The 57,671-nt window shown below is 71.5% G+C and carries 47 protein-coding genes and 1 riboswitch (1 of these 48 cut by a window edge); of the genes, 17 read left to right on the top strand and 30 right to left on the bottom strand.

Translation table 11 applies throughout. The annotated features are described in order from the left end of the window. Positions 1 to 95 carry the 5' end (the start) of a sensor histidine kinase gene (locus tag AC07DI_RS10420; protein WP_478903617.1) on the bottom strand. The gene continues 1,153 nt to the left of window position 1, outside the view, so only the first 95 of its 1,248 coding nucleotides appear in the window; the start codon lies at positions 93 to 95; its stop codon lies beyond the left edge, outside the window. 6 nt (positions 96 to 101) lie between these two features. Beyond that, complete coding sequence (locus tag AC07DI_RS10415) at positions 102 to 755, bottom strand: response regulator transcription factor (RefSeq protein WP_055544891.1); 654 nt, start codon at positions 753 to 755, stop codon at positions 102 to 104. Positions 756 to 1,067: 312 nt separating this feature from the next. Here AC07DI_RS10415 and AC07DI_RS10410 point away from each other — a divergent pair, with 312 nt between their 5' ends. Next, complete coding sequence (locus tag AC07DI_RS10410; protein ID WP_384260106.1) at positions 1,068 to 1,241, top strand: hypothetical protein; 174 nt, start codon at positions 1,068 to 1,070, stop codon at positions 1,239 to 1,241. A gap of 109 nt (positions 1,242 to 1,350) precedes the next feature. Here AC07DI_RS10410 and AC07DI_RS10405 read toward each other — a convergent pair whose 3' ends face one another. Further along, complete coding sequence (locus AC07DI_RS10405; protein WP_478903972.1) at positions 1,351 to 2,157, bottom strand: inositol monophosphatase family protein; 807 nt, start codon at positions 2,155 to 2,157, stop codon at positions 1,351 to 1,353. A 19-nt stretch (positions 2,158 to 2,176) separates the two neighbouring features. After that, on the bottom strand, positions 2,177 to 3,304 hold the full coding sequence (locus tag AC07DI_RS10400; protein ID WP_478903615.1) for a ferrochelatase: 1,128 nt from the start codon (positions 3,302 to 3,304) through the stop codon (positions 2,177 to 2,179). A 166-nt stretch (positions 3,305 to 3,470) separates the two neighbouring features. On the opposite strand from AC07DI_RS10400, the gene AC07DI_RS10395 reads away from it, so the two are divergent. Beyond that, entirely contained in the window at positions 3,471 to 4,715 is a 1,245-nt protein-coding gene (locus AC07DI_RS10395; RefSeq protein WP_478903613.1) for an MFS transporter, read from the top strand. Then, the gene (locus tag AC07DI_RS10390; RefSeq protein WP_478903611.1) at positions 4,669 to 5,994 is read left to right on the top strand and encodes a D-arabinono-1,4-lactone oxidase; all 1,326 of its coding nucleotides are present in this window, start codon (positions 4,669 to 4,671) and stop codon (positions 5,992 to 5,994) included. The genes AC07DI_RS10395 and AC07DI_RS10390 overlap by 47 nt, the downstream gene beginning before the upstream one ends. A gap of 8 nt (positions 5,995 to 6,002) precedes the next feature. Here AC07DI_RS10390 and AC07DI_RS10385 read toward each other — a convergent pair whose 3' ends face one another. After that, the gene (locus AC07DI_RS10385; RefSeq protein ID WP_478903609.1) at positions 6,003 to 7,289 is read right to left on the bottom strand and encodes a hypothetical protein; all 1,287 of its coding nucleotides are present in this window, start codon (positions 7,287 to 7,289) and stop codon (positions 6,003 to 6,005) included. Between the two features lie 473 nt (positions 7,290 to 7,762). Here AC07DI_RS10385 and sepH point away from each other — a divergent pair, with 473 nt between their 5' ends. Then, the gene (sepH, locus tag AC07DI_RS10380; RefSeq protein ID WP_384260118.1) at positions 7,763 to 8,863 is read left to right on the top strand and encodes a septation protein SepH; all 1,101 of its coding nucleotides are present in this window, start codon (positions 7,763 to 7,765) and stop codon (positions 8,861 to 8,863) included. 116 nt (positions 8,864 to 8,979) lie between these two features. Here the strand turns inward: sepH and AC07DI_RS10375 are convergent, their stop codons facing one another. Beyond that, on the bottom strand, positions 8,980 to 9,807 hold the full coding sequence (locus tag AC07DI_RS10375) for a sulfurtransferase (RefSeq protein ID WP_478903607.1): 828 nt from the start codon (positions 9,805 to 9,807) through the stop codon (positions 8,980 to 8,982). A 444-nt stretch (positions 9,808 to 10,251) separates the two neighbouring features. On the opposite strand from AC07DI_RS10375, the gene AC07DI_RS10370 reads away from it, so the two are divergent. After that, positions 10,252 to 10,977, top strand: a complete 726-nt coding sequence (locus AC07DI_RS10370) for a VOC family protein (RefSeq protein ID WP_478903605.1) — start codon at positions 10,252 to 10,254, stop codon at positions 10,975 to 10,977. An 80-nt stretch (positions 10,978 to 11,057) separates the two neighbouring features. Here AC07DI_RS10370 and AC07DI_RS10365 read toward each other — a convergent pair whose 3' ends face one another. From AC07DI_RS10365 to AC07DI_RS10350, 4 genes are all read right to left on the bottom strand, one after another. Then, entirely contained in the window at positions 11,058 to 11,708 is a 651-nt protein-coding gene (locus tag AC07DI_RS10365) for a thymidine kinase (protein ID WP_384260124.1), read from the bottom strand. 46 nt (positions 11,709 to 11,754) lie between these two features. Next, complete coding sequence (locus AC07DI_RS10360; RefSeq protein WP_384260126.1) at positions 11,755 to 12,942, bottom strand: alkaline phosphatase family protein; 1,188 nt, start codon at positions 12,940 to 12,942, stop codon at positions 11,755 to 11,757. After that, on the bottom strand, positions 12,942 to 13,529 hold the full coding sequence (locus AC07DI_RS10355; RefSeq protein ID WP_268773899.1) for a DUF5998 family protein: 588 nt from the start codon (positions 13,527 to 13,529) through the stop codon (positions 12,942 to 12,944). Before AC07DI_RS10355 ends, AC07DI_RS10360 begins: the two co-directional genes overlap by 1 nt. 266 nt (positions 13,530 to 13,795) lie before the next feature. Then, complete coding sequence (locus AC07DI_RS10350; protein ID WP_478903601.1) at positions 13,796 to 16,726, bottom strand: bifunctional acetate--CoA ligase family protein/GNAT family N-acetyltransferase; 2,931 nt, start codon at positions 16,724 to 16,726, stop codon at positions 13,796 to 13,798. 155 nt (positions 16,727 to 16,881) lie between these two features. Here AC07DI_RS10350 and AC07DI_RS10345 point away from each other — a divergent pair, with 155 nt between their 5' ends. Then, a complete protein-coding gene (locus tag AC07DI_RS10345; RefSeq protein ID WP_138962230.1) occupies positions 16,882 to 17,163 on the top strand; it encodes an HPr family phosphocarrier protein in 282 nt (93 codons plus the stop codon). Between the two features lie 106 nt (positions 17,164 to 17,269). Here the strand turns inward: AC07DI_RS10345 and AC07DI_RS10340 are convergent, their stop codons facing one another. The 4 genes from AC07DI_RS10340 to AC07DI_RS10325 all read right to left on the bottom strand — a co-directional run bounded on the left by AC07DI_RS10340 (position 17,270) and on the right by AC07DI_RS10325 (position 22,195). Next, positions 17,270 to 17,962, bottom strand: coding sequence for a GntR family transcriptional regulator (locus AC07DI_RS10340; protein ID WP_478903599.1), 693 nt, complete (start codon positions 17,960 to 17,962; stop codon positions 17,270 to 17,272). A 239-nt stretch (positions 17,963 to 18,201) separates the two neighbouring features. Next, positions 18,202 to 19,005, bottom strand: coding sequence for a M23 family metallopeptidase (locus tag AC07DI_RS10335; RefSeq protein WP_478903598.1), 804 nt, complete (start codon positions 19,003 to 19,005; stop codon positions 18,202 to 18,204). A gap of 12 nt (positions 19,006 to 19,017) precedes the next feature. Beyond that, positions 19,018 to 19,180, bottom strand: a riboswitch (cyclic di-AMP (ydaO/yuaA leader). A gap of 250 nt (positions 19,181 to 19,430) precedes the next feature. Next, positions 19,431 to 20,819 carry a M16 family metallopeptidase gene (locus AC07DI_RS10330; RefSeq protein ID WP_478903596.1) on the bottom strand — a complete coding sequence of 463 codons (1,389 nt, stop codon included), beginning with the start codon at positions 20,817 to 20,819 and terminating at the stop codon, positions 19,431 to 19,433. After that, positions 20,816 to 22,195 carry a M16 family metallopeptidase gene (locus tag AC07DI_RS10325; RefSeq protein WP_478903595.1) on the bottom strand — a complete coding sequence of 460 codons (1,380 nt, stop codon included), beginning with the start codon at positions 22,193 to 22,195 and terminating at the stop codon, positions 20,816 to 20,818. Before AC07DI_RS10325 ends, AC07DI_RS10330 begins: the two co-directional genes overlap by 4 nt. A gap of 223 nt (positions 22,196 to 22,418) precedes the next feature. Between AC07DI_RS10325 and AC07DI_RS10320 the strand changes: the two genes are divergently transcribed. Next, entirely contained in the window at positions 22,419 to 24,872 is a 2,454-nt protein-coding gene (locus AC07DI_RS10320) for a DNA gyrase/topoisomerase IV subunit A (protein ID WP_478903593.1), read from the top strand. A gap of 16 nt (positions 24,873 to 24,888) precedes the next feature. Here AC07DI_RS10320 and AC07DI_RS10315 read toward each other — a convergent pair whose 3' ends face one another. After that, a complete protein-coding gene (locus tag AC07DI_RS10315) occupies positions 24,889 to 25,953 on the bottom strand; it encodes a CobW family GTP-binding protein (RefSeq protein WP_478903592.1) in 1,065 nt (354 codons plus the stop codon). Between the two features lie 392 nt (positions 25,954 to 26,345). Between AC07DI_RS10315 and AC07DI_RS10310 the strand changes: the two genes are divergently transcribed. Further along, entirely contained in the window at positions 26,346 to 26,843 is a 498-nt protein-coding gene (locus tag AC07DI_RS10310) for a DUF6082 family protein (RefSeq protein ID WP_478903590.1), read from the top strand. Between the two features lie 92 nt (positions 26,844 to 26,935). Further along, positions 26,936 to 27,172 (top strand): hypothetical protein, encoded by a 237-nt coding sequence (locus AC07DI_RS10305; RefSeq protein WP_384257250.1) that lies wholly within the window; start codon positions 26,936 to 26,938, stop codon positions 27,170 to 27,172. Positions 27,173 to 27,254: 82 nt separating this feature from the next. Here AC07DI_RS10305 and AC07DI_RS10300 read toward each other — a convergent pair whose 3' ends face one another. Continuing rightward, positions 27,255 to 28,439 (bottom strand): citrate synthase/methylcitrate synthase, encoded by a 1,185-nt coding sequence (locus AC07DI_RS10300; RefSeq protein ID WP_478903588.1) that lies wholly within the window; start codon positions 28,437 to 28,439, stop codon positions 27,255 to 27,257. Positions 28,440 to 28,559: 120 nt separating this feature from the next. On the opposite strand from AC07DI_RS10300, the gene AC07DI_RS10295 reads away from it, so the two are divergent. From AC07DI_RS10295 to AC07DI_RS10280, 4 genes are all read left to right on the top strand, one after another. Continuing rightward, the gene (locus tag AC07DI_RS10295; protein ID WP_384257255.1) at positions 28,560 to 29,816 is read left to right on the top strand and encodes a citrate synthase family protein; all 1,257 of its coding nucleotides are present in this window, start codon (positions 28,560 to 28,562) and stop codon (positions 29,814 to 29,816) included. Positions 29,817 to 29,887: 71 nt separating this feature from the next. Continuing rightward, a complete protein-coding gene (locus AC07DI_RS10290) occupies positions 29,888 to 30,829 on the top strand; it encodes a sucrase ferredoxin (protein ID WP_478903587.1) in 942 nt (313 codons plus the stop codon). A 210-nt stretch (positions 30,830 to 31,039) separates the two neighbouring features. Beyond that, positions 31,040 to 32,755 (top strand): sensor histidine kinase, encoded by a 1,716-nt coding sequence (locus AC07DI_RS10285; protein ID WP_478903585.1) that lies wholly within the window; start codon positions 31,040 to 31,042, stop codon positions 32,753 to 32,755. Then, positions 32,752 to 33,429 carry a response regulator gene (locus AC07DI_RS10280; protein WP_478903584.1) on the top strand — a complete coding sequence of 226 codons (678 nt, stop codon included), beginning with the start codon at positions 32,752 to 32,754 and terminating at the stop codon, positions 33,427 to 33,429. Before AC07DI_RS10285 ends, AC07DI_RS10280 begins: the two co-directional genes overlap by 4 nt. Before the next feature lie 93 nt (positions 33,430 to 33,522). Here AC07DI_RS10280 and AC07DI_RS10275 read toward each other — a convergent pair whose 3' ends face one another. From AC07DI_RS10275 to AC07DI_RS10250, 6 genes are all read right to left on the bottom strand, one after another. Continuing rightward, complete coding sequence (locus AC07DI_RS10275) at positions 33,523 to 35,115, bottom strand: solute symporter family protein (RefSeq protein ID WP_384257380.1); 1,593 nt, start codon at positions 35,113 to 35,115, stop codon at positions 33,523 to 33,525. Next, positions 35,112 to 35,681, bottom strand: coding sequence for a DUF485 domain-containing protein (locus AC07DI_RS10270; RefSeq protein ID WP_478903582.1), 570 nt, complete (start codon positions 35,679 to 35,681; stop codon positions 35,112 to 35,114). Before AC07DI_RS10270 ends, AC07DI_RS10275 begins: the two co-directional genes overlap by 4 nt. A 111-nt stretch (positions 35,682 to 35,792) precedes the next feature. Next, positions 35,793 to 36,530 carry a response regulator gene (locus tag AC07DI_RS10265; protein ID WP_478903580.1) on the bottom strand — a complete coding sequence of 246 codons (738 nt, stop codon included), beginning with the start codon at positions 36,528 to 36,530 and terminating at the stop codon, positions 35,793 to 35,795. Beyond that, positions 36,527 to 37,672 carry a sensor histidine kinase gene (locus tag AC07DI_RS10260; protein ID WP_478903579.1) on the bottom strand — a complete coding sequence of 382 codons (1,146 nt, stop codon included), beginning with the start codon at positions 37,670 to 37,672 and terminating at the stop codon, positions 36,527 to 36,529. The genes AC07DI_RS10265 and AC07DI_RS10260 overlap by 4 nt, the downstream gene beginning before the upstream one ends. Next, positions 37,669 to 38,178 carry a DUF1453 domain-containing protein gene (locus AC07DI_RS10255; RefSeq protein ID WP_478903578.1) on the bottom strand — a complete coding sequence of 170 codons (510 nt, stop codon included), beginning with the start codon at positions 38,176 to 38,178 and terminating at the stop codon, positions 37,669 to 37,671. Before AC07DI_RS10255 ends, AC07DI_RS10260 begins: the two co-directional genes overlap by 4 nt. A gap of 236 nt (positions 38,179 to 38,414) precedes the next feature. Next, on the bottom strand, positions 38,415 to 40,538 hold the full coding sequence (locus AC07DI_RS10250) for a DNA gyrase/topoisomerase IV subunit B (RefSeq protein ID WP_478903577.1): 2,124 nt from the start codon (positions 40,536 to 40,538) through the stop codon (positions 38,415 to 38,417). A 440-nt stretch (positions 40,539 to 40,978) separates the two neighbouring features. Between AC07DI_RS10250 and AC07DI_RS10245 the strand changes: the two genes are divergently transcribed. Continuing rightward, positions 40,979 to 41,209 carry a DUF7455 domain-containing protein gene (locus tag AC07DI_RS10245; protein WP_127911237.1) on the top strand — a complete coding sequence of 77 codons (231 nt, stop codon included), beginning with the start codon at positions 40,979 to 40,981 and terminating at the stop codon, positions 41,207 to 41,209. A gap of 174 nt (positions 41,210 to 41,383) precedes the next feature. Here AC07DI_RS10245 and AC07DI_RS10240 read toward each other — a convergent pair whose 3' ends face one another. From AC07DI_RS10240 to AC07DI_RS10210, 7 genes are all read right to left on the bottom strand, one after another. Continuing rightward, positions 41,384 to 42,208 carry a S1 family peptidase gene (locus AC07DI_RS10240; protein WP_384257279.1) on the bottom strand — a complete coding sequence of 275 codons (825 nt, stop codon included), beginning with the start codon at positions 42,206 to 42,208 and terminating at the stop codon, positions 41,384 to 41,386. 142 nt (positions 42,209 to 42,350) lie between these two features. Then, entirely contained in the window at positions 42,351 to 43,892 is a 1,542-nt protein-coding gene (locus tag AC07DI_RS10235; protein ID WP_478903576.1) for an RNA polymerase sigma factor, read from the bottom strand. A gap of 467 nt (positions 43,893 to 44,359) precedes the next feature. Beyond that, positions 44,360 to 45,247 (bottom strand): FadR/GntR family transcriptional regulator, encoded by an 888-nt coding sequence (locus AC07DI_RS10230; RefSeq protein ID WP_478903574.1) that lies wholly within the window; start codon positions 45,245 to 45,247, stop codon positions 44,360 to 44,362. Between the two features lie 162 nt (positions 45,248 to 45,409). Then, entirely contained in the window at positions 45,410 to 47,467 is a 2,058-nt protein-coding gene (locus AC07DI_RS10225) for an ATP-binding cassette domain-containing protein (RefSeq protein WP_478903572.1), read from the bottom strand. 232 nt (positions 47,468 to 47,699) lie between these two features. Further along, positions 47,700 to 48,461, bottom strand: coding sequence for an NUDIX hydrolase (locus tag AC07DI_RS10220; RefSeq protein WP_478903571.1), 762 nt, complete (start codon positions 48,459 to 48,461; stop codon positions 47,700 to 47,702). 221 nt (positions 48,462 to 48,682) lie between these two features. Then, positions 48,683 to 50,827, bottom strand: a complete 2,145-nt coding sequence (locus AC07DI_RS10215) for a glycogen debranching N-terminal domain-containing protein (protein WP_478903569.1) — start codon at positions 50,825 to 50,827, stop codon at positions 48,683 to 48,685. 459 nt (positions 50,828 to 51,286) lie between these two features. After that, entirely contained in the window at positions 51,287 to 52,738 is a 1,452-nt protein-coding gene (locus AC07DI_RS10210; RefSeq protein WP_478903567.1) for a DUF4192 domain-containing protein, read from the bottom strand. 326 nt (positions 52,739 to 53,064) lie between these two features. Between AC07DI_RS10210 and argC the strand changes: the two genes are divergently transcribed. From argC to argB, 3 genes are all read left to right on the top strand, one after another. Then, a complete protein-coding gene (argC, locus tag AC07DI_RS10205; RefSeq protein ID WP_478903566.1) occupies positions 53,065 to 54,126 on the top strand; it encodes an N-acetyl-gamma-glutamyl-phosphate reductase in 1,062 nt (353 codons plus the stop codon). Then, positions 54,123 to 55,274, top strand: coding sequence for a bifunctional glutamate N-acetyltransferase/amino-acid acetyltransferase ArgJ (gene argJ, locus AC07DI_RS10200; protein ID WP_478903564.1), 1,152 nt, complete (start codon positions 54,123 to 54,125; stop codon positions 55,272 to 55,274). Before argC ends, argJ begins: the two co-directional genes overlap by 4 nt. Before the next feature lie 167 nt (positions 55,275 to 55,441). After that, positions 55,442 to 56,443, top strand: a complete 1,002-nt coding sequence (argB, locus tag AC07DI_RS10195) for an acetylglutamate kinase (RefSeq protein ID WP_478903971.1) — start codon at positions 55,442 to 55,444, stop codon at positions 56,441 to 56,443. Positions 56,444 to 56,920: 477 nt separating this feature from the next. Here the strand turns inward: argB and AC07DI_RS10190 are convergent, their stop codons facing one another. Continuing rightward, positions 56,921 to 57,442, bottom strand: a complete 522-nt coding sequence (locus AC07DI_RS10190; protein ID WP_478903562.1) for a GNAT family N-acetyltransferase — start codon at positions 57,440 to 57,442, stop codon at positions 56,921 to 56,923. Positions 57,443 to 57,671 lie beyond the last annotated feature (229 nt).

The following is a 57,671-nucleotide window of genomic DNA, read 5'->3' as shown; positions in this document are numbered from 1 at the left end:
ATCGTGGGGCGCAGCCACGGGAAGACCGGTTCGACCTTCCGCGGGTCCCACGTGGGCTTCGGAGGCGCGGCTGGTGGCGCCGGGCTCGCGGCCACCGGGGGTCAGATCCGGTAGCCGGAGCCCGGCACCGTCACGATGACGGCGGGCTCGCCGAGCTTGCGGCGCAGGGTCATGACGGTCACCCGGACGACGTTCGTGAACGGGTCCGTGTTCTCGTCCCAGGCCTTCTCCAGGAGCTGTTCCGCGGAGACCACGGCGCCCTCGCTGCGCAGCAGCACTTCGAGGACGGCGAACTCCTTGGGGGCCAGCTGGATCTCCTTGCCGTCGCGGAAGACCTCGCGGCGGTTGGGGTCGAGCTTGATGCCGGCCCGCTCGAGGACGGGCGGCAGCGGCACACTGGTGCGCCGCCCGAGGGCACGCACGCGTGCCGTGAGCTCGCTGAACGCGAAGGGCTTGGGGAGATAGTCGTCGGCGCCGATCTCCAGGCCCTCGACGCGGTCGCTGACGTCGCCCGACGCGGTGAGCATCAGGACGCGGGTCGGCATGCCGAGCTCGACGATCTTGCGGCAGACGTCGTCGCCGTGCACGAGCGGGAGGTCCCGGTCGAGCACCACGACGTCGTAGTCGTTGACACCGATGCGCTCCAGGGCCGCCGCTCCGTCGTACACGACGTCGACGGCCATGGCCTCCCGGCGCAGTCCGGTGGCCACCGCATCGGCGAGCAGCTGCTCGTCCTCGACGACGAGTACGCGCACGTCGCTGTCCTTCCTCTGTGCCCCTGCGGGCAGGTCTGTCTGGGGTAGGCCTCCATCCTGCCCCTTTCGGCCATAAACCGGCTGTAAGACGGCCTGTCATCGGGGTCGGGGACGGGGAATGCGGGATTTTCTCCGCCGGTTGAGGTTTCTGCGGAAGGGAGCGAGGGGAGGACGGCCTTACACCCGCGATCACGCTTTGTATGTGGCACGCCACAAACTGCTTTCCGCAGAGCGGCTTGAGACGTGATCGCCCCTTCCTTGCCGGCACACCCCCGTGCCATCGACCCACGACCCAGCCGAGGGGGCGCAACCATGGACGCATTCACCGCAGGTCTCCTGCAGCGCATAAAGGCCACGGAGTCCGACCTCACGAAGGCCCGTGAGACGGGCGACGACTTCCTTGCCGAGGTCGAGCTGGCGGAGCTGGAAGACCTCCACCGCCTGGCCGCCGAACACGGTGTTCAGGTGGGCGCTCTCCAGGCCTGACAGACACCGAGCACGTAGGCGAAGGGCCCCGGCACCTGTGGGACGAGGTGCCGGGGCCCTTTCGCGCGCTCGGGTGTCCGCCGGGGAGCGCTCCGGCGTCTGCCCCGTCTCAGTCGTGCCAGGCGCCGTGGTCCTCCAGGAGGCCCTGGAGCGTCTCGAAGAGGGCGGGCGGGGCCGCGACGGCCAGCTCGCCCGAGAGGGGCTCTCCGGGGCGGCCACCGGTCAGCGCGCCCGCCTCCCGCGCGATGAGGTCACCGGCCGCGTAGTCCCAGGGGTTGAGCCCGCGCTCGTAGTACGCGTCGAGGCGGCCGGCCGCGACGTCGCACAGGTCGATCGCGGCCGAGCCGCCGCGCCGGATGTCCCGCACCCTCGGGATCAGGTGCCGGGCGACCTCGGCCTGCCGGACGCGCCGCTCGGCGATGTACCCGAAGCCGGTGCCGACCAGGGCCTGGTCGAGGGAGGGGGCGGGGCGCACCCGCGCGGGCACGTCACCGATGTGGGCGCCCTCCCCGAGGACCGCGCGGTACGTCTCCGCGCGCATCGGGGCGTGCACGACGCCGACGAGGGTCTCGCCGTCCTTGCGGGCGGCGACGGAGACGCACCAGTCGGGGCGTCCGTAGAGGTAGTTGACGGTGCCGTCGATGGGGTCGATCACCCACTGGACGCCGCTGCTGCCCTCGGAGCTCGCGCCCTCCTCGCCGAGCACGCCGTCGGCCGGCCTGCGCTCGGCGAGGAAATCGGTGATCAGCTTCTCGGAGGCGATGTCCATCTCGGTGACGACGTCGACGGCGCTGGACTTGGTGGCGGCCACGCCGAGGTCGTCGGGGCGGCCGTCGCGCAGGAAGGCCCCGGCGCGGTGCGCGGCCTCCAGGGCGACTTCGAGGAGTTCTGCCTTGAGGTCGGGCACGTCGGTCACAGCGCTCACTTCGGGGTCCTTACGCGTACGGGCTGTCGGCGCCCGCGGCGGCGGGCTTGGGGGCGCGGGCCGGGCAGCAGCCCACCGGGCACAGGTGGTGGCTCGCGCCGAGGGAGCCCAGCGCGCAGGGGGAGACGGCCACGCCGCTCTCCACCGCGGCCCGCTCGACGATCAGTTCCCTGATCGCCGCCGCGAACCGCGGGTCGGCGCCGACGGTCGCCGAGCGGCGCACCGGAAGACCGAGCTCCGCCGCCTTGGCCTCCGCCTCGGTGTCGAGGTCGTACAGGACCTCCATGTGGTCCGAGACGAAGCCGATGGGGACCATGACGACGGCGGGGGCACCGGCCGCGTGCCGCTCCTCCAGGTGGTCGCAGATGTCCGGCTCCAGCCACGGGATGTGCGGGGCGCCGCTGCGCGACTGGTAGACGAGCTCCCAGGGGTGCTCGACACCGGTCTCCTCGCGCACCGCGTCGGCGATGACCCGGGCCACGTCCAGGTGCTCCCTGACGTACGCACCGCCGTCGCCGTGCTCCTCGACGGGTCCTGAGGTGTCCGCGGCGGCGGTCGGGATGGAGTGCGTGGTGAAGGCGAGGTGCGCGCCGTCGCGGACGTCCGCGGGGAGTTCGGAGAGGGACTTCAGGACGCCGTCGATCATGGGCCGGACGAAGCCGGGGTGGTTGAAGTAGTGCCGGAGCTTGTCGATCCTCGGCGGTTCGAGTCCCTCGGCCGCCAGGACGGCGAGGGATTCCGCGAGGTTCTCGCGGTACTGGCGGCAGCCCGAGTACGAGGCGTACGCGCTGGTCGCGAGGGTCAGGATGCGGCGGCGGCCGTCCTTGACCATCTCGCGCAGGGTGTCGGTCAGATAGGGCGACCAGTTGCGGTTGCCCCAGTAGACCGGCAGGTCGAGGCCGTGCTCGGCGAAGTCCTTGCGCAGGGCGTCGAGCAGGGCGCGGTTCTGGTCGTTGATCGGGCTGACCCCGCCGAAGAGGAAGTAGTGCTGGCCCACCTCCTTGAGCCGCTCCGTCGGGATGCCGCGCCCGCGCGTCACGTTCTCCAGGAACGGGACGACGTCGTCCGGGCCTTCTGGGCCGCCGAACGAGAGCAACAGCAGGGCGTCATAGGGAGTCGAATCCAGCGCGTCGGACATGTATCCGATCCTGCCACCCGCCACTGACAGCCGGAAAACGGCCTCCGCCGATCGGAAAATCACGGTGCGCCGGGCCACCCAGGAGCCGTAAGCTGTATCGGCCACCTACACGCCTTACCCGGAGCCTCCGTCCCGCGGAAGCCGCCGGAGCCCCAGCGGAGTCCACGTGCCAAGCCCCTACCGCGCCATCTTCGCCGCCCCCGGCACCAAGGCCTTCTCCAGCGCCGGGTTCCTCGGCCGCATGCCGCTGTCGATGATGGGCATCGGCATCGTGACCATGATCTCGCAGCTCACCGGGCGCTACGGTCTCGCGGGCGCCCTCTCGGCGACGGTCGCCCTGTCCGCCGCCGCGATCGGCCCGCAGATCTCCCGGCTCGTGGACCGGCACGGCCAGCGCCGCGTTCTGCGGCCCGCGACGCTGGTCTCCCTGGCCGCGGTCACCGGACTGCTGCTCTGCGCGAAGTTCGAGGCGCCCGACTGGACGCTGTTCCTCTTCGCCGCCCTGGTCGGCTGCGTGCCGAGCGTGGGCTCGATGATCCGGTCGCGCTGGGCGGTCCTGTACCGCGACACCCCGCAGCTGCACACCGCGTACTCCTTCGAGTCGGTGGTGGACGAGGTCTGCTTCATCTTCGGGCCGATCATCTCGATCGGCCTCTCCACGGCGTGGTTCCCGGAGGCCGGGCCGCTGCTCGCCGGGGTCTTCCTCGCCGTGGGCGTCTTCTGGCTGACGGCGCAGCGGGCCACCGAGCCGGTGCCGCACGCACGCGAGCACCACACCGGGGGCTCGGCGCTGCGCTCCGTCGGACTCCAGGTCCTCGTCGGCACCTTCGTCGCGACCGGCGCGATCTTCGGCGCCATCGACGTGGTCACCGTGGCGTACGCGGAGGACCAGGGCCACAAGTCCGCGGCCAGCCTGGTGCTCGCCGTCTACGCGCTCGGCTCCTGCCTGGCCGGCGCGGCCTTCGGGCTGCTGCACTTCAAGGGCGCACCGGCCCTCCGGTGGCTGCTGGGTGTCTGTGCGATGGCCGTGAGTATGATCCCGCTTCAACTGGTCGGGAACCTTCCGTTGCTGGCCGTGGCGTTGTTCGTAGCGGGCCTCTCCATCGCACCGACAATGATCACGACGATGGCCCTCGTCGAGCAGCACGTACCACGCGCGAAACTGACCGAGGGCATGACGTGGGTGAGCACCGGACTCGCGGTCGGGGTCGCGCTCGGCTCCTCCGCGGCCGGCTGGGTCATCGACGCCGCGGGACCGGACGCCGGGTACGCGGTGCCGGGGATCTCCGGGGCCGTCGCGGTCGCCGTCGGGTTCCTTGGGTATCGCCGGCTGAAGAGGCCGGTTCCGCAACGGGGAGGGACCCATGAGCACGGGCACGGGCAGCGGACGGAACACAGCGACGTGGCGTAACTGGGCGGGCAACGTGACCGCGCGGCCGGTCCGGGAGGCCACTCCCGCCTCGGTCGGCGAACTGGCCGCGGCGGTGCGCCGGGCCAGGGAGGACGGCCTGCGGGTGAAGGCCGTCGGCACGGGCCACTCCTTCACGGCGGCCGCCGCGACCGACGGCCTCCTCATACGTCCTGGCCTGCTCACCGGCATCCGCTCCATCGACCGCGCGGCCGGAACCGTCACCGTGGAGGCCGGCACTCCGCTCAGGCGCCTGAACACGGCGCTCGCCCGTGAGGGCCTCTCGCTCACGAACATGGGCGACATCATGGAGCAGACCGTCTCCGGGGCCGTCAGCACCGGCACGCACGGCACCGGCCGCGACTCCGCCTCGATCGCCGCCCAGATCACCGGCCTCGAACTGGTCACCGCGGACGGCGCGGTCATGACCTGCTCCGCCGACGAGAACCCCGAGGTCTTCGCCGCGGCCAGGACCGGACTCGGCGCGCTCGGCGTCATCACCGCGATCACCTTCGCCGTGGAGCCGGTCTTCTTCCTCACCGCCCGCGAGGAGCCGATGAGCTTCGAGCAGGTCACCGACGAATTCGACGCCCTCTTCACCGAGAACGAGCACTTCGAGTTCTACTGGTTCCCGCACACCGGCAACTGCAACACCAAGCGCAACAACCGCAGCCCCGGCCCGGCCGCCCCGCCCGGCAGGATCAGTGCCTTCGTGGACGACGAGTTGCTCTCCAACGGCCTCTTCCAGGTGGCCAATCTGATCGGCCGAGCCGTCCCCGCGGCCATCCCCGGCATCGCCAGGATCTCCAGCAGGGCGCTCTCCGCGCGGACGTACACGGACATCCCCTACAAGGTCTTCACCAGCCCGCGCCGCGTGCGCTTCATGGAGATGGAGTACGCGGTTTCGCGCGAGGCCCTCGTGGAGACCCTGCGCGAACTGAAGGCGATGGTGGACCGCTCGCCGCTGCGGATCAGCTTCCCCGTGGAGGTCCGTACGGCGCCCGCCGACGACATCACGCTCTCCACGGCGTCGGGCCGGGAGAGCGCGTACATCGCCGTCCACATGTACCGGGGCACGCCGTACCAGGCGTACTTCACGGCCGCCGAGCGCATCCTCACCGCGCACGAGGGGCGCCCGCACTGGGGCAAGATGCACACGCGCGACGCGGAGTACTTCGCCAAGGTGTACCCCCGCTTCGGCGAGTTCACGGCCCTGCGCGACCGCCTCGATCCGGACCGCCTGTTCGGCAACGACTACCTGCGGCGGGTCCTCGGCGCCTGACCCGCCCGCTACGGGGTGGGCGTTCCGCCCGGCTTGGCGCCGTCCCCGGGGCCGCTTCCGGTGTCGCCGGACGGAGTGGGCGTCGGGGTCGGCGGGGGCGTGGGGGTCGGGTCCGTCTTGGAACCGTCGTCCCCGGAGGAGCCGTTGTCCTGGTCCTTGTCGGGGTCGCTGCCCGTGCCCTTGCCCGGGTCGTCCTGCGATCCCGAGCCGTCGCCGGTGCCGTTGCCCGTGCCGCTGCCAGGCGTACGGCCGGTGCCGTCCGGGTCCTGCGTGGCGTCGCCGTCGCCCTTCCCCGAACCGTCACCCGTCCCGGGCGTGCCGTGCTCCGACGGCTGTACGGACGGCTCGTCGGCGGGCTCCGACGGCTTGTTCCGGGACGAGTTGTGTCCCGAGACGCCATTGCTGATCGTGGTGCCGTCGCCGCCGCTCAGGTCCTTTCCGGAGACCAGCTCGTACGTGGTGATCCCCGCCATGGAGACTCCGAAGACGACGGCCGCGGCGATCAACGGCCGCTTCCAGCTCCGGATCTGTGCGCGGTGGGTGGCGCCTTCGGTGAACTCGTCCGACGGGTGCGGGGGCGGGTGCGGGGGTTCGAAGGCCGTCGTCGGGGCCGGGTCCGGGGCCGGGGCCGGGTTCGCCGCGCGGAGCACGCGCGTGGCGTCGTCGCGCGCCTGCGCCCGCGTGGCGTCGACGGCCCCCAGCAGCTGGGTCCGCTCGGCGTCGGCGCCGGGTGCCGCGGAAGGCAGCACGGTCGTGGCGCCCTCGTCCCCCGCCGGGGGCGGCACCGTGGTGGGGTCCGTTCCGGCGGCGGGGAGCACCGTGGTGGGGTCGGCGTCCTCGATGGTCGGCAGCGGCGGGGCCGGCAGCAGCCTGGTCTCCGCCGCGTCGGCGCCCGGGTCCGCAGGCTGCGGTCTGCCCCACGTCGTGGTCACGGGCCCGGTGGCACCTGTGGCCCCCGTGTAGGCATGCGCCCTGAACGTCTCGGGCACCTGCGTCGCGGCCCGCACGGGGACCTGCCGCGCCTTCGGCTTGGCCTGCACCGTGACGTCGCGGATCTGCTCGCCCGTACGCTTGAAGAAATGCTGGAAGACGGTGCCGCCGCAGGTCGCGATCGCGCTCACGACGCCGGCGCCGAGGATCGTCCCGTAGACGCCGAGGTTCGAGGCGAGCTTCGCCGCCACGACCGCGGCCATGGCGCTTCCGGCCACCTGCGGCAGGCTCAGATCGAGGCGTCGCTTCTCGCTCGACTCCTCCTGGTCCTTGGACTCCTTGCCGTAATCCGGCTTTTCACGCATCTCCGACCCTTGCCTACCTTTCTCGACCGACTACACGAGACAGGGACGTATGGGGGAAGTGTTTAGTTCCGCTTCGGGACATTCCGTGAAGTGCGCCACCCGCGCGCGGGTGGGGTGGGACGGGGGCGAGGAGGGGCGGGCACCAACTCCCGTCCTCCATGAGAACTTCGGCGGCGCGGCGGTCCACCCGCGTGGCCCGAATGGAGTACTGTTGCGAGCCCTGGGTCCGGTCTCCCGCCAGGGTGCCCGGGGCCTTCCAGAACCGCCGGGTGGGGGGCTCGCTGCACAGGGTGACGAACGTCGTCACTTAGCGTTGCGAAACGGTAACCGTGCCATAACGGCGATCCGGGGCCCATGCCCGACACGCCGGGCAACTCGGCAAGGTTGTGGCAGGCTGCACCCGGGCAGGCCACACTCGACTAGCGGAAGCAGCGACGCACGTGACGTCGGCAGGCACCACCCGGGAGGTCCCCATGCCCGAACTGCGTGTCGTGGCCGTCAGCAACGACGGCACACGGCTGGTGCTGAAAGCTGCGGACAGCACGGAGTACACGCTTCCGATCGATGAACGGCTGCGTGCGGCCGTCCGCGGTGACAGGCCCCGACTCGGACAGATCGAGATCGAGGTGGAGAGCCACCTCCGACCGCGCGACATCCAGGCGCGGATACGCGCAGGCGCCAGCGCGGAAGAAGTGGCGCAGTTCGCCGGGATCCCCGTCGACCGCGTCCGCCGCTTCGAGGGCCCCGTGCTCGCGGAGCGCGCCTTCATGGCCGAGCGCGCCAGGAAGACCCCCGTGCGCCGCCCCGGTGAGAACACCGGACCCCAGCTCGGCGAGGCCGTGCAGGAGCGGCTGATGATGCGGGGCGTCGACAAGGACACCGTCCAGTGGGACTCCTGGCGCCGTGACGACGGCACGTGGGAGGTCCTGCTCGTCTACCGCGTCGCGACCGAACCGCACTCCGCGAGCTGGACGTACGACCCGCCCCGGCGGCTCGTCCAGGCCGTGGACGACGAGGCGCGTTCGCTGATCGGCGAGACGGACGACATCTCCGCGCCCGAGCCCAGCTTCCCGTTCGTGCCGCGCATCGCCCGGCTGCCCCGGGACCGTCCCGCGGACCGGCCGCTCGACCGTGCCCTGGAGCGTCAGCTGGACCGCCCGGGCATCCCCGCTCCCCCGGCCGATCCGCCGGAGGAGGGCGTCGGCGCGGGCGCCGCGGTCGCCGAACAGGAGCGTGACTCGCTGACCAGCCTCCTGGAGGCGGTGCCCAGCTTCCGCGGTGACATGGTCGTACCCGAGCGCCCCTCGGCCGCGACCACCACGGAACTGCCGCCGCCCGCCCAGGAGGAGCCCGAGCAGGAGCCGGACGCCGAAGAGCCCCCCGCGGCGTCGGCGGGCGCCGGCGCGGCCTACGCAGACGTGCTCATGCCCCGCTCGGTGGCAAGCCACCGCGACCGCCTCGTCGGCACCACGGACCGTCAGGCCGAGGCCGACGGCGTGCGTCCGGGCCGCCGCGCGGCGGTGCCCAGTTGGGACGAGATCGTCTTCGGCACACGGCGCAAGAAGCAGGAATAGCCCTAGGGAATCGTCCTTCTACGGAGAGGGGGCCCACACCTTGGTCGGTGTGGGCCCCCTCTCCGTAGCAGGCGGATAACGCCTCCCGCACTCCGGCGGCGGAGAACTCGGTGCCGCTACTGCGGGTCAGGTCCCGTCGCCACGGGCCGCGACGGGTCGGCCGACCACTGCGACCACGAACCGACGTACAGCGCGGCCGGAATCCCCGCCACCGCCAGCGCGAGCACCTCGTGGGCGCCGGAGACCCCCGAGCCGCAGTAGACGCCGATCTCCGAAGTCCCGGACGCCCCCAGCGCCTTGAAGCGGTCGGCGAGCTCGGCGGCGGGCTTGAAGCGGCCGTCCTCCGCGACGTTCTCCGTGGTCGGCGCCGACACCGCGCCCGGGATGTGACCGGCCACGCTGTCGATCGGCTCCACCTCGCCGCGGTAGCGCTCGGCCGCGCGGGCGTCCAGGAGCAGGCCGGAGCGGGCGAGGGCCGCGGCGGAGTCCGCGTCCAGCAGATCCGTGCTGTTCGGGGCCGGTACGAAGGAGCCCTCGGCCGGTGTCAGGCCCGGGCCCTCCTCCAACGGCCCGGTCCACAGGCCGATGCCGCCGTCCAGGACGCGGACGGACGCGTGTCCCGTCCAGCGCAGCATCCACCACAGGCGCGCCGCCGCCCAGTTCTGGCCACCGTCGTACACGACGACTTCCCGGTCCTCCGAGACCCCCGCCGCCCGCATCACGGCGCCGAAACGATCGACATCGGGCAGAGGATGCCGACCCCCGGCGCCCGCGGGGCCCGCCAGGTCGGCGTCCAGATCGACGAAGACAGCCGACGGAATGTGCGCTTCCTCGTACGCGGAACGCATCGAGCCCTGGTGCTGCCAGCGGACGTCGAGCAGGACCGGCGGGTTCTGGCCCGCCAGCTCGCCCGCGAGTTGGGATGCGGAGATGATGGGATTCATGGGTCCATCCTTGCGTACGGGGTGGCCGCGGGGCCAAGGTGCGGTTACCCTGCCGCCGGATCTCGCCCGAACACGGGCTGTACGGAACCAAGCACGCCCTGTACGAAGGACGGGCACCGCACGGCGACCGCGCGCCCACGGATGAGCACCCGGAAATCGGGCATCTTCCGCGGGAAGCCGGACAGCGCGGCGCGGTCGAACCGCGCGGCGGGGCGGGCGGTGCGAGCATCTGCACGGGCGCGAGTTGCGCGGCGCACGTGCGCGCATTCGAGAGTGTTAGCTGACCGGCCGTCATGGACGGCCGAGGAGAGGGTGACGATGACCGAGGCGCGGGCGAATGGGGTCCTACCTGGCGAGGACTCGGCGCAGTCCTTGGGGAAGGCGCGGCGCAACAGCGCGGGGACCGGCCGACGAGGGCCCGGCACGCCCTGCTGGGTGAGTCTGATGACGCATGACCTGACCGCGACCCAGGAGTTCTACGGAGCGCTCTTCGGCTGGGAGTTCCGGCCGGGCCCCCAGCAGCTGGGGCCGTACGTGCGGGCGATGCTGGACGGCCGCGAGGTGGCGGGCATCGGGCGGCTGCCGACCGACCGTCACCTGCCCATCGCCTGGACGACCTACCTGGCGACGGACGACGCGGACGCGACGGCGGACGCGGTACGGCAATGCGGCGGCACGCTCGGGGTCGGCCCGATCGACGCGGGCGAGGCCGGGCGGCTGGCCATCGCGTCCGACCCGGCGGGCGCGGTGTTCGGTATCTGGCAGGCCGCGGCCCACCTGGGTACGGCGGTGCTCGGCAGGCCCGGCACACCGGTCTGGAACGAGTTGGTGACCCGGGAGACCGTCGGCGTCCTCAAGTTCTACCAGTCCGTCTTCGGCTGCACCGAAGAGGCCGTCGTCTCGGCCGACTCCGATCATGTGACACTGCGCGTCGACGGCCGCCCGGTGGCCTCCGTACACGGTCTCGGCCAGGCCCTGCCGCGCGATCGCGGCCCGCACTGGATGACGTACTTCGAGGTCGCCGACGTCGACGAGGCGGTCGACCGGGTGGGCGAGCTCGGCGGCCATGTCATCGAGCCGGCCAAGACCGGTGATCATGGCCGGACGGCAACGGTCGCGGACCCCGAGGGCGCGGTCTTCGCGCTGGTGCACTCGCCCGACGCGGACTGATCCCGAGGGCATCGGGTAGTTCCCGCCGGGGACTTCGGCGGGAACTACCGCAGGAAATCCGGGAACATGTCAGGGCCGCCTTACGCGGAAGCGACTGGCAGCACGTCGGGAGACAGCGCCGCCGCACGCGCCGTCGCGCTCGTCAGCTGGTTGCGGTGGTGGCGGCGGCACAGGACCTCGTAGCCGACTTCCTCGGGTGACCGGTCGACGTCGCCCACCACGACCTGCTCGCCCTCGACCACCATCTGCCCGTCCACCGTCCTGGCGTTGTGCGTGGCCCGTGCTCCGCACCAACACATCGCCTCGACCTGCAACGTCTCCAGACGGTCCGCCAGTTCGATCAACCGCTGCGAACCGGGGAACAGCTTGGTGCGGAAGTCCGTGGTGATGCCGAACGCGAAGACGTCGAGGTCCAGATCGTCCACGACCCGCGCCAGCTGGTCGATCTGGTCCGGGGCCAGAAACTGTGCCTCGTCCGCGATCACGTAGTCGACCCGGCCGCCCCGCGACAGCTCCCCCACCACACGGCCGTACAGATCGAGACCGGGACGTGCCTCCACCGCGTCCGTCACCAGGCCAAGCCGCGAGGAGAGCTTGCCCTCCCCCGCACGGTCGTCACGGGCGAAGATCAGCCCCTGCAGCCCACGAGCGGAACGGTTGTGGACGATCTGCAAGGCCAAGGTCGACTTCCCGCAGTCCATCGTCCCGGAAAAGAACACCAGCTCGGACATGGGGAGTTGCGGACCTTTCAGGGGCGTACGGAGTGAGGAGAGTGGGTCAGGAGCGTACTTCGAGGAGCGGGACGAGCTGCTCGACGGGGGTCATGGAGCCGTGCATGCCCACAAGGGCGGACTCGTTTGGCTCGCGCTCCGAAGCGATGATCGCCGCGTCGTCGTGGGCGGCGGCGATCACGTCACCGAGGCGGTCGTACACACGTTGATCAATATGTGGACCGAACCAGCCCGCGGCGATCGCCTCGTCGCGGGAGGCCACCCAGAACTGCTCGCCGAGCACCTCGCGCCACACCGTCAGGACGTCGTTCTCGGCCCCCGGCACCGCGTAGACGTGCCGGGCACGGCCCTCTCCACCGAGGAGGGCGACTCCGGCGCGCAGCTCCCAGTCCTCGTCGAAGTCGATGCGGGACGCCTCGTCGAACGGGATGTCGATCATGCCGTGGTCCGCGGTGACGTACAGGGCGCTGCGCGGCGGCAGCTGTTCGGCGAGACGCTGGGCCAGCCGGTCGACGTACATCAGCTGACCGCGCCAGGCGTCGGAGTCGACCCCGAAGCGGTGGCCCTTGCCGTCGACTTCCGCGTAGTACGTGTACACCAGGGAGCGGTCCCCGGCGGCCAGTTGCTGCGCGGCGAGGTCCATGCGGTCCTCTCCGGAGAGCCTGCCGCGGAAGGAGCCGCCGCTGAGGGCGACCTTGGTCAGCGGCGTGTGCTCGAACGTCGGGGACGAGACCTGCGCGGTGTGCACACCGGCGGCGTGCGCCTGCTGGAAGACGGTGGGGTACGGCTGCCAGGCGTGCGGATCGGTCCACGGGTTCCAGCGGAGCTGGTTCATCAGCGCGCCGGTGGCCGGGTCCCGGACGGTGTAGCCGGGCAGGCCGTGGGCGCCGGGGGGCAGTCCCGTGCCGACCGAGGCGAGCGAGCTCGCCGTGGTGGCGGGGAAGCCCGCGGTGAGAGGCCGGCCCGTGCCGCCCCGCGAGCTCTGCAGCAACGACGCCAGGAAGGGCGCCTCGTCCGGGTGGGCCCTCAGCTGCTCCCAGCCGAGGCCGTCGATCAGGAAGACGCAGTTCCGGTCGGCCGGCGCGAGCTCGGCGATGGTTGGCGTGAAGCCGTCGACGCCCTGGTGGGCGACGAGCGTGGGCAGCAGGTCGGCCAGCGATCCGGAGCCGTAGGCGGGCACAGGTGCGGTGTCGAGGGAGAGCGGTTGTACGTCGTCCCAGGAGGGCAGGGACATCAGCGAGCGGTGTCCGCGGTCGCCTCGGACAGCGCCTGGGCGAAGGCGAGGGTCTGCCGTACGGTGTCGGGGCCGTCGCCCGCCTCGCTGACGCGGAGGCTGAGGTCGTCGGCGGTGGAGCTGCCCGTGTAGCCGTGATCGGCCTCGCAGTTGGGGTCGCCGCAGGCGGCGGGCTCCAGGTCGATGCGGGACACGGCGCCCCAGCCGATGGTCAGGACGACCTCGCGCGGCGGCGTCCCTGGCACGTACTTCTCGGGGTTGGCGACGACGCGGCTCACCACGACCGAGGAGATGCGGCCGATCTTGACCGACTCGGTGGAGGTCGTCGCGTACGGCGTCGGGGAGGTGCTGTCCGCCGCCTGCTCGTCGGTGTGGCTGACGATGAAGCGCGTGCCGGTCAGGACGAGGACGGTGACGTGCCTGCGCACTTCGTTGGCGTCGAACGTCGTCTCCTGGTGGACCAGGTACGACCCGATGGCCTCGCCGCCGATCGCGGCCTCCACCGCCTCGGCCACGAGGGCCGGGTAGTAGCCGCTGCGCTCGATCGCCGCGCGCAGCCCCTGGGTCGTCGTACCGGTCTTTGCCATGCCGTCCATCCTACGGCCCGGTGCGGGGCGCACGGTGCCCCGCGGGCGCCTCAGAGCCTGTCTTTGAACCCCCGTCTGCGCAGCGACGCCCGGCACGCGCCCTCGGCGCACGGAGTCCCAGGACAGGTGGCTCCGCCACATGACCTGGAACTCCGCACTCCGATCGCACGCTTCCCCAAGCTCTCGGCTCCGCTTGAGCAGGGGAGGCCCCAATCCGCCGCTGCGCCCGCGCTTCGCGCGGGCGACGGGGGTTCAAAGACAGCCTCTCAGTAGCCGGGAAGGGTGCGTGGGCCCAGGTCGTCGCGGGCCGGCGGGGGCGCGAGCCGGACGGAGGCGCCGAGCACGGAGAGGCCGCGCTGGGCGACGACGACGGGCTCCAGGGAGACGGCGACCACTTCGGGGTGGTCGTCGACGAGCCGGGAGACCCGCTGGAGCAGCTCTTCGAGGGCCGGGGTGTCGACGGGGGCCGAGCCGCGCCAGCCGAAGAGGAGCGGCGCGGTCCGGATGGATCTGACCAGGGAGACCGCCTCCCGGTCGGTGACCGGGATGAGCCGGTGCGCGGTGTCGCCGAGCAGCTCGGACGCGGCGCCCGCGAGGCCGAAGGAGAGCACCGCTCCGGCCGCCGGGTCGATGACCGCGCGTACGACCGTGTCGACACCGCGCGGCACCATGCCCTGCACCACGAGCCGCAGCTCGGCGGGCTTGCCGAAGAGGTCGGTCAGTTCCTGGTAGGCCCGGCGCAGTTGCTCCTCGTCGGCGAGGTCGAGGCGGACCCCGCCGAGGTCGGCGCGGTGGCGCAGGTGCGGGGCCGTGGTCTTCAGGGCCACCGGGTAGCCGATGGCCCGCGCGGCTTCGGCCGCCGCGTCGGGGCCGGGCGCGGGCAGCGCCTGCCGTACGCGGATGCCGTACCGCCCGAGCAGCTCGTGGGCGTCGTCGGGGGCGAGCGTGACACCGCGCGGGTCGCCGTCCTTGGCGAGCAGCTCCTCGATGCGCCCGGCGGCCCCGCTCTCGTCGATGTCGTCGTACTCGTGCACCCGGCCCGGCTCGGCCGCCTCGCGCCGCCACTGGGCGTACTTGACGGCTTCGGAGAGGGCGCGCACGGCGCGCTCGGCGGCGGGGTAGGCGGGGATGCGGTACTGGTCCGTGGGGTCGGCCGTGGCACCGGCGGGCGGAGCGGTGTGCGGCTCGGCCGTCCTGCCGCTTCCCGCCGAGCCCGACGCGCCCGCTGTGCCGCCCGCGGCGCCCCCTGTCCCGGCCGCGCCCGGCACGGGGACGGTCGCGTCGGGCCGGGTGCTGGTGGCGGCCGCCAGCGCCTCGGCGAGCCCGCCGAGCTCCACGTGGACCACGGCCACGGGTTTCGCGGGGCATCCCGCAGCCGCCGCCCGCAGCTCCGTGGCCAGCGTCCCGGGGTCGGTGGCCGCCCCGTCCTCGCCCACCCAGGGGATCGCGTTGACGATCACCGCGTCGCAGCCGTCGTCCGACAGCGCCTCGGCGAGCGCGGCCCGGAAGTCGGCGGGGACGGCGCCGGTCGTGAGGTCGCGGGGCGGCAGTGGCCGCAGGCCGTCGGCGACGCACGCGTCGTACGTGAGGAGGCCGAGCGACTCGGAGTTCCCGAGGATGCCCACGCGGGGCCCGGACGGCAGTGGCTGGCCCGCGAGGAGCAGCCCCGAGTCGACCATCTCGGTGACGGTGTCGACGCGGATGACGCCCGCCTGGCGCAGCAGCGCCGAGACCGTGGCGTGCGGCAGGCGGGTGGCCTGCACGGCGTGGCCGGTCGGCGCGATGCCGCTGTGCCGGGCGCCCTGGACGACGACGAGCGGCTTGGCGGTCGCCGAACGCCGTGCGAGGCGGGTGAACTTGCGCGGGTTGCCGATGGTCTCCAGGTACATCAGCGTGACGTCGGTGTCGGGGTCCTCGTACCAGTACTGGAGGAGGTCGTTGCCGGACACGTCCGCGCGGTTGCCGGAGCCGACGAACGTGGAGAGACCGGCGCCCCGCCGGTGCAGTCCGGAGAGCAGGGCGATGCCGATCGCGCCGGACTGGGTGAACAGACCGATGCGCCCGCGCGCGGGGGACTGCGGAGCGAGCGAGGCGTTGAGCCGTGTCTGCGGGGAGGTGTTGATCACGCCGAAGGCGTTCGGGCCGATGATCCGCATGCCGTACGACCGGGCCTGGCGGACCAGCTCGCGCTGGCGCTCGCGCCCCTCGGGGCCGCTCTCCCCGTACCCCGCCGAGAGCACCACGAGGCCCTGCACCCCGCGCTCACCGCACTCGGCGACGACCTGGGGGACCCGGTCGGCGGGCACGGCGATCACCGCCAGGTCCACCTGCTCCCCGATGTCGGCGACGGAGCGGTGCGCGGGCACTGCGTCGATAGCGGCGCCGGAGGTGCCATCAGCACCGGTCCCCTCCCCGACAGCACCGGTCCCCTCTCCGAACGCGCTGTTCACCGCGTACAGGCGGCCGGTGAAGCCGGATTCCTTGAGGTTGTGCAGGACGCTGCGGCCCACGCCGCCGGGGGCCCGGCCCACGCCGATCACCGCGACCGAGCCAGGCGTCAGGAGGCGCTGCACGGAGCGTCCCTCGGCGCGCTGTTCGCGGGCGCGCTGCACGGCGAGCGAGCGGTCCGTCGGCTCCAGGCCGAATTCCAGGCGGACGACGCCGTCCTCGAAGCTGCGCTTCTGCTGGTAGCCCGCGTCCGTGAACACCTTGATCATCTTGGTGTTGGCGGGCAGCACCTCGGCCGCGAACCGGCGGATGCCGCGCTCCCTGGCGACAGCCGCGATGTGTTCGAGGAGCGTGGAGGCGACGCCCCGGCCCTGGTGGGCGTCCTGTACGAGGAAGGCGACCTCGGCCTCGTCGGCGGGCGCGCTGGCGGCCATGCCGCGCTCGTCGATGCGGTCGTAGCGCACGGTGGCGATGAACTCGCCGCCCACCGTGGCCGCGAGCCCGACCCGGTCCACCTGGTCGTGGTGGGTGAAGCGGTGCACGTCCTTGGCGGAGAGGCGGGGGTAGGGCGCGAAGAAGCGGTAGTACTTCGACTCGTCGGACACCTGCTCGTAGAAGCTGATCAGACGGTCCGCGTCCTCGGCCGTGATGGGCCTGATCCGGGCGGTCCCCCCGTCGCGCAGCACCACATCGGCTTCCCAGTGGGAGGGGTAGTCGTGCCGATCCTGCTGATCCGACGCGGTCTGCATGGGGCCCAGGGTACGGGTCGCGCCGCCGTCGGGGCCGGGGCAGGCTAGGACGGGTCAAAGGCGGCCGGGAGCAGGACTTACGTCCGACAGAGCACCCGCGACGGCATGAGACACTGGTCTAGACAAGTGTGAGACACCTGGAAGGGCAGCAACACATGGCTGAGCGCCGCGTCAACGTCGGCTGGGCCGAGGGCCTTCACGCCCGACCCGCCTCCATCTTCGTCCGTGCGGCCACGGCCTCCGGCGTCCCCGTGACGATCGCCAAGGCCGACGGCAACCCGGTCAACGCCGCCTCGATGCTCGCGGTGCTCGGCCTGGGTGCCCAGGGTGGCGAGGAGATCGTGCTCGCCTCCGACGCCGAAGGCGCGGACGCCGCCCTCGACCGGCTGGCGAAGCTGGTCTCGGAGGGGCTCGAGGAGCTTCCGGAGACGGTCTAGGACACATTCCTGGAAAATGCGCCGATGGGGTCGCCCGGAATTCCGGGCGACCCCGTCGGCGTTTACGCGTGATGGATTGGCTCGCTCTTTGTATACGGCGTCTCCGTTAATTCCGGAGGCTCACCGTATTTACGGCATGTTGCGAATTCCTCACGCGCTCGGGTCCTGGCCGTCCCCCGTGACGCAGGCGGTGGGTGGCCGCCACCCGCGCGGCGTGCGCGGCGGTGAGCGCCCTGGCGCGCTCGGCGTCCCCGCGGGCGACCGCGTCCAGGACCTCGGCATGCTCGGACCAGGACTCGGCCGGCGCCGCCGGACGGTCGACGACGTACATCCAGGCGGTCTTCTGCCGGAGCTGGGTCAGCAGCGCGCTGAGGCCGGGGCTGCCGGACGCCTGGGCGAGCGTCTCGTGGAACCAGCCGCCCAGGGACCGCAGATCCTCCCCCTGGCCACTCCCGGCGCGCTCGCGGCCCATCCTGACGAGACCGCGCAGGACCTTGAGGTGGGCGTCCGTGCGGCGCTGCGCGGCGCGTGCCGCGGCGAGCGGTTCGAGCAGCGTCCGGACCTCGAGGAGGTCCGCCGCCTCCTGCTCCGTGGGCTCCGCGACACAGGCACCCGCATGTCTGCGGGTGACGACGAACCCCTCGGCCTCCAGGGTGCGCAGGGCCTCGCGGACCGGGACGCGCGAGACGCCGTAGCGGCGCGCGAGGAGGTCCTCGGTGAGCCGGCCGCCTCTTTCGTGGACACCGGCGACAATGTCGTTCCGAATGGCCGTGCATACCGAATGCGCGGGAACACGCATGACCGGACCTCCGCCTTCATCCCCGCGAAACGCGGTCGACCGACGCTCGTTCAGTGACTCTATTGCAGAGCGTCGGAATTTCCGACGGCGGTCCGGAATTCGTGGATATCTTTTGGCCAAGGGCCCTGCGAGGAGAGTTCCGGGGGTCCGGGGATGCGGAGGGGCGCAAGGACGAAAGCCCCGGCTCGGGAGGAGCCGGGGCTTTCGTGGAGTGCTGCGGGAGCCGTGCAGTCCGTCGCTCAGACGTTGACGCCGTGCGAGCGGAGGTAGGCGATCGGGTCGATGTCCGAGCCGTACTCCGGGCCGGTGCGGGCCTCGAAGTGGAGGTGCGGGCCGCTGGAGTTGCCGGTGGAGCCGGAGAGGCCGATCTGCTGGCCCGGGGTGACCGTCTGGCCGACGGTGACACCGAGGGACGACATGTGGCCGTACTGGGTGTACGTACCGTCGTTCATCTTGATGACCACGTTGTTGCCGTAGGCGCCGCCCCAGCCCGCCTCGACCACGGTGCCGGAGCCGACCGCGTGGACGGCGGTGCCGGACGCGGCATGGAAGTCGATGCCGGTGTGGCTGCCGGAGGACCACATGGCGCCGCCGGTCTGGTAACCCGTGGAGACGTACGAGCCCGCGACCGGGGCGACGTAGGTGTTCAGGCGCTTGCGCTCGGCCTCGCGGGCGGCGCGCTCCTTGGCCTTGCGCTCCTTCTCGGCCTTCGCCTTCGCCTCGGCCTCGGCCTTGCGCTTCTCCTCCGCGGCCTTCTTCTTGGCGGCCTCTTCGGCCTTCTGGGCGGCAGCGGCGTCGTCGGCGGCCTGGCGCTGCGCGGCGGCCTGCGCGTCGATGCTCTCGGCGAGCGAGTCGCCGACGGATATCGCCTGGGTGAGGCCGGTGTGCTCGACGGCCGCTTCGTCGGCGGCGGCCAGCGCGGGGGCGGCGAGGCCTCCGATGACACCGGTGGTGGTGAGCGCCGCGACACCGGCGACGTTCGCGGTGGTCCGCGTGAGGCGGCTCGGACGACGGTGCTTCCCGGTGGCACGGGTGAACGCCATGTGGCGGGTGATCCTTTCCTTCCCTCTCGCCTACCGGGTTAGCTGACGGGTTCGGAGCAGGAAGGTCTCCTACGGGTCCCTCACCTCGCGGCAAGGTGCCCGATTCACCCCAGGGGACATGTGGGTCCCCGGCTCCCCTGGCTCGCGCCGTACGGGGACTCGGCGATGACTGTCCGGTGCCGCGGATGCGGCGTGGTGCGCGACGAACAGCCGGACCGACGCTAAACGGGGCCTCTTTCAATCCACAAACAGAACGCGACTTTTGTAGCGCACGCCACACGGCAGACAGGCAACCACCATATGAATCCGGACATATGAGGACCCCGGCGGCCGAAGCGGTCGCCGGGGTCCCGAAATGTCCTGACTGTCACTCAGTCCACGCGGGCCTCACTCGGCCCGGGACCTCGCTCGGCCCGGAACCACACTCAGCCCGTGACCACGCTCACGTCGCCGATCCCGAGGGCCCTGACGGGCTCCTCGATCGTCGCGGCGTCCCCGACGAGGATCGTCACCAGGCGGTCCTCGGGGAAGGCGTTCACGACGGCCGCGGTGGCCTCCACGGTGCCGGTGTCGGCCAGCCGCCGGTACAGCTGCGCCTGGAAGTCGTCCGGCAGGTTCTGCTCGACCTGGTCGGCGAGCGTGGCCGCGACCGAGGCGGCCATCTCGTACTTGAGCGGGGCGACGCCCACCAGATTCTGCACGGCCACGTCGCGCTCGGCGTCGGTAAGGCCCTCGGCGGCGAGGGTGCGCAGCACCTTCCAGAGGTCCCCGAGCGCCGGCCCGGTGTTCGGGGTGTCCACGGAGCCGCTGATGGCGAGCATCGCGGCGCCCGTCCCGTCCGGCGCCGAACGCAGCACCTGGCTGAACGCCCGCACCCCGTAGGTGTATCCCTTCTCCTCGCGCAGCACCCGGTCGAGGCGGGAGGTGAGGGTGCCGCCGAGGCAGTACGTGCCGAGGACCTGGGCCGGCCAGACGCGGTCGTGCCGGTCGGCGCCGACGCGGCCGATCAGCAGCTGCGTCTGGACCGCTCCGGGGCGGTCCACGATGACGACGCGGCCGTGGTCGTCGGCGGTCACCTGCGGTACAGGGCGCGGCTCGCCCGCGGAGCCGGTCCAGGCGCCGACGGTGTCCTTGAGGACGGCGTCCAGGTCGATTCCGGTCAGGTCGCCGACCACGACGAGGGTGGCCGTGGCGGGCCTGACGTGCTTCTCGTAGAAGGCGCGCACCGCCGCCGAGTCGATGGCCGCGACCGTCTCCTCGCTGCCCTGGCGCGGACGGGACATGCGCGAGGTCGGCGGGAACAGCTGCTTGGAGAGCTCCTTGGCGGCGCGGCGCGCCGGATTGGCGGCCTCGTGCGGGATCTCGTCCAGGCGGTTGCGTACGAGCCGTTCGATCTCGCCGTCCGCGAAGGCGGGGGCCCGCAGGGCGTCGGCGAGCAGGCCGAGCGCCTTGGGGAGCCTGGAGACCGGGACCTCGAGGGAGACCCGCACGCCCGGGTGGTCGGCGTGCGCGTCGAGCGTGGCGCCGCAGCGGTCGAGCTCGGCGGCGAACTCCTCGGCGGAGTGCTTGTCAGTGCCCTCGTTGAAGGCCCTCGCCATGATCGTGGCGACGCCGTCGAGGCCTTCGGGCTCGGCGTCGAGCGGCGCTTCGAGGTGGATCTCGACGGCGACGACCTGCTGGCCGGGGCGGTGGCACCGCAGCACGGTGAGGCCGTTGGGCAGCGTGCCGCGCCGGGGTGCCGGGAAGGCCCAGGGCTTGGCCGCGCCCGCCTGGGGCTGTGGGTGGAACTGCATCGTCGTCGCGGCCTCGGTCACTTCGCCGCCTCCTCTTCCTCGGCGTACTCCATGCCCTTTTCGCCCTCTTCGCCTTCTTCGCCGTCGTCGGCGACGGTCACGGGTTCGTAGACGAGCACCGCGCGGTTGTCCGGTCGCAGGCGCGCCGCGGCGACCTCCTGGACCTCTTCCGCGGTGACGTCGAGGACGCGCTGCACGGCGGTCAGGGCGAGCTGCGGGTCGCCGAACAGGACGGCGTACCGGCAGAGTTCGTCGGCACGGCCCGCGACCGTACCGAGCCGGTCCAGCCACTCGCGCTCCAACTGCGCCTGGGCGCGCTCCATCTCCTCCGGAGTGGGGCCTTCCGCGGCGAGGCGGGCCAGCTCCTCGTCGACGGCGGCCTCGATGACGGGGACCTCCACGTCGCCGGAGGTCTTCACGTCCAGCCAGCCGAGCGAGGGCGCCCCCGCGAGGCGCAGCAGACCGAACCCGGCGGCGACGGCGGTGCGGTCACGGCGCACGAGGCGGTTGTACAGCCGGGAGGACTCGCCGCTGCCGAGGACGGTGAGGGCGATGTCGGCCGCGTCGCACGCGCGCGTGCCGTCCTCGGGGAGGCGGTAGGCGGCCATCAGGGCGCGGGCCGGCACATCCTCCTCGACGACCTCACGCAGCTCCTTGCCGATGCGCTCGGGCAGGGCGCCGTCGCGCGGCGGCTGCTTGCCGTCGTGGCCCGGGATCGAGCCGAAGTACTTCTCGATCCAGGCGAGCGTCCGCTCCGGATCGATGTCGCCGACGACCGAGAGGACGGCGTTGTTCGGCGCGTAGTACGTGCGGAAGAACGCGCGCGCGTCCTCCAGGGTCGCCGCGTCGAGGTCGGCCATGGAGCCGATCGGCGTGTGGTGGTAGGGGTGGCCCTCCGGGTACGAGAGGGCGGTCAGCTTCTCGAAGGCCGTGCCGTACGGGACGTTGTCGTAGCGCTGGCGGCGCTCGTTCTTGACGACGTCGCGCTGGTTGTCCATCGACTCCTCGTCGAGCGCCGAGAGCAGCGAGCCCATCCGGTCGGCCTCGAGCCACAGGGCCAGCTCCAGCTGGTGGGCGGGCATGGTCTCGAAGTAGTTGGTGCGCTCGAAGCTCGTCGTGCCGTTGAGCGACCCGCCCGCGCCCTGGACCAGCTCGAAGTGGCCGTTGCCGTGCACCTGCTTCGAGCCCTGGAACATCAGGTGCTCGAAGAGGTGGGCGAGGCCGGTAAGCCCCTTGACCTCGTGGCGGGAGCCGACGTCGTACCAGAGGCAGACCGCGGCGACCGGGGTCAGGTGGTCCTCGGAGAGCACCACGCGCAGGCCGTTGGCCAGCCGGTGCTCGGTCGCTGTCAGGCCGCCGGAGCCGGCCTCGGCTGTGGCCGTGTGACCCATGGGCATGTACGTCCCTTCGATCGCTGGATCATCGCTGGATCAGAACAATTGCTGCCAGTCCTGCCACTGTATGCAAGCGTGTCAGCACCTGACGAAGTTCCCGCTCCGCCCTCGGCGTAGTCACGTGTGACGCCCCCGGTGCACGGGTCGTGGTCTGCGATGTCAGTGGGACAGTCCACAATGGTCGGCGTCAGAACCCGCACATGTTGGTGAAGGAGCCGCAGCAGCGATGGCCCGCCGCAGCACGAAGACCCCGCCGCCCGACGACTCGTACGAGGAGAAGATCCTCGACATCGACGTCGTCGACGAGATGCAGGGCTCCTTCCTCGAGTACGCGTATTCGGTCATCTATTCCCGCGCCCTGCCGGACGCCCGCGACGGCATGAAGCCGGTGCACCGCAGGATCGTCTACCAGATGAACGAGATGGGCCTGCGCCCCGACCGCGGCTATGTGAAGTGCGCCCGCGTCGTCGGCGAGGTCATGGGTAAGTTGCACCCGCACGGCGACGCGTCGATCTACGACGCCCTGGTGCGCATGGCCCAGCCCTTCTCGATGCGCCTCCCCCTGGTGGACGGCCACGGCAACTTCGGCTCGCTCGGCAACGACGACCCGCCGGCCGCCATGCGGTACACCGAGTGCCGGATGGCCGACGCCACCTCCCTGATGACGGAGTCGATCGACGAGAACACCGTCGACTTCGAGCCGAACTACGACGGGCAGGAGAGGGAGCCGACCGCTCTCCCTGCGGCCTACCCGAACCTCCTGGTCAACGGCGCGTCCGGCATCGCGGTCGGCATGGCGACGAACATGCCGCCGCACAACCTCGGCGAGGTCATCGCCGCCGCCCGCCACCTGATCAAGCACCCCGGGGCCGACCTCGAGACCCTGATGAAGTACGTGCCGGGCCCCGACCTGCCCACGGGCGGCCGGATCGTCGGCCTGACCGGCATCAAGGACGCGTACGAATCGGGCCGCGGCTCCTTCAAGATCCGCGCCACGGTCTCCGTGGAGAACGTGACGGCGCGCCGCAAGGGCCTGGTCGTCACCGAACTGCCGTTCTCCGTAGGGCCCGAAAAGGTCATCTCCAAGATCAAGGACCTGGTCGGCTCGAAGAAGCTCCAGGGCATCGCCGACGTCAAGGACCTCACCGACCGCGCGCACGGACTGCGCCTGGTCATCGAGGTCAAGAACGGCTTCGTCCCGGAGGCCGTCCTTGAGCAGCTCTACAAGCTGACGCCCATGGAGGAGTCCTTCGGCATCAACAACGTGGCGCTGGTCGACGGCCAGCCCCTCACCCTCGGCCTCAAGGAGCTCCTTGAGGTCTACCTCGACCACCGGTTCAACGTGGTGCGCCGCCGCAGCGAGTTCCGCCGCGGCAAGAAGCGCGACCGCCTGCACCTGGTCGAGGGCCTCCTGGTCGCCCTCCTGGACATCGACGAGGTCATCCGCCTCATCCGCTCCAGCGACAACTCCGCCCAGGCCAAGGAGCGCCTGATCGGGCGCTTCTCGCTGAGCGACATCCAGACGCAGTACATCCTGGACACCCCGCTTCGCCGCCTGACCAAGTTCGACCGCATCGAGCTGGAGACCGAGCGCGACAAGCTCAACGGCGAGATCGACGAGCTGACCGGCATCCTCGACTCCGACGCGGAGCTTCGCAAGCTGGTCTCCGCCGAACTGGCCGCTGTGGCCAAGAAGTTCGGCACCGACCGGCGCACGGTGCTCCTGGAGTCGACGGGTTCCCCGGCCGCCACGGTCTCGCTGCAGGTGGCGGACGACCCGTGCCGGGTGCTCCTGTCGTCGACGGGCCTGCTGGCCCGTACGGCCAACGGCGAGCCCTTCGCCGACGGCGACACCAAGCGCGTCAAGCACGACGTGATCGTCTCCGCGGTGCCCGCGACGGCGCGCGGCGAGGTGGGCGCGGTCACTTCCGGAGGGCGGTTGCTGCGCCTCTCCGTGGTGGACCTTCCCCAGCTGCCGGAGACGGCCGCCGCGCCCAACCTCTCCGGAGGGGCGCCCGTCTCCGAGCTGCTCTCCCTGGAGAAGGACGAGAAGCTGATCTGCCTGATGACGCTCGACGAGTCCTCGCCGGGTCTCGCGCTCGGCACCGAGCAGGGCGTCGTCAAGCGCGTGGTCCCCGACTATCCGTCGAACAAGGAGGAGTTGGAGGTCATCACCCTCAGGGAAGGTGACCGGATCGTCGGCGCGGCCGAGCTGCGCACCGGCGAGGAGGACCTGGTCTTCATCACGGACGACGCCCAGCTCCTGCGCTACCAGGCCTCGGTGGTGCGTCCCCAGGGGCGTCCCGCCGGAGGCATGACGGGCATCAAGCTCGCCGACGGTGTGAAGGTCATCTCCTTCTCGGCGGTGGATCCGGCGGTGGAGGCGGTCGTCTTCACGGTGGCTGGTTCGCGCGGCACCCTCGACGACTCGGTGCAGACGACGGCCAAGCTCACGCCGTTCGACCAGTACCCGCGCAAGGGGCGCGCCACCGGCGGTGTCCGCGTCCAGCGCTTCCTGAAGGGCGAGGACTGCCTGAGCTTCGCCTGGGCGGGCCCGACACCGCCGCACGCGGCCCAGCGGAACGGGGCCCCGGCCGAGCTGCCGGAGATCGACCCGCGCCGCGACGGTTCGGGCGTCTCGCTCGCGAAGCCGGTGGCCGCGGTGGCCGGGCCGGTGTGAGACGGGCTCTGGATCCCTAGGGTTCCTCGTCCGGCTCCTGGACGTAGCGCAGTACGCCCCACATGCCCCGCTCGTCGGCGTGTGGGGCGTACTCGCGACAGGCCTCGAGCTCCTTCTCCAGAGCCGGTACGTCGATGCCGGAGCCGATGAGCACCAGCTGGGTCAGGCGCGGCTCGTCCGGAGCCCACGGCTGCGGGTAGAAGCGCAGGAACCGCCCCACGGCATGCACCTCGTACCGGTTCAGCGGGTCGGCGGCGCCGAAGTCGACGTACCCCTTGATGCGGTAGAGCCCTTCGGGCCTGCTGTCGAGCAGGGCCATCAGAGGGCGCGGCCCCAGGGGCGCCTCTGAGGTGAAGGAGAGGCTCTCGTAGCCGGAGTGCAGGTGGCCGTGGTGGGCTCGGTCGTCGGCACCAGTGCCGCTGTCGGTGCCGGCGCCGTCCCGCAGGTCGTCGAAGGAGAGCTGCCCGACCCTCTCCCCCGCCGGCGCACGGTCGAAGAGCAGCTCCACGTCGACGCGGCCGTACGAGGCGGCGACGACGGCCGCACGCCCCGCGAGCCCGCGGACGGCGTCGAGGACGCGCTCACGTTCCGCGTCGGGCACCCGGTCGGCCTTGTTGACCACGACGAGGTCGGCGATGCCCAGATGCCGGTCCACCTCGGAATGGCGCTCCCTGGTGGCGTCGAACTCCGCGGCGTCGACGACCTCGACGAGCCCCCCGTACACGATGTGCGGGTTCTCGCTGGCGAGGACCATCTTGACCAGTTCCTGGGGTTCCGCAAGGCCGCTCGCCTCGATGACGATGACGTCGATCCGCGCGGCGGGTCCTGCGAGCCGCTCCAGGTACTCGTCGAGTTCACTCGCGTCCACGGCGCAGCACAGGCATCCGTTGCCCAGCGAGACGGTCGAGTCGCCGAGCTGCCCGGCGACCGCCATGGCGTCGATCTCGATCGAACCGAAGTCGTTGACGATCGCACCGATCCGGCTGCCGCCGCTGCGGTGCAGCAGATGGTTGAGCAGGGTCGTCTTGCCCGAACCCAGAAAACCGGCCAGGACGACGACCGGGATCTGCTGCTTGTTCAACGCTGACCTCTCGTGTCGACGCTGGTACGGGCGGCGGCGGAGCCCGTACGACGAAGGGGACCGCCCCAGGATAGGCGGGCGTGGCCGGGCCGCGAAGTGAACGATTGTTAGCGGCGCTCGCGGGGCACACGTCAGGCACGGCGCCGGGATGTGCGACCCCTGCTTCCTTCCGTGCGCCTCCTCTCCGCCTCCCCGCCGATCAGAGCCGCTCGGCACCCTGGGAGACGGCAAGCGCACCGCCCACCGCTCGCCGGTCCGCTCCCCGTCGACCCGCATCCGACGACCGGCGGACGGTCGCCGATTCGGGGGTTGACATGGCCACACAGAAGATGTCGATACGGGGGGTGGGTCCGGCCGCGGTGGCGGGGCTCTCATTCGTAACAGGAACGTTCATGCTGCTCTGGTCCAAGGGGCGGCGTCATTCGGCCCACCTCGCGCGACGCGAGCGCCAGGCCGCCGAGCGTGAACGCGCGGCCCTGGCCCTCCAGCGGCGCAACGCGGCGCTCGCCGAACAGCACCGGCTCCACTTCGACCTGCTCTGCAAGGCGATGGGGGACACCGCGCTGGCCGCGGTCCTGGACACGTACGACGAGAGCGTGCCACCCGAGCGGCAGCGGCAGTTCCTCTTCGCCAACACGCTCTACATCAACGCGCTGCACGCCCATCGCATCGGCGCGACGACCCTTCAGGAGTTGTATGGACACCTTCGGGTGATGTGCCAGAACCCGATCTTCCGCGAATTCTGGGAGGCCACCCGGCACCATCGCGCGAGCCTGGATTACGCGTCCGACGAGGCCAAGGTGGGGCGCGTGGTGGACCGGCTGGCCGAGGAGCTGGACAACGCCGAGACGGAGCGGTGGTGGGTGGTGGGCGAACCTCCCACCGAGTAGGGCCAGTTGGATTACTTCAAGCCAACATCACCAGCATCGCCCGGTACGCTGGCCCCGTTTTCACCTCTCTGACCCCAAGGACCGGGATCACATTGAAGATCGTGCGCCGCATCGGTGTGCCTCCGCGCGAGCGGGGCAGCCAGACGGGGCAGACCTGCCCCGACATTTTCGAACTCACCGACGGCAACTTCGCAGTGATCGGGACGGACAGGACCGACACGCTCGACAGCGAGCTGCCCGCCGATGCGGCACGAGCCGACTACGAACGCATCGTCGTGATCAGCAGGGAGACCCTGGTCCGCGCCAGGGTGGACATCCCGGAGGCGTGAGCCGGACGCAGGCGTCCGGCTCCTCCGTGGCGTGGAGGTTGCATGACCTCCACGCCGAAGGGCGCCTAAGAGGCGTGATCGGTTAGCGCGCGACGCCTGCCGTCGGCACCGGAGCCGGTGCGGCCGCCCCCACGTACCGCGCCGCCGGCCGAATGATCTTCGAATCCCTCGCCTGTTCCAGGATGTTGGCGCTCCAGCCGACCACGCGCGCGGACGCGAACGTCGGCGTGAACATCTCGCGGGGCAGCCCGCAGAGCTCCATGACGACACCGGCGTAGAACTCCACGTTCGTGTGCAGCTCCCGTCCCGGCTTCAGCTCCGCCAGGATCGCCTCGACGCGCCGCTCGACCTCGACCGCGAACTCCACCATGCCGCCGCCGAATTCCTCGGCGATGCCTCGCAGCATGCGCGAGCGCGGGTCCTCGGTGCGGTAGACGGGGTGCCCGAAGCCCATGATGCGGTCGCCCGCGAGGACCCTCTCGCGGATCCAGCCGTCGATGCGGTCGGGGGTGCCGATCGCGTCAAGGGTGTCCAGGGCGCGGCTCGGCGCGCCGCCGTGCAGCGGGCCGGAGAGCGCACCGACCGCGCCGACCAGGCAGGCCGCCACGTCCGCGCCGGTCGATGTGATGACCCGGGCGGTGAACGTTGACGCGTTGAACCCGTGGTCAATGGTCGAGATCAAGTATTGCTCGATCGCCCGGGCGCGCGCGGGTTCGGGCTCCGAACCGGTGAGCATGTAGAGGTAGTTGGCGGCGTACGACAGGTCGTCGCGCGGTTCCACGGGATCGAGCCCCTGCCCGAGCCGGTACAGCGCGGTGAGCAGCGTCGGTACCACGGCGGACGCGGCCAGTGCGTCCGTGCGGCGCCGGTCGTCGTCGATGTCGTACACCGGTCGGAAGCCCTTCGACGCCCCGAACAGCGACAGTGCGGTGCGCAGCCCGGAGAGTGGACCCGACAGCACACCGGCGCGGGCGACGTCGGGCAGCGCCTCACGCACCTCGTCGGGCAGGTGACGCAGCGACGCGGTGTGCGCGGCGAACGCGGCGCCCTGCACGGCGTCCGGCAGCTCGCCGTGGAACATCAGGTGCCATACGTCCTCGAAGCTGCGCTTCTGCGCGAGCTCGACGGCGGAGTACTGGCGGTAGTGGTAGAAGCCCTCGTGTCCCCGGACGTCCCCGAGTGCGGTCTCGGTGACGACGACGCCCGCGAGTCCTCGTGGGACCTCTACGGGTTCGGCGGGGGTGGCAGTGGAGCCATTGATCGGCATGTTCTTCCTCGACTTCCTCCCTGGACTTGATTGGACTGTCCATGCTTGACTCAAGTTCTGTCAATATTGATTGAATCAATATGCCCATGCAGTTGTCGCGATGGGGATACGGTGACGCCCATGACGGATCAAGGAACCACGCACGGAGACCGGCGACTGAGCACCAAGGAGGCCGCCGAGGCCCTCGGCGTGAAGCCCGAGACCGTGTACGCGTACGTGAGCCGAGGCCTGCTCAGCAGCCGTCGCGGCCCGGGAGCGCGGGGAAGCACGTTCGACGCCAAGGAGGTCGAGGCGCTGGCCCGCAGGAACAGGCGGGAGCCGGCCGCGCCGACCAGCGGCAACGAACTCTCCGTACGCACCCGCATCACGCTCATCGACAAGGACCGCTACTACTACCGCGGTGTCGACGCGACGGAGCTCGCCCTCAACCATTCCTACGAAGAGGTCGCCGAGTGGCTCTGGACCGGCGTCCTGCACCGCGGCACCGCTTTCACCGCCCCCAAGGAAACCGTCGCCGCGGCCCGTCGCGCGGTCAACGCACTGCCCCAGCACAGCGGTCCGACCGACCGGCTGCGCGTCGCGGCCGTCTCCGCCGCCGCCGCCGACCCGCTCCGGTTCGACCTCTCCGAAGAGGCGGTGATCGGCACCGGACGCACCTTGATCCCCACCCTCGTGGCCGCTCTCCCGCCGGTCCTGTCCGGTCACCGTGACGAAGGCCCCCTGGCCCGCCGCCTCTGGGCACGCCTGACCGGCACGAAGCCCGGCGAGGCCGCGTTGCACGCGCTGGACACGGCCCTCGCGCTGCTCGTCGACCACGATCTCGCCGCGTCGACGCTCGCCGTCCGGGTCGCCGCCTCGGCGCGCGCCCACCCCTACGCCGCGGTGTCGGCCGGGCTCGGCGTCCTGGAAGGCCCTCTGCACGGCGCGGCGAGCGGCCTCGCCCACCGCATGCTGCTCGACGTGCTCGATCGCGGCAGCGCGGCCCCCGTCGTCGCCGACGAGCTCCGCGCCGGGCGCCGCATTCCCGGGCTCGGCCACCGCCTCTACCCGGGCGAGGACCCGCGCGCGCAGGCGCTGTTCGCCCTCCTGGAGGCGCTGCCGAAGGCCCGGCCCGCCCTCGCCGCGGCCCGTGACGTGGTGGCCACCACCGCCCGCCACACCGATCTGCGGGCCAACGTCGACCTCGCGCTGGCCGTCCTCACGGTCTCCACGGGGATGCCGGCGGAGGCGGGCGAGACCGTCTTCGCGGTGGCGCGCACGGCGGGCTGGATCGCGCACGCCCTGGAGGAGTACGGCGAGCGCCCGCTGCGCATGCGCCCCAGCGGCCAGTACGTCGGCCTGCGTCCGCCCCAGCCGATGCCGTCCCCGGCATCCTGACTCGGGCCCAGGCTCTTCCGTCCCCGCCGAGGCGTGAATCAGCGGGGAGGCCGCGGGTTAGGCTCACCTGCGTGAGTACGTGCGCGACCGCCTCGCGGGACCTGGACGAGCCTCTCGCGGGCACCGCGGCCACCGCAAGGACATGGCTTCTGCTGGAGCAACCGGGCCCTTGGGGCGCCAAGGCGCTCAGGTCCAGCCATCTCGACCCGGAGGTCGGCCGCGCCCTGGAGTCGGCCGCCGAGGGAACCGGCGTACGCGTCGCCCTCATCCGCCGCCCCGGCCGCCACGCGGACCGGCACGCGCCGACGAGGCAGCAGGTGTACGTGGGGCACACCGCCCCCGGTCGCACCTGGCTGCGCGGCGCGGCGACCGAGGACCCGCGCCGGCTCCTCGAACTCGACTTCGCGGCCCTGGGCGCCGGAGACCACGGCGACTTCGGCACCCCGCACACCGGCGCCCCGCTCGCGCTCGTCTGCACCAACGGCAAACGCGACCGCTGCTGCGCCCTGCTCGGCAGGCCCCTCGCCGCCCAGCTGGCCGCCTCGGGTGAGGAAGAGGTCTGGGAAATCACTCATCTGGGTGGCCATCGCTTCTCCCCCACGCTGCTCGTGCTGCCCCACGGATATGCGTACGGCCGGGCGCACGCGTCCGGCGTCAAGGAGATCCTCGCCGCGGCCCGCACAGGCCGCGTCGTCATCGAGGGCTGCCGGGGGAACTCCGCCTGGGAGCGCCCCGGACAGGCCGCCGAACTCGCGGTGCGCCGAGCGACCGGCGAGTACGCGACGGGAGCCCTGGACGTCGTCCGTACGGACGGCACGGGCCCGCGCTGGGAGGTGACCGTCGCGCACACCGACGGCCGCCAGTGGCGGGTCGCCGTCACGCGGGGGGCCTCACTGCCGCCGCGCCCGGAGAGCTGCGGCGCGGCCATCGGGTCACCCGCGCGGATGGACGTCACGGCGGTGCGGGCGGTCCAGGAGGGGGCGGACGGGAGCCCGTCGCCGGACGCGCTCTAGGGCAGCCCCGCGCTGTACGGACGTCCTTGGCCGGGCGCTGCTTGGTCACGGGGCCTCCGGTAGGGCGGGCTCCGGATGCGGGCACCGGCTCCGGCCGCTGCTCCGGCACCGGCCCCGACCCCGCGCCGCCCCGCCCCGCCCCGCCCCGCTACGAGATCCCCGCCACAGTGACTTCGAAGAAGCCCGTCGGCGGCCGTACCGTTCGTACCCATGAGCCCGACCTCCCCCGCGCGACGCCTCCGCCTCGGCCTGCCGCGGCGCGTGTTCTCGCAGGTGCTGCTGATGCAGCTGGCGATCGCCGCCGGGGTCGCGGTGCTCGCCACCGGCCTCTTCCTCGCGCCACTCGGCGACCAGCTCGACGACCAGGCCATGCGCCGTGCGCTCGCCATCGCCCAGACGACGGCCGCTCAGCCGCGGATCGCCGAGGACCTGTCGGCCTCGCGACCCACTGCCGACGGGCCGGTTCAGGTGGCGGCCGAGCGGATCCGGCGGGCCAGCGGAGCCGAGTACGTCGTGATCATGAACAAGGAGGGTGTGCGCTGGTCCCACACGGACCCCGGCCAGATCGGCAAGGTCGTCTCGACTGACCCCAGCGATGCCATCGCGGGCCATGACGTCATGGAGATCGACGACGGCACCCTGGGCCGCTCGGCCCGCGGCAAGGTGGCGCTGCGGGGCGCGCATGGGGACATCGTCGGCGCGGTCTCCGTGGGCATCGAGTACGACAGTGTGCGGGCCCGGCTGGTGCACTCGATCCCCGGGCTGCTCGCCTACGCGGGCGGGGCTCTCGCCGTCGGCGCGCTCGCCGCGTACCTGATCTCCCGCAGGGTGCAGCGACAGACCCGCGACCTCGCCTTCTCGGACATCTCCGCCCTGCTCGCGGAGCGCGAGGCCATGCTGCACGGCATCCGTGAGGGGGTTGTCGCCCTCGACCGCGCGGGCCGCGTCCGGCTGCTCAACGACGAGGCGCAGCGGCTCCTCGGCCTCGGCACGGAGGTGATCGGCCGGCCGCTCGACGAGGCGCTCGGCCCGGGGCGTACAACCGACGTGCTCGCGGGGCGGGTGACCGGCACCGACCTGCTGACCGTACGCGGGCAGCGCGTCCTGGTCGCCAACCGCATGCCGACCGACGACGGAGGCGCCGTCGCGACCCTGCGCGACCGCACGGAGCTCGAACAGCTCGGCCGCGAACTCGACTCCACCCGCGGCCTCATCGACGCCCTCCGCGCCCAGGACCACGAACACGCCAACCGCATGCACACGCTCCTCGGCCTGCTCGAACTGGAGATGTACGAGGAGGCGGCGGAGTTCGTCGGCGAGGTGGCGGGCGCCCACCGGGTGACCGCCGAGCAGATCACCGAGAAGATCCGTGATCCGCTGCTCGCCGCCCTGCTCGTCGGCAAGGCCACGGTCGCCGCGGAGCGGGGCGTCGCGCTCTCCGTGCCGCGCCACAGCGTGCTGCCCGACCGCCTCGTCGACCCGGGCGGCCTCGTCACGATCGTCGGCAACCTCGTGGACAACGCCCTCGACGCCGCCGCCGGCACCCGCCACGCGCGCGTGGAGGTCGATGTACGCGCCGACGGGCGAACCGTGGTCCTTCAGGTGCGCGATTCCGGTCCGGGAGTGCCCGCCGACCGGCGCGAGACGATCTTCACCGAGGGGTGGACCACCAAGGAGCCCCCGGCCCACGGCAAGCGCGGCATCGGCCTCGCCCTGGTCCGCAGGCTCGCCGAACGGCAGGGCGGCAGCGCGCGGGCCGGCGGAACGCCGGACGGGGGCGCGGAGTTCACCGTCGTCCTGCCGGAGGCACTCACAGAGGCCGGGCTCGCCCCCAAGGAGGATCCCGAACCCGTCACCCCGCAGGAGCACGACGGGCGGAGCCCCGAAGGAGCCAGGATGACCAGCGCCCCGAAGGAACCGCGATGATCGACGTCCTTGTCGTGGACGACGACACCCGGGTCGCGGACGTCAACGCCGCCTATGTGGCGAAGATCCCCGGCTTCCGCGTGGTGGCCACGGCGCACGACGCCGCCGAGGCCCTGCGCCTCGTCGAGAACGTGCCCGTCGACCTGGTGCTGCTGGACCACTACCTTCCCGACGAGACCGGCCTCTCGGTCGTCCGCAGCTTGCGCGAGCGGGGCCACCAGGCCGACGTGATCATGGTGACCGCGGCGCGCGACGTCGCCACGGTGCAGGCTGCGATGCGGCACGGCGCGCTCCAGTACCTGGTCAAGCCGTTCTCCTACGCCGGCCTTCGCGCCAAGCTCGACGCGTACGCGACACTGCGCCGCACGCTGGACGGCGGGGGCGAGGCCGAGCAGGCCGAGGTCGACCGCATCTTCGGCGCACTCTCGGCGACTCCGGCCCCCGAACTGCCCAAAGGCCACTCCCCCACCACGGCGGAGCTGGTGCGCCGGGCGCTCATGGCCGCGGAAGGTCCGCTCTCGGCCCAGGAGTTGGCGGACCGCACCCGGCTGAGCCGGCAGACGGCACAGCGCTATCTGAAGCTCCTGGAACGCACGGGCCGGGTCAGGCTGAGCCTCAAGTACGGCGACACGGGCCGCCCCGAACACCGCTACGAGTGGGCGGCCAGTATCTGAGGGCCTGCGTCTCCCCGGTCGGCTCAGTGGGCGTCGTCCGGCCGGGGACACGACACAGGCGCCGAGCGTCCCGAGGTGTCCGACGGGCCGTCGTCACGCCGCCCCGGCGCCCGTGAGCGACCGCACCTCGGCCTCCGCGTGCTTGGCCTCGTCCGCTTCCTCGCACGAGGTCACCGTGCCGAGCCAGCCCGCGAGGAAGCCCAGCGGGATGGAGACGAGACCGGGGTTCTCCAGCGGGAAGTACTGGAAGTCCACCGTGGGGAACAGTGAGTGGGGCCCGCCGGAGACGACGGGCGACAGCACCACCAGCGCGAGCGCGGGCAACAGCCCTCCGTACACCGACCACACCGCGCCCCGGGTGGTGAAGTTCCGCCAGAACAGGGAGTAGAGGAGCACCGGCAGATTGGCGGACGCGGCGACCGCGAAGGCGAGGCCGACCAGGAACGCGACGTTCAGATCGCGTGCCAGCAGGCCGAGGCCGATCGCGACCACGCCGATGCCGGCCGCGGAGATCCGGGCCACCGCCACCTCGCTGCGCGGCTCGGCGTTCCTGCGCCGCAAGGAGGCGTACAGGTCGTGGGCCACGGACGCCGAGGAGGCCAGCGTGATGCCGGCGACCACGGCGAGGATCGTGGCGAAGGCGATGGCGGCGACGATCGCGAAGAGAACCGTTCCGCCTGTGGAGTCCGCGCCGCCTCCCAGATCGAGCGCGAGAAGCGGAACCGCCGTGTTCCCCGCGGCGTTCGAACCGCGCACCGCATCGGGGCCGACAAGCGCGGCCGCACCGAAGCCGAGCACGATCGTCATCAGGTAGAAGCCGCCGATGAGCCCGATGGACCAGACGACCGAGCGACGGGCGGCCCGCGCGGTCGGTACGGTGTAGAAGCGGGACAGGATGTGCGGCAGCCCAGCGGTGCCGAGCACGAGCGCGAGGCCGAGACTCATGAAGTCGAGCCGGGCGGTCCAGTCGCCTCCGTACTTCAGGCCGGGCGCGAGGAATCGGTCGCCGTGGCCACTGCGGTCCGCCGCGGTCCGCAGCAGTTGGTTGAAGTCGCCGTGGAAGTGCACCAGGACGAGCACGGTCAGCGCGACGGCCCCGCCCATCAGGAGGACCGCCTTGACGATCTGGATCCAGGTGGTGGCGCGCATGCCGCCCAGCGACACATAGATCACCATGAGCGCACCGACGCCGATCACTGTCCAGGACTGCGCCGCCCCGCTCGCCTTGCCCAGCAGCAGTGCCACCAGTGAGCCCGCCCCCACCATCTGCGCCACCAGGTAGAGAACTGAGACGGTCACCGAGGAGATGCCCGCCGCGATCCGCACCGGACGCTCCCTCATCCGCGCGGCGACGACATCACCCAGCGTGAACTTGCCGCAGTTGCGCACCAGTTCGGCCACCAGGAAGAGCACCACCAGCCACGCGACGAGAAACCCCACCGAGTAGAGCAGCCCGTCATAACCGAAGAGCGCGATCAGTCCGGAGATACCGAGGAAGGAGGCAGCCGACATGTAGTCCCCGGCGATGGCGAAACCGTTCTCCATGGGGGAGAAGAGCCGTCCGCCCGCGTAGAACTCCTCCGCCGAACCATGCCGGTGGCGGCTCGCCCACGTGGTGATCGCCAGCGTGACGGCCACGAACACGCCGAACAGCAGCAGCGCGAGATCCTGGTGGTCACCCATCAGAGGTCCACCCCCCGCTCATGAGCCGAGCCCGGCCCCCACGCCGCGTCCCGCTCCCGCTGCTCCCGCTCCCTCTTCTGCTCGAACACGACCCAGCGCAGATCGAGCGCCGCACGGTCCCGCCGCAACCGGGCATGCCGTGCGTACGCCCAGGTCAGCAGGAACGTCGTGAGGAACTGCCCGAGCCCCGCCAGCATCGCCACGTTCACGGCCCCCGTGACGGGGCGCGCCATCAGTCCCGGCGCCGTCGTCGCGGTCACCACATACGCGACGTACCAGGTGAAGAAGGCGGCCACGGCCGGGACGACGAACCTCCGGTACCGCCTGCGCACTTCCTGGAAAGCGTCGCTGCGCTGCACTTCCAGGTAGATGTCGGCCGCACTCCCGCTCGTACTCCGCTGCGGGACCGCGGCCCGGGGCGACACCACGGCGGCCGGCGCCCCGGTGCCGTCCAGTTCTCCCCACCCGGAGGCGAGCGCGTCGTACCAGGGGTCCCTCAGCTCGCCGGACCGGCCCCGGCCGGCATCGGCCCGGTCCGGCACCACATCGGGCCCGTCGTGCTTCTCCACCGAACTCTCCTTAGTCCGCAGCCCTGTCCGGCCGCGTGCCCAAGGATGGACAGAACGGGAAGATCTCCGGCTCCCCTCTCCACGCTCTTCACCCCATTAGGTGAAGCCACGTCAGGTACCCGCTCTCCCTTCCGGCTTGGTGAGCCCGTGTCTGTAGGCGTAACGGACCGCCTGCGCACGGCCCTTGATGCCCGCCTTCGCGAAGAGGTTGTTGATGTGGGTCTTCACCGTCGCGGTGGAGACGTGCAATGACCGGGCGATCTCGTGGTTCGTCATTCCCTCGGCGATCAGGACGAGAACTTCGGTCTCCCGCGTGGTGAGGCCGTCGGGCGGCTCAAGGACCGCAGCGGCCTCCGGCTCCGAAAGCCGTTCCAGAAGACGGCGTTGGATCTGCGGGGACAGCCCGGCGTCCCCCGAGAGGACGTCCTCCACGGCCCGGACGATCTGCTCCCCACCGGCGTCCTTGGTCAGATAGCCGCGCGCGCCCGCCTTGAGGGCCGGGAACAGCGAATCGTCGTCGGCGTAGGTGGTGAGCACGACGACCTGCGTGCCCGGATACTCGGCGCGGATACGCCGCGTGGCCTCCGCGCCGTCGCAGCGAGGCATGCGCAGGTCCATCAGGACCACGTCGGGAGAGAGTTCGGCGACGAGGCGGACAGCCTCCTCCCCGTCGGCACCGGACCCCACGACCTCGATGCCCGGCAGCAGCCCGAGCAGCATCACGATCCCCTCCCTCACCACCGTCTGGTCGTCGACCACGACCACCCGTGCGGGCGGCTTGCCTCCGTCCGCGGCAGGCCCGGTCGGGCTCTCGCCCGCGCCCCCGGCAACACCTTCATTCCCCGTCATCCCGGCACCCTCAGCGTCACCACGAAGCCCTCCTCACCCGGTCCAGCCTCAAGGGACCCGCCCAACAGCTCGGCCCGCTCACGCATCCCGAGCAGACCGTACCCGGCGCCGGAGGTGGCGAGTTCCCCCGGCGACTGCCCGCCCGAGTCCCTCACCTGCAGGCTCACTTCACCCTCCGCGTACTGCAGGCAGACGTGGATCTTCGAGCCCGGCGCATGCTTGCGGACGTTCGTCAGGGCCTCCTGCGCCACTCTGCGTACCGCCTGGGACGCCTCGGCGGGCAGTGGGCGGCGCTCGCCCGTCACGGTGACCGACGCGTGGTCCGCGGTGACCAGCTCACGCAGGAAGTCCTCGACCGGAGTCAGCTCTCCGCGCAGCGCGGACAGCGCCTGTCTGGTCTCGGCGAGTCCTTCCCTGGCCATGGACCGCGCCGCCACCACCCGGTCCAGGATCTGCTCCTTCGTCGCGTCCCGTTCGATCAGCAGCCGAGCCGCCTCCAGGTGGACGAGCTGCGCGGAGAGGCTGTGCGCCAGCACGTCGTGGATCTCGCGGGCGATGCGGGCCCTCTCGGCGAGCGCCGCCGACTCCGCCTCGGCGGTGCGCGCGGCCCGCTCCTGGGCGAGCAGCCGGTGGGCGCTGCCTCGCGCCTCGGCGTCCAGACGCAGGGTGTACCCGGCAAGGGAGAGGCCGACGACGGTGAGTGCCGTGATGAGCCAGCCGTCGCCGTTGTACGCAGCGTACCCGGTCATCGCCACGAACACGCAGGGCGCCGCCGCGGCGAGGGGCAGCCGCTCCAGGGCGGAGACGGCCGAAGCGCACCACAGAACGAGGGAGAGCAACTGCCAGTCGGCGATCTCCGCCGCAAACGCGACGCCCATGAGGAGTGCCATGAGTGCCAGGGACGGCCACAGTCGATGGGCGTACGAGACGTGGAAGAACGCCCACCCAGCCCCGGTGACGGCCAGGACCAGGGCCACCCCGCCCACCAGACTCCAGCCGCGGTCCTCATGGAACGTGTTCCACAGCAGGCTGCCGATGATCACCACGCGCAGGAGCCTGACGAACCACAGCCGGGCCAGGCTCAGTCCTGCCCAGGCGAGCGCCTCCCGGGACGGCCATCTCGTCCAGCGGTCCGCACTCATACGGGTTCCTTCCGCATCGGCCGGTGTGCCGCGGCCGCTCCGTACATCGTGTGTCCAAAACCGGCGCGCAGCAGGAGCAGACCGCTGCGGACCAGCAGCGTGGCCGCGAGGGCCAGCATGAGGGTGGCACTCCCCTGGCGTACATGCAGCATCGAGCCGACGCCGAACAGCCCCGCCCGCAGTCCTATCCCCACGGCCCAGACCACGGCCGTGGCCTTGGTGCCCTTGCTCCACGGCGTCCCGTCCCGCTCGGTCCACACGTGCGAGGTCCGCGCCCAGCCGGCTCCCATGGCCAGCCCGACGAGCAGCTCGGCGGCGAGCAGAGCCACGGACGCGGTGCGGTGCTGGGGGTCGATCAGATCGGGCTCGCGCACGGCCATGAAGACCAGCACCGCCGGTATCAGCCACCAGCGCCGGTCGGTACCGATCTGCTGGGCCTTGAACTGGCGGACTACCACCAGCACGACGACGACGCAGATCACCAGCGCGTTGGTGAGCCCGGACATGTCTGCCTCCGTACGACGAACGGAACGAGGCCGATCCGAGAGGGATCGACGCCTTCGACGCTACGGACATCGCATGGTCGCGGGATCGGCGCAGGGGTTGAACGCGGGTGGAGCCGGGTGCTCCACCCGCGGGTGGAGCACCCGGCTCCCGCACTGCTCAACGCCCTCGCGACACGCTCTCGGCAGGCTCTCGGTGCGCTCGCGACGCGCTCTCGGCACCGACCGGCGTGTTCGCGCTACGCGTCGATGCGTGAGCGGTCGAGTGTCGCGGCAGAGCTGGTGATGAACTCCTTGCGCGGGGCGACGTCATTACCCATCAGCAGATCGAAGACCTGTTCGGCGGAGTCCAGGTCGGAGATGTTGATGCGCCGCAGGGTCCGGTGGCGCGGGTCCATCGTCGTCTCGGCCAGCTGATCGGCGTCCATCTCGCCCAGACCCTTGTACCTCTGGATGGAGTCCTTGTACCGCACGTTCTTGCGCTGGAGCTCCAGGAGCGTCTCGCGCAGTTCCCGGTCGGAGTAGGTGTAGACGTACTTGTCCTGGCCCTTCTTGGGCTGGCTGAGCTCGATCCGGTGGAGCGGCGGGACCGCCGCGAACACCCGGCCCGCCTCCACCATCGGCCGCATGTACCGCTGGAACAGCGTCAGCAGCAGAATCCGGATGTGCGCCCCGTCCACGTCCGCGTCGACCAGTAGAATGATCTTCCCGTAGCGGGCGGCGTCGATGTCGAAGGTCCGGCCCGACCCCGCCCCTATGACCTGGATGATCGCCCCGCACTCGGCGTTCTTCAGCATGTCCGTCACGGACGCCTTCTGAACGTTGAGGATCTTTCCGCGGATCGGCAGCAGCGCCTGGAACTCGGAGTTCCGCGCCAGCTTCGCGGTACCGAGCGCGGAGTCGCCCTCGACGATGAAGAGCTCGCTGCGGCCCACGTCGTCGCTGCGGCAGTCCGCCAGCTTCGCCGGCAGCGACGAGGACTCCAACGCCGTCTTACGGCGCTGGGCGTCCTTGTGCTGCCGGGCCGCGATGCGGGTGCGGGCCGCGGCGACGGCCTTGTCCATCACCGCGCGAGCCTGCGCCTTGGCGTCCCGCTTGGTGGACGTCAGGAACGCCTTGAGCTCCTTGGCGATGACGTTGGCGACGATGCGGTTGGCCGCCGAGGTGCCGAGGACCTCCTTGGTCTGGCCCTCGAACTGCGGCTCCGCGAGGCGGACCGTGACGACCGCCGTCAGGCCCTCCAGGGCGTCGTCCTTGACGATGTCGTCCTCGGCGACGCGCAGCACCTTCTGGGCGCGCATGACCTCGTTCATCGTCTTGGTGAGCGAGCGCTCGAAACCACTCACATGAGTGCCGCCCTTGGGGGTGGCGATGATGTTGACGAAGGACCTGACCGTCGAGTCGTACCCGGTGCCCCAGCGCAGCGCCACATCGACCCCGAGCTCACGGGTGACCTCGGTGGGCGTCATCTGACCGTGCTCGTCAAGGACCGGCACCGTCTCCTTGAAGGAGCCCTGGCCGGAGAAGCGCAGCACGTCACAGACCGCCTTGTCCCGCGCCAGGTACTCGCAGAACTCACTGATGCCGCCGTCGAAGCGGAAGGATTCCTCCCCCTTCGTGCCGCCCTCGCCCAGACCGAACTCGTCCCGCACCACGATCGTGAGACCGGGCACCAGGAACGCGGTCTGGCGCGCCCGCTGGTGGAGGTTCTCCAGCGAAAGCTTGGCGTCCTTCAGAAAGATCTGGCGGTCCGCCCAGTACCGCACGCGGGTACCGGAACGGGCCTTCGGGACCTTCTTGGCCTTCCTCAGCTTGGCCGAGGGGTCGAAGGCGGCGTCGGGGCCCGGCTTGGCGAAGGCGCCTGGGACGCCCCGCCGGAAGCTGATCGCATGAGTGTGCCCGCCACGGTCCACCTCGACGTCGAGGCGTGCGGAGAGCGCGTTCACCACGGAGGCGCCCACACCGTGCAGACCTCCGGAGGCCGCGTACGAGCCGCCGCCGAACTTGCCGCCAGCGTGCAGTTTGGTCATGACGACCTCGACCCCGGAGAGGCCGGTCTTGGGCTCGACGTCGACCGGGATGCCGCGACCGTTGTCCCGGACCTCCACGGAGGCGTCGTCGTGAAGGATGACCTCGATGTGGTCGCAGTACCCGCCCAGAGCTTCGTCGACGGCGTTGTCGATGATCTCCCAGAGGCAGTGCATGAGGCCGCGACTGTCCGTCGACCCGATGTACATGCCCGGACGCTTGCGGACGGCCTCGAGCCCCTCCAGGACGAGCAGGTGCCGCGCGGTGTAGTTGGAACCGTCCCGATCTGCTCCTGTCAGCAATGCTGTCGACGGCACGGACGTATCGGCGGTCACGCGGTTCGCTCCTCGCTGAATTTCAAGGGGGGTCCTTTGGGGTAAGGACGCGGCTTCGGTTACCGGTCAGAGGGTACCGAGGCCTGGTAGAGCCGTTGTCACGCCACCCTCGTCTCAACTCAGACTAGTCCACACTCGCATGCATGTTCGATCCCTCGATGGAGTGAAGCGCACGTCACGTTCCCTTCCAGGCATGAACCATTTAGGCTCCGGGCACGTCCTCTTGAACAACCGGCAAGCCAGCCGGAGAGGATCCGACCTGACAGACAGCGCGAAACCGTAAGACACGTAAGAGACGCAATACGGCACATTCGCCGCCAACCGGCAACGGACAGCCTCCTCGGAAGAAATTTCGAGGAAAAGCCACGAGCGGGAACGTTTTCGGCCTGGTTGGATGTTGACCCTGGTACGACAGCTCGTCGAGCTAGAGAAGAGGCGACGTGACTACTGTTCTGACCCCCGCGAGCCCCCTGACGGCCGCTGATCGCTGCGACCGCTGCGGCGCCCAGGCATACCTGCGCGTCGTCCTGTTGAGCGGCGGTGAACTGCTCTTCTGCGCCCACCACGGTCGCAAGTTCGAGCCGGAACTCAAGAAGATCGCCGCTGAGATACAGGACGAGACGGAGCGTCTGACCGCCGTTCCCGAGAGCACCACCGAAGAGGAACGCTGACACCTCGCATCCACGACGAGCCAGCTCCGGCACACCAGGCCGGTGAACGGGCGGCCGCCCCAGCCGACAGGCAGGGACGGCCGCCCGCTCTCGTTGCAGCGTCACAGAGGCACTGACAGCCCCTCTGGGGCGCCCTGAGCCGCCCGGTGCGGCCCGGGCAGGGCGAGCGGCCCCTCAGCGGCCACGCATCACCTTGGCGGCTTCTGAGGCCCGCGTATAGACACCGGGGTCACCGGGGCGCCCGCAGCCGCTCCCCCAGGACACGAGCCCGATGAGCCGCCCGCGGGCGACCAGCGGCCCGCCGCTGTCCCCCTGGCAGGCGTCCCGCCCGCCTTCCATCACGCCGGCGCACACCATGGTCCGCGCGATGTACTTCCCCTCGGCACTGCCCGGATACGCCTTCTCACACACGGCATCGGCCAGGACCCCCACGTCCGCCGCGTGCAGCGTGCGGGCGTAGTCACCCGATCCCGTCGTGTCCCCCCAGCCGTACACGGCAGCGTCCGTGCCCGGCTGGTAGGCGGGGTCCCCCGCAGCCGCCACGGGGATCGTGTACTTCTCGGGCAGCGGCTCGGCCAGCGTCAGTACCGCCACGTCGCCGGAGTTCGTGTAGCTGTCGTACTCCGGGTCGACCCGGACGCTACGCACCGCGATCTCCGACCCCTCTTTCGTTCCGAGATCGCCACGGCCGGCGATCACCTTGAGGTCCGCCACCTTGTCGACGGCCACCCCGAGCACCGTCTCGCTCACGCAGTGGGCCGCCGTCAGGACCGTCGAGCGCCCTACGGCCGCGCCGCCGCAGTACTGCCCCGCACGCGCGTCGCCGAATCGGGCACGACTGGACAGCGCCACCGCCCATGGACTGTCGGACACGTTGACCGGGTGGCCGCCGACGACCACGCTGTCGGCCGCGACGGGCACCGGGGAAGCCAGCGGCAGGACGGCGCCGGCCGCCAGGGCCATCACCGCGGTCCACGCTCGGGCGAAGGGACGACGCATGCGAGCTCCTCACTCTGGGGTTGCGATCGCGTACCCAGAGTGATCCAGTATGGCTCACCGCGCACCCGCGCACGCGAAAGGCCCGAAGCCGCGTACTGCGGACTTCGGGCCTTTCGCGGAGTGCTCCCCCGACCGGCGGCGCCTAGTCGAGGTAGTCGCGCAGGACCTGCGAGCGCGACGGGTGGCGCAGCTTCGACATCGTCTTCGACTCGATCTGGCGGATGCGCTCACGCGTCACCCCGTAGACCTTGCCGATCTCGTCGAGGGTCTTGGGCTGGCCGTCCGTGAGGCCGAAGCGCATGGAGACTACGCCCGCCTCGCGCTCGGACAGGGTGTCAAGGACGGAGTGCAGCTGCTCCTGGAGGAGCGTGAAGCTGACCGCGTCGGCCGGCACGACCGCTTCGGAGTCCTCGATGAGGTCACCGAACTCGCTGTCGCCGTCCTCACCCAGAGGGGTGTGGAGGGAGATCGGCTCGCGGCCGTACTTCTGGACCTCGATGACCTTCTCCGGGGTCATGTCGAGTTCCTTGGCCAGCTCCTCCGGGGTGGGCTCACGGCCCAGGTCCTGGAGCATCTGGCGCTGGACACGGGCCAGCTTGTTGATGACCTCGACCATGTGCACCGGGATACGGATGGTGCGGGCCTGGTCGGCCATGGCGCGGGTGATCGCCTGCCGGATCCACCAGGTGGCGTACGTGGAGAACTTGTAGCCCTTGGTGTAGTCGAACTTCTCGACCGCGCGGATCAGACCGAGGTTGCCCTCCTGGATGAGGTCCAGGAAGAGCATGCCGCGACCGGTGTAGCGCTTGGCCAGGGAGACCACGAGGCGGAGGTTGGCCTCCAGGAGGTGGTTCTTGGCGCGGCGGCCGTCCTCGGCGATGATCTCCAGCTCGCGCTTGAGCTTCGGTGCGAGCTTGTCGGCGTTGGCCAGCTTGTCCTCGGCGAACAGGCCGGCCTCGATACGCTTGGCGAGCTCGACCTCCTGCTCCGCGTTGAGGAGCGGGACCTTGCCGATCTGCTTCAGGTAGTCCTTGACGGGGTCGGCGGTGGCGCCGGCCGCGGCGACCTGCTGGGCCGGTGCGTCGTCCTCGTCCTCGTCGGACAGCACGAAGCCCTGAGCGCCCTCCTCGGCCGGCTCGCCCTCACCGGGCTTGGCGGCGGGCGTCTCCTCGGTGGCCTCTTCGTCCAGGAGCTCGTCGGCGTCCTTCTTGGCGGCGGTCTTCTTGGCCGCCGTCTTCTTGACAGCGGTCTTCTTGGCGACGGCCTTCTTGGCCGTCGTCTTCTTGGCGGCGACCTTCTTCGCGGGTGCGTCCTCGGCGAGGCCGTCCGCGGTCGGCGCCTCAGTGGCGGCGGTGGCGGTGGGCTTCACCGTGGCGGCCTTGGCCGCGACCGTCCTGGTCGCGGTGCGCTTGGCCGGACTCTTCGCTGCGACGCTCTTGCGGGGGCGCTTGGGCTCCGCGGCACTGACCATCAGCGTCACACCCTCTTCCTCGAGGATCTGGTTGAGGCTGCGCAGAACGTTCTTCCACTGAGTGGCCGGAATCTGGTCAGCTTCGAAGGCACGACGCACGTCATCGCCGGCGATCTGCCCATCAGCCTTTCCCCGCTCGATGAGCGCCATGACAGAGACGGATTCGGCGATCTCCGGCGGGAGCGTACGGGATGTGCTGGCCGACACGAACAACCTCTCGGAACGTTGGAAAACGGCTTCCGGCCCCGTCCATTGTGGACCGGAGCCGACGACCGGCGGCAGGGGATTGGGCCGACGGCGCGGGCGGGGCCGGGGAGCTGCACAGCGCCGCGAACGACGTCTGTATTCCTTCCTCGGCTATCACCTCTTAGGTCATCGCGCTGTTCCTTGGAGCGTTACGCCCAATCTACGTGGCCCGAGTCACACCCCGTAAGTACTCAAAAGCTTCCATACGCGGTCATACGCGACCTATAGACATGCACGAATGATCCCCCGATGCCCGGTGCGGAAACCCCCCACGAGCGTGTCGCCGGACCCCGCGGGCCCTGGAGAGCCCGTGGAGGTCCGGCGACACGAGGAGCGGCGACGGAGGCCGTCGACGGCGTAGGGATCGACGTACGCGATGACTCAGCACCGCCGCGAGGCGCGCGCACGACCGCGGCGTCGGCGTGGCCGCGCGGTCAGTGCTCGCGCGGGGCGGGCACGACGCGCTCCACCTCGGGGTGGACGGTGAGCAGCTGCCGCATGGCGGCCTCGGCGCCGGCTCCGTCGCCCGCCGCGAGGGCGTCGACGACCCGGGAGTGGTGCACCAGGGAGGCCTCGGTGGGGCGGTCACAGCCGGTGACCGGCCCGCCCGAAACCTGCAGGGCGGCCGAGACGATGCCGGAGAGGTGTTCAAGCATGCGGTTGCCCGCGATCTGGATGAGCAGCGAGTGGAACTCCGCGTCGGCGCGGGAGAAGGTGATCACGTCGCCCTGGGCCAGCGAGTGCCCCATGATCTCCACCATGTCGGCGAGCCGCTGCTGCACCTCCTCGCGGCCGTGCCCGGCGGCGAGGCGGGCGGCCAGCGGCTCGATCATCCAGCGCAGCTCGCCGAGCTCGCGCCGCTGGTCATCGCGCTGTGGCCCGAAGGCCCGCCACTCGATGATGTCCGGATCGAGCAGATTCCAGTCACTGACGGGCCGCACGCGCGTGCCGACGTTGGGCCGGGCGCTGACCAGGCCCTTGGCCTCGAGCACGCGCAGGGACTCACGGACGACGGTGCGGGAGACCTCGAAGCGCTGGCCGATCTCCTCGGGAACGAGTGGGCGGTCGGCGCCGAGGTCACCGGAGACGATCATCTGGCCCAGCTGCTGGACGAGTTGGCCGTGCAGGCCGCGGCCGCGGTTCCCGGCGGAGCGCCGGCCCACCCGTCCCAGGTCCTGGTCGGGGCCGTCCCATACGGGCGCGCCGACGCGATCGCCGCCGGGCGTCTCGGCGTAGGGGTATCGGTCGAGGTCACCCGGGCCGGCGAGACCGGAGTCGGCGGAGCGGGCGGTGGTCATCATGGTGTGCGCAAGGGTACTCACGGATCAGTTGTCGGCTCTGTCTCCAACTCCCTTGAGGTCTTTGGTGAAAAGCACACGAAAGGGTGATCGCTTACCTCGCCGCAATTGACGCCTTATCGGAAAGAAACGGACGCCGTCCGGGGAATTGCCTACAACCCGGTTCCGGAGGGCGGCGGGCGGTCGTCACCGGACCCTCGTACGCATCGCCGTGAGCAGATATGCGCAGAGCAGAGCGGCCAGGGACAACGTCAGCGCACCGCCCACAGGTTGAGCGATCATGCGTACTCCCGCCGCCAGATACCGCTCGGCACCGAACGGCCACTGCACCAGAGCGATGTCCCGCAGCCGCCCCGGGAGCCCCGCCGCCGATCGCACGGACGGCCCCTCGACGGCCTTCTGTACGAGCGGTACGACGACGATCGGCACCGCGAGCACGGCGGCGAGCCCGGCGGCGGTGGACCGGAAGACGCCTGCGGCCAGCACTCCGGCCCAGGCGCACCCCGTGACCAGGGCCGTCCAACTGGCGCCCAGCGACGGCCAGTCCACGGGAACTTTCGTGAGTTCCTCTCCGTATACAAGGTGGAGCAGCATGGCGTCGGAGACCACCGCGAGGGCGCCGAGGAGCAGCGCCGTGGCGGCCGCGACGAGCAGTTTGGCGCCGAGCAGCCCGAGGCGACGCGGCACTGTGCCCCGGTCCGCGGCGAGTGCGGGATGGCGGAACTCGTCACCGAAGGCGAGGGCTCCGAGGAGACCCGCCCCGAGAGCCGCGGGCGGCAGGGGGAGCTGGCCCGGCCAGGCGGCGAGGAGGCGCGACTGCGACGTATGGCCGGAGCGTGCCAGGAAGACGCAGATGACGGCGGAGGCGGCGAGGACGAGGGCCAGGGTGAGGTAGCCGGTGCCGACGCCCGTCAGGCGGCGCAGTTCGTAGCGCAGGGGACGCAAGGGGCTTCGGCTGGGGCGCACGGTGATGGGCGGCGGCAGGCCGGGCAGCGCACCCCGGGTTGCGGGTGGGCCCGAAGAGAGGGCGGCCGGGCGCGCGGCGGCGCCTTCGAACGGCACGGTGTCGTGGGTTTCGAGCGGGGCCAGGGGGACGAGGTCGGCCATGGAGGCCGTCAGCTCCGGCTCTTCCGCCTCCTCTTCACCGAGGGCTTCGGCCGAGAGCGGGGCGGAGTCCCCGGCCGAGGCGGGGGCCGGGATCGAGGTCGGCGCAGAGTTCGGAGCCGCATTCGGAGTGGAAGCCGAAGTCGAAGACGGGGCCACGATGGCGAGGGGGACGGAGGCGGAAGCACCGTCCGGTCGAGGTTCGGCCGACGCCTCGGACAAGGTCGCCGGAACCGGTGGCGCCACGGGCGCGGACTGGTTCAGCGGCCCCGCATCGCCGAGCTCGTCGGCGAGTTGGTGGACGAGGATGCCGTGCCGGTACGCGGTCTCGCCCACGTCGGCGCAGTTGCTGCCGTACACGGAGAGCCTGGTGCCGTCCTCCTTGACCACCTCGATGGAGTGGTGCCGCGCACGTGCCTCTTTGACGAGGAGAGCGGCGAGGCGTGCGGCGTGCGGGCTCCGGACGGCGACGCGGGGGCGGAGCCTGGTCCGCGCGAAGTCCGTGGCCTCCTGGTCGGCGACGAGTCGCCCCGCCTCCAGTGTGACGACGCGGTCGGCGGCGCGGGCGGCCTCCTTGGGGTCGTCGGTGGTGAACAGGACCGTGCCGCCCTGACTGGCGTGGGCGCGCATGATTCCGTGCAGCCAGGCGCCTTCCCGGGCCGAGAGGCCGTCCCCCGGCCCGTCGAGGAGGAGGGTGTGCGGGTCGGCGAGCAGCGCGCAGGCCAGTCCCAGGCGGCGGTCCATGCCGCGCGAGAGAGTGCCGAGGCGCTGGTCCCGCAGGCTGACGAGTCCGACGACCTCCAGGACGTCGTCGGCACGTTGGACGGGCACTCCTGCGGCCGCGCACAGCATGCGCAGATGGCCGCGGACCGAACGTGCCGGGTGCCCGGGAACGTCGCCCAGGAGAGCGCCCACCTCACGGGCCGGGTGGGCGATGCGGTGCAGGGGGCGGCCTCTGAAGTAGGTGATGCCGCGGCCCTGTTGAAGTTCGAGCATCAGCCGCAGCACCGTGGTCGTCTCGGTGGCGTCGGCGCCGAGCAGCGCCGTGACACGGCCGTTTCGCGCCTCGAAGGAGACGTCGTCCACGGCGGGCGGGAGCTCCTGGCGGGGGTTGCTGGTCAGTCCGATGGCCTGGATCATCGCTTCTCTCGCAGGATGTGCGACCGCGCGGCGGCCGGGACCCGTCCGCCGGATCGGGGACGGACGAGCCCCGTGGGTACTGCAGCAACATAACGCGACATTTACGGCTTTTCAGTCATGGCATGGCCGCGGCGGCCCGGCCCGGCCCGCCGATGTCCACCGAACACCACGGCCGGGCTGGCGCGGCAGGTGGCAGGGGGCAGTCGGCAGGGGGCGCGGCCGTTACAGGCCCTCAGACTTCGGGGCGCAGCATCGGCGGGTTGAGAAGCGTCGCGCCGCCCGCGCGGAAGAGCTGGGCGGGGCGACCGCCCTGCCGGGTGGTCGTCCCGCCGGTGGGCACGAGGAAGCCGGGGGTGCCCGTGACCTTGCGATGGAAGTTGCGCGGGTCGAGGACGACACCCCAGACGGCCTCGTAGACCCGTCGCAGCTCGCCGACGGTGAACTCCGGCGGGCAGAAGGCCGTCGCCAGCGAGGAGTACTCGATCTTGGAGCGGGCGCGCTCCACACCGTCCGCGAGGATCTGCGCGTGATCGAAGGCCAGCGGAGCCGCCTGCTCGCCCTCGCGGCCGTAGCCCCCTTGTTTGAGCAGGGCCTCGACCGGTGCCCAGCGCGCGCTGCGGGCGTCGCCGCCGGGCCGGGGCGCGGGCAGGTCGGGGGCGAGCGCGAGATGGGCGACGCTGACGACGCGCATGCGCGGATCGCGCTTGGGGCCGCCGTACGTGGCGAGCTGTTCGAGGTGCGCTCCGTTGACCTGGGTCGGCGCGTCTGGCTCGTGGGCGCACAGGCCCGTTTCCTCGATCAGCTCACGCGCCGCCGCCGCCGAGAGGTCCTCGTCGACACGTACGAAACCTCCGGGAAGCGCCCAACGCCCCTGAAACGGCTGCTCACCACGCCGCACGGCCAGCGCGCAGAGCGCGTGACGGCGCACGGTCAGCACGACCAGGTCGACGGTGACTGCGAAAGGCGGGAAGGCCGACGGGTCGTAGGGCGACATGCCGCGATCATAGTCGTCTGCCTGACGATAAACACCTCCTTCGCCTATTGCTTCCGGTTCTCGGCTCAGCGGATTCCTGCCCGACACCGCACCAAAGCGATACCGCACCCATAGGAGGGGCATGCCGGAGCCGACGTGAGCTGGCGGTGTCGGCTGTGGTCCGTGCGTGATGCGGCTGTGGCCGAGCGCCCTGTCCACCCGTCCGTTGCTCGGGGCAGCCGTCACACACCCAGTTGCAGTCCGTCGGCCGCCTCCTCGACCATCGCGAGGCCTAGCCGACTCACGCGTACGGAGAACGGGGCCCCCGCGACGCTCAGCGCGCTCAGCCCCAGCTCTCCCAGCGGGGCGCTGCGGACCGGACTCAACTTCACCGTTCCGCTCGGCGCGTCGGGCCGGATTCCGGCGAGCGCCACGAGGACGTGCACCCCGGCGGCCGCGGCGGTGGCCGCGGGCCGGCAGGCGGCCGGATGCGGCAGCGGCGCTCCGCCCACCGTGCGCTGCTCCCCCGCGTACATCTCGGGCAGCCGGTGGTCGAAGAACTCGGCCGCGGACAACATGCCGCGCAGCAGCGAGCTCGCCTCCTTCTCATATCCCGCCGCCGCCAGTCCCGCGACGGCGACCGCCGTCTCCTGTACACGGACCGAACCGCCCCGGTGCCCGAAGGCGTTGTACGCGGTCTCCTTGGCGCCCAGGCTGCGCAGTCCCCAGCCCGAGTCCATGGCGGGCCCTCCGAGCAACCGGGCCAGCTGCTCGGTCTTGACCTTGTCGAGCAGGCCCGGGGCGGGCGTGCCCGACCCGAGCAGGCCGGTGTCCAAGAGGTGGGCCGCTCCACCGGTGAGGTGCGGAACGAGCCGTCCGTCCGGCAGGCGGGCGGCGGCAGGTCTGCCGCCCGCCCGGTCCTCCACCCAGAACTCCTCCCGGAACGCCGACCGCAGCCGTGCCGCCCACTGCCGAAGACCGGTGGCGTCCGCGCGGCCGTGTGCGTCGAGCAGGTCGGCCCCGAGCAGCGCGGCCCGGTGCGCATGGGCCTGGACCTCGCCGCGCGCGAGTCCTCCCGGGCGGGCGCCCCGGGGTGCGGGGCCGGTCTGGTGCGAGGGGCCGACCTGGCGCGCGGGGCCGGCCTGAGGTGCGCCCGGGTAGGTGTCGGGCAGGAACACTCCGTCGCCGACTGCGGCTCGCAGCCACCTCAGGCATCGCTCCGCCGCGGGCAGCAGTTCCTCGACTTCCTGTGCGGGGAGCCCCCAACGCCACGCTTCCGCGAGGAGCACCGGGAAGAGCAGGGTCGCTTCGGTCCCCGTACAGCCGGGCGGCAGGTGGGGGCCCGCGTCCCGCAACGGTCCCGGGATCAGGCCCGAACGGTGTCCGGGGCCGGTGAGCTGGCTGCGGGCCAGGGTGCGCAGCGTTCCCGCGGCGAGCCGCGTGCCCAAAGGCAGTGCCATCCGGGCGGCGGCCAGCGCCTCGGCCGGTGCGAGTCCGCAACGCCACGGGGCCCCTGCCGCCGGGTACACGTCGGTCGGGTGCTCGCTGTCGCGCAGCAGCAACGCCTGCAGATCCTCGACGGATCGGTCGAGGAGCGGCTGGACCCCGGGGTCGTCGCCGACCGCCCGGGCCCCGGCGAGGGACCGCGTCCCGCCGTACCCCGCCGCCCGGACCGGACCGGCACCGTCGGCTCGCACCCGCAGCTCCAGGCTCCGGGAGCCGCCCGGCGGCAGGTCCACCTCCCAGCGCAGCAGTCCCGCCGAGGCCATGGCGTCGTCGGGCGCAGGGTCGGCCGTGACCACACAATGTGCCGTGGCCGAGGACCACCGCAGGCCAGAGTCGTACACGCTGGCGGCCAGTTCGGGGCCGACCCGGCCCGAAGCGACCGCGCCCACCTCGGCGAGGTCCGTGCCGAGCGAGACCTCGACGGGCAGCCGGAGAGGGCGCCCGGCCGCGCTGTGCAGGGTGATCCGCTCCGTACCGTCCGCGTGGCGGAGCCGTTCGACGGTGACCTCCGGGTCGGGGCCGCGGTCCGTCGGCAGGCGCAGCGTCGCGACGAACCGGGCGCTGTCCGAGGACAGCATGCGGGCCTGCACGGCGACCGGTTCGCGCCCCGCCACGCGCAGCTGACAGCGGGAGAGGGTCCGGCGTCCCGCACGGAAGAACCCCTCCAGCCCTCGGCCGGTCAACTGCCCCTGGTCCGTTGAGATCGCCAGGGCCGGCAGGGCGACGCAGATCAGCAGGGCGTGCGCGGGCGGGAGTTCGGCGGGGCGGCGCGGTACCGGAGCGGGGGCCCGGGCCGGGCCGCCGGGCAGGGGCGAGCGGGCCTGCACGGTCCGCTGGGGCCCCTCTCTGTCGGAGACGGAAGACGGAGCGGGAAGAGACATGAGGCAGCTTCTTCTGCGTTGTCTGCGCTACGGGAGGTCGGAGGAGGTACGGCGGCGCGACCCGGCTGCAGGTACCGCCACTCAGGTGAACGGGCCGACCCCGCTCCGGGTCACGCCCGCACGCCGGGAAGCCGCCCATGTGGCCCCTGTCGTGGCTCCAGATGGGGCCATGGGGGTGGGTGTGAGGGTGGTTATGGGTGTGGGGGTGGTTATGGGTATGGGGGTGGTTATGGGTATGGGCTTGGCCGGGGCTACTTAAGACTTGATCGTGGCCTTGGTCGTGGGATCGGCCGTGGGCTTGGTCGTGCGTTTCGTCGTGGGATCGGTCATGGGCGTGATCGTGGGCTTGGGCTTGGGCGTGGGCCGGGGTTCGACTCCGGCGGCGGCTGCGGTCTCTCAGGCGTGCCGCGCCCGCCCGCAGCCGCGGTGTCCATGCGCTCCACCACCGGGGCCGAGGACTCATCGGTCGTCCCGCGCACTGCGCCGGATGGTGCGGCGGCGGTTCCGCGGTCCCGTGCCCAGGCCGCCGGAGGTCCGCCCGCCTCCGAAGGTCTGGGGGCCTGCGGAAGCCCGGGGCCGACGAGCCTCGTCGCCCGCCGTGCGCGACGACCGACGTCGGCGGCGCCGGGTGGCTCCGCCTTCCGACGCCTCGAGGGAGTCACACGCACCGGCATCTGGCGCCCCGGCGCCCTCGCGGGCGTCGCGCTCCCTTCGCAGGCAGCGGCGGATCGCCTCCGGATCCACCTCTTCGTTGCAGGCCTGGTGGAGGAGCAGGGCGAAGGCGTATCCGGAGTCGGCGCGCAGCGCCATGTCCAGGGCCTCCTGCCCTTCCGTGGGATCGCCGAGGGACCAGGCGACCCAGCCGGCCAGGGACAGCGGTGCCGCCGCGTGCTCCGCGTACGCGCCGACGCAGCGCCGGGCCAGGGACCTCCAGAGCCGCAGCGCGGGCGGCGCCTCGGCGCCCTCCATCCATTCGGCCGCGCGGTCGCGGGTCGTCCGGACCTGCAGCCCGAGGATCAGCGCGGCCGCTTCGTCGTGCGCGACCAACTCGTCGTCCCTGTTGTCCGCGTCGAGGGGACCGACTGCCGGGGGTGCGGCGGCCAGGCGGGCGATGATCCGACGGGCCAGATCCAGCGTCTCGGCCGCCACACCCTCCTGACCCTGATCCTCATGGCCTTGCTCGGCGTCGCCCAGGGACTCATCGCCCTGGACCACCTCGTCCAGCATCCTGGGGATGAGCGTGAGACCGGCCGCGTCGAGCGCGCGCTCCTGGTCGGCGGCCGCAGCGGTCTCCCAGGGAGTGAGGCGTCCCCTGATCTCGCCTTGCGTGAGATCCGCCCGTACCCCCATATAGGTCGCCGCGGCGGCCAGGACAGAAGTGCCGGGCCTGAGGAGGGGCATGCCTCCCGGCGGACAGCACCGGGTGTCCGGGCAGCAGTAGGTCCAGAGACGGTTTCCCGAGATGCACACGACTTCGAGCACCGGGACCTCCAGTCGGCCGCACGCGGTGCGCAGTACCTGGGCCAGTGGCCTCAGGCGCTCCCTCACCTGCTGCCCGGACTCCGCGCCAACGGGCTCCTGGCACAGGAACGCCACGACGCCGTCCGGCCGCTCCCCCCTCCTCTCACACCCACCCACCAGGCATTGGGCCAGCTGCTCCGCGACGCACGGCCAGTCCTCCGCGCGCTCGGGAACTCCGAGGCGCACACGGCCGCCGAACCGTCCCTGGTCGCCGTGGAGAGCGATGAGCACGATGCTCTTCTCGGGCTTGAAGCCGAGCAAATACGGCAGGGCGTCGGCCAGTTCGGCCGGAGTGCGCAGAGTGACCACCGGCTCGTCGAACGAACTCCTTGGCCGGGTCGAGCCGTTGGGGTCGATCGGGTCGACTGCTTCGCTGTGGTTCTTCGTCATGCGTCGACTCTCCCGCGGATCACCGCACTCCGGTTGACCCTGTGGATAACCCCGGTCAGGGGCACGCCAAGGGTTATCCACAGCTGGAGGGTGGGGGTCGCCTTCCTACCCCGCCGGGGCGCACAGTTGGGGTCTCGGCCACCCTCGCCGCGTCCAGCAGCCCTCACCCAGCTCCGTCAGCACCCAGCTCCGTCAGCCTCCACCGGCAATCGCCACTTCCCACCGGTCTCCACCGGCCTCACACCGGATCGGCGACCCTCGATTAGGTTAGGCTAAGCTAAGTACAACTTCGCAGGTCGGAACCTCCACCACGAGAGACGGAGACCATGACAGTACGGGCCGCGGTGGCCGGAGCGAGTGGCTATGCCGGTGGGGAGATCCTCCGCCTGCTGCTTTCACATCCGGAGGTCGAGATCGGCGCGGTGACCGCGCACAGCAGCGTGGGGCAGAGGCTCGGGGAGGTACAGCCGCACCTGACCGCCCTCGCGGACCGGACGCTGACAGAGACGTCGGTGGCGAGCCTGCGCGGCCATGACGTGGTGTTCCTCGCGCTGCCGCACGGCCAGTCCGCGCAACTGGCGCGGCAGTTGGAGGACGACACTCTCGTCGTGGACTGCGGGGCAGATTTCCGGTTGCGTGAGGCGGCCGACTGGGAGCGTTTCTACGGCACTGCGCACGCCGGGACGTGGCCCTATGGGCTGCCCGAACTTCCGGGCGCGCGGGACGAGTTGCGGGGCGCGCACCGTATCGCCGTACCGGGCTGTTACCCGACAGCCGTCACCCTGGCGCTGTACCCCGCCTTCCTGGCGCGGCTGGTGGAGCCGGAGGCCGTCGTCGTCGCGGCCAGCGGTGCGTCGGGAGCGGGCCGGGTGGCCAAGCCCCATCTGGTCGGCTCCGAGGTGATGGGGTCGATGGCGCCGTACGGGGTCGGCGGCGGCCATCGGCACACACCGGAGCTGACGCAGAACCTCTCCCAGGTCGCCGGTGAGCGCGTGACCGTGTCGTTCACACCGACCCTGGCCCCCATGCCCCGGGGCATCCTCGCCACCTGTTCGGCGCGCCTGCGCCCCGGTCCGACGGCCCGCACCGTGGAGGACGACGTACGCGCCGTGGAGGACGACGTACGCGCCGTGTACGAGACCGCCTACGCCGACGAACCGTTCGTACACCTGTTGCCGCCGGGTACGTGGCCGTCCACGGCCGCCGTGGTCGGGTCCAACGCCGTCCGTGTACAGGTGGCCGTGGACGCAGCCGCTCGCCGGCTCGTCTGCGTCAGTGCGATCGACAACCTGACCAAGGGCACCGCCGGCGGCGCGGTACAGAGCATGAACATCGCCCTCGGTCTGCCCGAGACGATGGGTCTGCCCATGAATGGGGTGGCTCCGTGAGTGTGACCGCGGCCCGGGGATTCCTCGCGAGCGGAGTGTCCGCGGGGATCAAGGAGTCCGGTGATCCCGACCTGGCGCTTGTGGTGAACCAGGGGCCTTCGAACGCGGCGGCCGCCGTGTTCACCTCGAACCGCGTACAGGCCGCGCCCGTGCGCTGGTCCCGGCGAGCGGTGGCCGACGGCACGCTGTCCGCGGTCGTCCTCAACTCCGGCGGGGCCAACGCCTGTACCGGCCCCAAGGGCGCGGCCGACACCCGGACGACAGCCGAGTGCGCGGCGCGGGCGCTCGGCACCGAGACCGGCCGGGTCGCCGTGTGCTCCACCGGACTCATCGGCGTCCCGCTGCCCATGGACCGGGTGACGGCGGGCATCCACGCCGCCGCTGCACGGCTGTCGGACGACGGCGGCGAGGATGCGGCCGTGGCCATCAAGACCACCGACTCGGTGCACAAGACGGCTGTGTCGTCCGGGCCCGGCTGGACCGTGGGCGGGATGGCGAAGGGGGCGGGCATGCTCGCCCCCGGTCTCGCGACCATGCTGGTGGTGCTCACCACGGACGCCGACGTGAGCGCGCCCGAGCTCGACGCCACCCTGAGAGAAGCGGTGCGCACCACCTTCGACCGGGTCGACTCGGACGGTTGCATGTCCACCAACGACACCGTGCTGCTGCTCGCGTCGGGTGCTTCGGGGGTACGGCCGGACCCGGCCGCGTTCACGGAGGCCGTGCACGGAGTGTGCCTCGACCTGGCGCACCGGCTCATCGCGGACGCGGAGGGCGCTTCGAAGGAGATCGAGGTGCGGGTGATCGGTGCGGCATCGGAGCGGGATGCCGTGGAGGTGGGCCGGTCGGTGGCCCGGAACAACCTCCTCAAGTGCGCCCTGCACGGCGAGGATCCGAACTGGGGGCGAGTCCTGTCGGCGGTCGGCACGACCTCCGCTGCCTTCGACCCGGACCGCTTGGATGTGGCGATCAACGGCGTCCTGGTGTGCCGTGACGGGGCGGCCGGTGAGGACCGGGACAAGGTTGACCTGTCGAGGCGTCAGGTGGCGGTCATCGTGGATCTGCGCTCCGGAGAGGCCGCGGCGACGATCTGGACGAACGACCTCACCGCGGCGTACGTCCACGAGAACAGCGCGTACAGCTCGTGAACGGGGGGAGGGCAGAGATGCGAACGGTGGTCGGGGAGCTTGGAGACGGGCACGCGCACGTGGACCTGGATACAGGAGCCGGGGCCGGAGCCGGAGTCGGAGCCGGAGCCGGGGTGAAAGCGGACGAGGGCGGTGGCGCGGTCGCGGACCCGTCCGCCGGGGCGTTCCTGCGCTCGGAGGAAGTGCCTGAGGGGCTCCGGGGAAGCGTGGTCGTCGTCAAGTTCGGTGGCCATGCCATGGTGGACGCGGGCCTGCAACGGACGTTCGCCCGGGACGTGGTGGAGCTGTGGCGAGCGGGCCTGCGCCCCGTCGTCGTACACGGAGGCGGCCCGCAGATCAGCGCGATGCTCGACCGCCTCGCCCTGGAGACCCGTTTCGAGGCGGGCCTGCGCGTGACCACTCCGGAGACCATGGAAGTGGTCCGCATGGTGCTGTCCGGCCGGGTCCAGCGGGAGTTGGTCGGCCACATCAACGCGCACGGGCCCTTCGCCGTCGGGATGACGGGCGAGGACGCGCACACGATGACGGCCGTGCGGCGGTCGGCCTGGGTGGACGGCAGGCCGGTGGACATCGGTCTCGTCGGCGAGGTCGTGGACGTGAACCCCACCATGGTGCGCACGCTTCTGGAGCAGGGGCACATACCGGTGGTCTCCCCCGTGGCCCGCGGCGAGGAAGGCGAGGTCTACAACGTCAACGCCGATCTCGCGGCGTCCGCCTTGGCCGTGGCCCTCGGCGCCGAACGCCTGGTGATGCTCACCGATGTGGCGGGCCTGTACGCGGACTGGCCGCACAGCACCGAGGTGATCGAGCACCTGACCGCCGACGCGCTGGACGCGATGCTGCCGGGTCTGGCGAGCGGGATGCTGCCGAAGATGGAGGGCTGTCTGCGGGCCGTACGCGGTGGGGTGGGCAAGGCACACGTGGTCGACGGACGCGTGCCGCATGCGGTGCTGCGAGGGCTCCTGGACGAGGTCGGTCCCGGCACGACGGTGGTCCCTTCCGAGAGCGAGCCCGGCATCGCCGACAGTGTCGAGGGCCCGGCTACCCCCACGGCCGACCCGGACACCGACCCCGGCCCCGACCCCGACCCCGACCCCGAGGGCGACGGACGCGACGCCACTCGTCTGGTTCCGGGCAGCCGCTCGGAGCACGACGCGTGCCCCGTCTGACGGGCGCCCAAGGAACCGGAACCGCCGCCGCGCCTCCCGGCGTCTCGGTTTCGGAACATGGCTGATCGTTCATGACATGTTCTGGAAGCGGCAGCGCCTCCCGGGGGGGGGGAGGGGTGAGCAGCGCTCGGGTGCCGGTTCGGTGCGGCAGGCGCCGACTCTGACCAGGACCCGACCCTGGGCCTGCCCCCGGCCCCGCCGTCGCCGTGGCAGCGGTCCTCGTCATCAGCACCGTCGTTCTCGCAGTGAACGCCAGCGGTGACGGTTCCAAGGACGAGGACAAGGACAAGGACAAGCACCGCCAGAGCGCCGGGCCCGTTCCGTCCTCGGCCCCGAACATCCCGTCGTCCGACCGGCCCGGTGAGAACGGCGGCAAGCCCAGTGGTCAGGGCGAACCCCATGGCAAGGAGACGCTCAACGCAACGGAGACGCCGGGCGGGGACAGCGGGAACGACCCCCGCTCCCCTCCCCCGCTCTTCACAGACCCAACGTCAGAATCCTCGCGTTGCGTCGCGGATCGAGTGAGGCTGCCCAGGAAGCGGGCGCCAGCCGCGTGGTCGTGGGCGCGAATCCGTACCGGAGGAACAGGTCGCCGCCTCCCGTAGTCGCCGTGAACAGCGCTTCGAGCGACTGGGCGTGTGCGACGGCCAGTACGGCGCGCAGGAGCCCGCCTCCCACGCCGCGGCCCTGCCGCTGCCCTGCCACGCAGAAGTTGTACAGAACGCCCACGGGCCCGCGGCCCTCCTCCGGCGCGGCCGGGTACACACGCAGACCGACGCAGCCGTCGAGCGGCGCACCGGGTGTGTCCGCCACGAGGAAGTCGGCGGCCTGGGCGGCGTACAGCGAGGCCGGGCGTTCCCGAAGCGCCCCCGAGCGTACGAACGGCCGGGAGAGGGCGACGAGTGCGGCGGCGTCCTCCTTGCGTGCGGCGCGTACGTGGGGCGTACGCGTGGGGAGCGCGTGCGGCAGCGGGGCAGGGCGCGGCGTAGCCGTGATCAAGGCTTACCTTCCTCGGTTCCACGTCGAAGGACGGCTCGTCACGTCGCCGCGTCACTTCCCGACGACCAAGCAAAGTAAGGCTAGCCTTACCTAAATAGAGACGTCCAGCCGGGGTCGGCCCATGGGCAGCGAAGCGCCCCGACGCTGCTCGTTTTGGGAAGGGCGAGGAAAACGCCACGCACTCATCACGCGGCAACAAGAAAGGCAAGAGGGAAGTACTCACCTCTTG

The organism is Streptomyces sp. NPDC044106 (genome assembly GCF_056433985.1).
This window is presented reverse-complemented; position numbering and strand designations above follow the sequence as displayed.

Bases quoted from the DNA above. Each gene is read 5' to 3' on its own strand.
- AC07DI_RS10410 (WP_384260106.1), top strand. From the start codon at position 1,068: ATGGACGCATTCACCGCAGGTCTCCTGCAGCGCATAAAGGCCACGGAG.
- AC07DI_RS10400 (WP_478903615.1), bottom strand. From the start codon at position 3,304: ATGTCCGACGCGCTGGATTCGACTCCCTATGACGCCCTGCTGTTGCTC.
- AC07DI_RS10390 (WP_478903611.1), top strand. From the start codon at position 4,669: ATGAGCACGGGCACGGGCAGCGGACGGAACACAGCGACGTGGCGTAAC.
- AC07DI_RS10385 (WP_478903609.1), bottom strand. From the start codon at position 7,289: ATGCGTGAAAAGCCGGATTACGGCAAGGAGTCCAAGGACCAGGAGGAG.
- sepH (WP_384260118.1), top strand. From the start codon at position 7,763: ATGCCCGAACTGCGTGTCGTGGCCGTCAGCAACGACGGCACACGGCTG.
- AC07DI_RS10375 (WP_478903607.1), bottom strand. From the start codon at position 9,807: ATGAATCCCATCATCTCCGCATCCCAACTCGCGGGCGAGCTGGCGGGC.
- AC07DI_RS10370 (WP_478903605.1), top strand. From the start codon at position 10,252: ATGACGCATGACCTGACCGCGACCCAGGAGTTCTACGGAGCGCTCTTC.
- AC07DI_RS10365 (WP_384260124.1), bottom strand. From the start codon at position 11,708: ATGTCCGAGCTGGTGTTCTTTTCCGGGACGATGGACTGCGGGAAGTCG.
- AC07DI_RS10360 (WP_384260126.1), bottom strand. From the start codon at position 12,942: ATGTCCCTGCCCTCCTGGGACGACGTACAACCGCTCTCCCTCGACACC.
- AC07DI_RS10355 (WP_268773899.1), bottom strand. From the start codon at position 13,529: ATGGCAAAGACCGGTACGACGACCCAGGGGCTGCGCGCGGCGATCGAG.
- AC07DI_RS10350 (WP_478903601.1), bottom strand. From the start codon at position 16,726: ATGCAGACCGCGTCGGATCAGCAGGATCGGCACGACTACCCCTCCCAC.
- AC07DI_RS10345 (WP_138962230.1), top strand. From the start codon at position 16,882: ATGGCTGAGCGCCGCGTCAACGTCGGCTGGGCCGAGGGCCTTCACGCC.
- AC07DI_RS10340 (WP_478903599.1), bottom strand. From the start codon at position 17,962: ATGCGTGTTCCCGCGCATTCGGTATGCACGGCCATTCGGAACGACATT.
- AC07DI_RS10335 (WP_478903598.1), bottom strand. From the start codon at position 19,005: ATGGCGTTCACCCGTGCCACCGGGAAGCACCGTCGTCCGAGCCGCCTC.
- AC07DI_RS10325 (WP_478903595.1), bottom strand. From the start codon at position 22,195: ATGCCCATGGGTCACACGGCCACAGCCGAGGCCGGCTCCGGCGGCCTG.
- AC07DI_RS10320 (WP_478903593.1), top strand. From the start codon at position 22,419: ATGGCCCGCCGCAGCACGAAGACCCCGCCGCCCGACGACTCGTACGAG.
- AC07DI_RS10310 (WP_478903590.1), top strand. From the start codon at position 26,346: ATGCTGCTCTGGTCCAAGGGGCGGCGTCATTCGGCCCACCTCGCGCGA.
- AC07DI_RS10300 (WP_478903588.1), bottom strand. From the start codon at position 28,439: ATGCCGATCAATGGCTCCACTGCCACCCCCGCCGAACCCGTAGAGGTC.
- AC07DI_RS10295 (WP_384257255.1), top strand. From the start codon at position 28,560: ATGACGGATCAAGGAACCACGCACGGAGACCGGCGACTGAGCACCAAG.
- AC07DI_RS10285 (WP_478903585.1), top strand. From the start codon at position 31,040: ATGAGCCCGACCTCCCCCGCGCGACGCCTCCGCCTCGGCCTGCCGCGG.
- AC07DI_RS10280 (WP_478903584.1), top strand. From the start codon at position 32,752: ATGATCGACGTCCTTGTCGTGGACGACGACACCCGGGTCGCGGACGTC.
- AC07DI_RS10265 (WP_478903580.1), bottom strand. From the start codon at position 36,530: ATGACGGGGAATGAAGGTGTTGCCGGGGGCGCGGGCGAGAGCCCGACC.
- AC07DI_RS10260 (WP_478903579.1), bottom strand. From the start codon at position 37,672: ATGAGTGCGGACCGCTGGACGAGATGGCCGTCCCGGGAGGCGCTCGCC.
- AC07DI_RS10255 (WP_478903578.1), bottom strand. From the start codon at position 38,178: ATGTCCGGGCTCACCAACGCGCTGGTGATCTGCGTCGTCGTCGTGCTG.
- AC07DI_RS10240 (WP_384257279.1), bottom strand. From the start codon at position 42,208: ATGCGTCGTCCCTTCGCCCGAGCGTGGACCGCGGTGATGGCCCTGGCG.
- AC07DI_RS10225 (WP_478903572.1), bottom strand. From the start codon at position 47,467: ATGATCCAGGCCATCGGACTGACCAGCAACCCCCGCCAGGAGCTCCCG.
- AC07DI_RS10220 (WP_478903571.1), bottom strand. From the start codon at position 48,461: ATGTCGCCCTACGACCCGTCGGCCTTCCCGCCTTTCGCAGTCACCGTC.
- AC07DI_RS10215 (WP_478903569.1), bottom strand. From the start codon at position 50,827: ATGTCTCTTCCCGCTCCGTCTTCCGTCTCCGACAGAGAGGGGCCCCAG.
- AC07DI_RS10210 (WP_478903567.1), bottom strand. From the start codon at position 52,738: ATGACGAAGAACCACAGCGAAGCAGTCGACCCGATCGACCCCAACGGC.
- argC (WP_478903566.1), top strand. From the start codon at position 53,065: ATGACAGTACGGGCCGCGGTGGCCGGAGCGAGTGGCTATGCCGGTGGG.